The organism is Methylobacterium jeotgali (genome assembly GCF_022179345.1).
Taxonomy (GTDB): Bacteria; Pseudomonadota; Alphaproteobacteria; order Rhizobiales; family Beijerinckiaceae; genus Methylobacterium; species Methylobacterium jeotgali.
This window is the reverse complement of sequence record NZ_BPQR01000001.1, coordinates 55,406-110,976: the sequence shown is the minus strand read 5'-3', so window position 1 is coordinate 110,976 and position 55,571 is coordinate 55,406. Positions and strand designations below refer to the sequence as shown.

At 71.7% G+C, this 55,571-nt stretch carries 52 protein-coding genes (2 of these 52 running past the window's edge); 29 read left to right on the top strand and 23 right to left on the bottom strand.

Annotated elements, in window-relative coordinates; translation table 11 throughout:
• The 6 genes from MFF04_RS00530 to MFF04_RS00505 form a co-directional block, all read left to right on the top strand.
• On the top strand, positions 1–39 hold the end of the coding sequence (locus MFF04_RS00530; protein ID WP_238273533.1) for a PaaI family thioesterase. It extends 429 nt beyond the left edge of the window; 39 of the gene's 468 nt are visible here — the last part of the coding sequence; its start codon lies off the left edge, out of view; the stop codon is at positions 37–39.
• Positions 40–45: 6 nt separating this feature from the next.
• Positions 46–639: a DUF1285 domain-containing protein gene (locus MFF04_RS00525; protein ID WP_238273532.1), complete on the top strand. Its 594-nt coding sequence runs from the start codon at positions 46–48 to the stop codon at positions 637–639.
• A complete protein-coding gene (locus tag MFF04_RS00520) occupies positions 636–1,328 on the top strand; it encodes a CoA pyrophosphatase (protein WP_238273531.1) in 693 nt (230 codons plus the stop codon). The genes MFF04_RS00525 and MFF04_RS00520 overlap by 4 nt, the downstream gene beginning before the upstream one ends.
• 130 nt (positions 1,329–1,458) lie before the next feature.
• A complete protein-coding gene (locus MFF04_RS00515) occupies positions 1,459–2,598 on the top strand; it encodes a GGDEF domain-containing protein (RefSeq protein ID WP_238273530.1) in 1,140 nt (379 codons plus the stop codon).
• Between the two features lie 161 nt (positions 2,599–2,759).
• A complete protein-coding gene (locus MFF04_RS00510) occupies positions 2,760–3,017 on the top strand; it encodes a DUF6111 family protein (RefSeq protein WP_238273529.1) in 258 nt (85 codons plus the stop codon).
• Positions 3,014–4,249 carry a CCA tRNA nucleotidyltransferase gene (locus tag MFF04_RS00505; RefSeq protein ID WP_238273528.1) on the top strand — a complete coding sequence of 412 codons (1,236 nt, stop codon included), beginning with the start codon at positions 3,014–3,016 and terminating at the stop codon, positions 4,247–4,249. Before MFF04_RS00510 ends, MFF04_RS00505 begins: the two co-directional genes overlap by 4 nt.
• Positions 4,250–4,354: 105 nt before the next feature.
• Here the strand turns inward: MFF04_RS00505 and MFF04_RS00500 are convergent, their stop codons facing one another.
• From MFF04_RS00500 to MFF04_RS00465, 8 genes are all read right to left on the bottom strand, one after another.
• Positions 4,355–4,756, bottom strand: coding sequence for a F0F1 ATP synthase subunit epsilon (locus MFF04_RS00500; protein ID WP_238273527.1), 402 nt, complete (start codon positions 4,754–4,756; stop codon positions 4,355–4,357).
• Positions 4,757–4,826: 70 nt separating this feature from the next.
• Positions 4,827–5,075 (bottom strand): hypothetical protein, encoded by a 249-nt coding sequence (locus tag MFF04_RS00495; RefSeq protein WP_238273526.1) that lies wholly within the window; start codon positions 5,073–5,075, stop codon positions 4,827–4,829.
• 10 nt (positions 5,076–5,085) lie between these two features.
• Positions 5,086–6,540, bottom strand: a complete 1,455-nt coding sequence (atpD, locus tag MFF04_RS00490) for a F0F1 ATP synthase subunit beta (protein ID WP_238273525.1) — start codon at positions 6,538–6,540, stop codon at positions 5,086–5,088.
• A gap of 44 nt (positions 6,541–6,584) precedes the next feature.
• Positions 6,585–7,469 (bottom strand): F0F1 ATP synthase subunit gamma, encoded by an 885-nt coding sequence (locus tag MFF04_RS00485; protein ID WP_238273524.1) that lies wholly within the window; start codon positions 7,467–7,469, stop codon positions 6,585–6,587.
• Between the two features lie 80 nt (positions 7,470–7,549).
• Entirely contained in the window at positions 7,550–9,079 is a 1,530-nt protein-coding gene (atpA, locus tag MFF04_RS00480) for a F0F1 ATP synthase subunit alpha (protein ID WP_238273523.1), read from the bottom strand.
• 60 nt (positions 9,080–9,139) lie between these two features.
• Positions 9,140–9,712 (bottom strand): F0F1 ATP synthase subunit delta, encoded by a 573-nt coding sequence (locus tag MFF04_RS00475; RefSeq protein ID WP_238273522.1) that lies wholly within the window; start codon positions 9,710–9,712, stop codon positions 9,140–9,142.
• 222 nt (positions 9,713–9,934) lie between these two features.
• A complete protein-coding gene (locus tag MFF04_RS00470; RefSeq protein ID WP_238273521.1) occupies positions 9,935–10,624 on the bottom strand; it encodes a DsbA family protein in 690 nt (229 codons plus the stop codon).
• An 83-nt stretch (positions 10,625–10,707) separates the two neighbouring features.
• Entirely contained in the window at positions 10,708–11,331 is a 624-nt protein-coding gene (locus MFF04_RS00465) for a 2-hydroxychromene-2-carboxylate isomerase (RefSeq protein ID WP_238273520.1), read from the bottom strand.
• A 174-nt stretch (positions 11,332–11,505) separates the two neighbouring features.
• Between MFF04_RS00465 and MFF04_RS00460 the strand changes: the two genes are divergently transcribed.
• Complete coding sequence (locus tag MFF04_RS00460) at positions 11,506–12,738, top strand: argininosuccinate synthase (RefSeq protein WP_238273519.1); 1,233 nt, start codon at positions 11,506–11,508, stop codon at positions 12,736–12,738.
• Between the two features lie 46 nt (positions 12,739–12,784).
• On the opposite strand, the gene MFF04_RS00455 is transcribed toward MFF04_RS00460, so the two are convergent.
• From MFF04_RS00455 to mtgA, 3 genes are all read right to left on the bottom strand, one after another.
• Positions 12,785–14,437: an ankyrin repeat domain-containing protein gene (locus MFF04_RS00455; protein WP_238273518.1), complete on the bottom strand. Its 1,653-nt coding sequence runs from the start codon at positions 14,435–14,437 to the stop codon at positions 12,785–12,787.
• Positions 14,438–14,608: 171 nt separating this feature from the next.
• Positions 14,609–15,274: a hypothetical protein gene (locus MFF04_RS00450; protein WP_238273517.1), complete on the bottom strand. Its 666-nt coding sequence runs from the start codon at positions 15,272–15,274 to the stop codon at positions 14,609–14,611.
• Between the two features lie 63 nt (positions 15,275–15,337).
• The gene (gene mtgA, locus MFF04_RS00445) at positions 15,338–16,090 is read right to left on the bottom strand and encodes a monofunctional biosynthetic peptidoglycan transglycosylase (RefSeq protein ID WP_373319917.1); all 753 of its coding nucleotides are present in this window, start codon (positions 16,088–16,090) and stop codon (positions 15,338–15,340) included.
• A 61-nt stretch (positions 16,091–16,151) separates the two neighbouring features.
• Here mtgA and MFF04_RS00440 point away from each other — a divergent pair, with 61 nt between their 5' ends.
• From MFF04_RS00440 to leuB, 4 genes are all read left to right on the top strand, one after another.
• Positions 16,152–17,114: a polyprenyl synthetase family protein gene (locus MFF04_RS00440; RefSeq protein WP_238273516.1), complete on the top strand. Its 963-nt coding sequence runs from the start codon at positions 16,152–16,154 to the stop codon at positions 17,112–17,114.
• Between the two features lie 449 nt (positions 17,115–17,563).
• Positions 17,564–17,749 (top strand): hypothetical protein, encoded by a 186-nt coding sequence (locus tag MFF04_RS00435; RefSeq protein ID WP_238273515.1) that lies wholly within the window; start codon positions 17,564–17,566, stop codon positions 17,747–17,749.
• Positions 17,750–17,896, top strand: coding sequence for a hypothetical protein (locus MFF04_RS00430; RefSeq protein ID WP_238273514.1), 147 nt, complete (start codon positions 17,750–17,752; stop codon positions 17,894–17,896).
• A gap of 95 nt (positions 17,897–17,991) precedes the next feature.
• A complete protein-coding gene (gene leuB / locus MFF04_RS00425) occupies positions 17,992–19,101 on the top strand; it encodes a 3-isopropylmalate dehydrogenase (RefSeq protein ID WP_238273583.1) in 1,110 nt (369 codons plus the stop codon).
• Positions 19,102–19,176: 75 nt separating this feature from the next.
• Here the strand turns inward: leuB and MFF04_RS00420 are convergent, their stop codons facing one another.
• Complete coding sequence (locus MFF04_RS00420; RefSeq protein ID WP_238273513.1) at positions 19,177–19,587, bottom strand: hypothetical protein; 411 nt, start codon at positions 19,585–19,587, stop codon at positions 19,177–19,179.
• A 140-nt stretch (positions 19,588–19,727) separates the two neighbouring features.
• On the bottom strand, positions 19,728–20,519 hold the full coding sequence (locus tag MFF04_RS00415; RefSeq protein WP_238273512.1) for a hypothetical protein: 792 nt from the start codon (positions 20,517–20,519) through the stop codon (positions 19,728–19,730).
• Positions 20,520–20,784: 265 nt separating this feature from the next.
• Between MFF04_RS00415 and MFF04_RS00410 the strand changes: the two genes are divergently transcribed.
• Together MFF04_RS00410 and MFF04_RS00405 are read left to right on the top strand one after the other, a co-directional pair.
• Positions 20,785–21,819 carry an aspartate-semialdehyde dehydrogenase gene (locus tag MFF04_RS00410; protein WP_238273511.1) on the top strand — a complete coding sequence of 345 codons (1,035 nt, stop codon included), beginning with the start codon at positions 20,785–20,787 and terminating at the stop codon, positions 21,817–21,819.
• Between the two features lie 154 nt (positions 21,820–21,973).
• Positions 21,974–22,129 carry a hypothetical protein gene (locus MFF04_RS00405; RefSeq protein ID WP_238273510.1) on the top strand — a complete coding sequence of 52 codons (156 nt, stop codon included), beginning with the start codon at positions 21,974–21,976 and terminating at the stop codon, positions 22,127–22,129.
• Here MFF04_RS00405 and MFF04_RS00400 read toward each other — a convergent pair.
• The gene (locus MFF04_RS00400) at positions 22,121–22,774 is read right to left on the bottom strand and encodes a CatB-related O-acetyltransferase (protein ID WP_238273509.1); all 654 of its coding nucleotides are present in this window, start codon (positions 22,772–22,774) and stop codon (positions 22,121–22,123) included. The two genes, MFF04_RS00405 and MFF04_RS00400, sit on opposite strands and share 9 nt — an antisense overlap.
• A 243-nt stretch (positions 22,775–23,017) precedes the next feature.
• Between MFF04_RS00400 and rimP the strand changes: the two genes are divergently transcribed.
• The 6 genes from rimP (at position 23,018) to truB (ending at position 30,886) form a co-directional block, all read left to right on the top strand.
• Entirely contained in the window at positions 23,018–23,773 is a 756-nt protein-coding gene (gene rimP, locus MFF04_RS00395; protein WP_238273508.1) for a ribosome maturation factor RimP, read from the top strand.
• A gap of 64 nt (positions 23,774–23,837) precedes the next feature.
• On the top strand, positions 23,838–25,454 hold the full coding sequence (gene nusA, locus MFF04_RS00390) for a transcription termination factor NusA (RefSeq protein WP_238273507.1): 1,617 nt from the start codon (positions 23,838–23,840) through the stop codon (positions 25,452–25,454).
• A gap of 16 nt (positions 25,455–25,470) precedes the next feature.
• Positions 25,471–26,259: an RNA-binding protein gene (locus MFF04_RS00385; protein ID WP_238273506.1), complete on the top strand. Its 789-nt coding sequence runs from the start codon at positions 25,471–25,473 to the stop codon at positions 26,257–26,259.
• Positions 26,260–29,208 carry a translation initiation factor IF-2 gene (infB, locus tag MFF04_RS00380; protein WP_238273505.1) on the top strand — a complete coding sequence of 983 codons (2,949 nt, stop codon included), beginning with the start codon at positions 26,260–26,262 and terminating at the stop codon, positions 29,206–29,208.
• 114 nt (positions 29,209–29,322) lie between these two features.
• Positions 29,323–29,760, top strand: coding sequence for a 30S ribosome-binding factor RbfA (gene rbfA / locus MFF04_RS00375; RefSeq protein WP_238273504.1), 438 nt, complete (start codon positions 29,323–29,325; stop codon positions 29,758–29,760).
• 136 nt (positions 29,761–29,896) lie between these two features.
• A complete protein-coding gene (gene truB / locus MFF04_RS00370; RefSeq protein ID WP_238273503.1) occupies positions 29,897–30,886 on the top strand; it encodes a tRNA pseudouridine(55) synthase TruB in 990 nt (329 codons plus the stop codon).
• A 9-nt stretch (positions 30,887–30,895) separates the two neighbouring features.
• Here the strand turns inward: truB and MFF04_RS00365 are convergent, their stop codons facing one another.
• From MFF04_RS00365 to MFF04_RS00355, 3 genes are all read right to left on the bottom strand, one after another.
• Positions 30,896–31,414 (bottom strand): SixA phosphatase family protein, encoded by a 519-nt coding sequence (locus MFF04_RS00365; protein WP_238273502.1) that lies wholly within the window; start codon positions 31,412–31,414, stop codon positions 30,896–30,898.
• Position 31,415: 1 nt separating this feature from the next.
• Positions 31,416–32,396: an aldo/keto reductase gene (locus MFF04_RS00360; protein WP_238273501.1), complete on the bottom strand. Its 981-nt coding sequence runs from the start codon at positions 32,394–32,396 to the stop codon at positions 31,416–31,418.
• A gap of 69 nt (positions 32,397–32,465) precedes the next feature.
• Positions 32,466–33,314: an AAA family ATPase gene (locus MFF04_RS00355; RefSeq protein WP_238273500.1), complete on the bottom strand. Its 849-nt coding sequence runs from the start codon at positions 33,312–33,314 to the stop codon at positions 32,466–32,468.
• Between the two features lie 215 nt (positions 33,315–33,529).
• On the opposite strand from MFF04_RS00355, the gene MFF04_RS00350 reads away from it, so the two are divergent.
• From MFF04_RS00350 to MFF04_RS00340, 3 genes are read left to right on the top strand one after another with little or no spacing between them, the layout of a single operon-like run.
• A complete protein-coding gene (locus tag MFF04_RS00350; RefSeq protein WP_238273499.1) occupies positions 33,530–34,108 on the top strand; it encodes a TadE/TadG family type IV pilus assembly protein in 579 nt (192 codons plus the stop codon).
• 2 nt (positions 34,109–34,110) lie between these two features.
• Positions 34,111–34,797: a TadE/TadG family type IV pilus assembly protein gene (locus MFF04_RS00345; RefSeq protein WP_238273498.1), complete on the top strand. Its 687-nt coding sequence runs from the start codon at positions 34,111–34,113 to the stop codon at positions 34,795–34,797.
• The gene (locus MFF04_RS00340) at positions 34,782–36,479 is read left to right on the top strand and encodes a TadE/TadG family type IV pilus assembly protein (RefSeq protein ID WP_238273497.1); all 1,698 of its coding nucleotides are present in this window, start codon (positions 34,782–34,784) and stop codon (positions 36,477–36,479) included. The genes MFF04_RS00345 and MFF04_RS00340 overlap by 16 nt, the downstream gene beginning before the upstream one ends.
• Positions 36,480–36,494: 15 nt before the next feature.
• Here the strand turns inward: MFF04_RS00340 and MFF04_RS00335 are convergent, their stop codons facing one another.
• Together MFF04_RS00335 and MFF04_RS00330 are read right to left on the bottom strand one after the other, a co-directional pair.
• A complete protein-coding gene (locus tag MFF04_RS00335) occupies positions 36,495–37,142 on the bottom strand; it encodes a hypothetical protein (RefSeq protein WP_238273496.1) in 648 nt (215 codons plus the stop codon).
• Positions 37,139–38,341, bottom strand: a complete 1,203-nt coding sequence (locus MFF04_RS00330; protein ID WP_238273495.1) for an ATPase — start codon at positions 38,339–38,341, stop codon at positions 37,139–37,141. The genes MFF04_RS00335 and MFF04_RS00330 overlap by 4 nt, the downstream gene beginning before the upstream one ends.
• Positions 38,342–38,520: 179 nt before the next feature.
• Here MFF04_RS00330 and MFF04_RS00325 point away from each other — a divergent pair, with 179 nt between their 5' ends.
• From MFF04_RS00325 to MFF04_RS00305, 5 genes are all read left to right on the top strand, one after another.
• Complete coding sequence (locus tag MFF04_RS00325) at positions 38,521–40,494, top strand: glycosyltransferase (RefSeq protein ID WP_238273494.1); 1,974 nt, start codon at positions 38,521–38,523, stop codon at positions 40,492–40,494.
• On the top strand, positions 40,491–41,552 hold the full coding sequence (locus MFF04_RS00320; protein ID WP_238273493.1) for a glycosyltransferase: 1,062 nt from the start codon (positions 40,491–40,493) through the stop codon (positions 41,550–41,552). Before MFF04_RS00325 ends, MFF04_RS00320 begins: the two co-directional genes overlap by 4 nt.
• A gap of 252 nt (positions 41,553–41,804) precedes the next feature.
• On the top strand, positions 41,805–43,289 hold the full coding sequence (locus MFF04_RS00315) for a GumC family protein (protein ID WP_238273492.1): 1,485 nt from the start codon (positions 41,805–41,807) through the stop codon (positions 43,287–43,289).
• On the top strand, positions 43,282–44,202 hold the full coding sequence (locus MFF04_RS00310; protein WP_238273491.1) for a WecB/TagA/CpsF family glycosyltransferase: 921 nt from the start codon (positions 43,282–43,284) through the stop codon (positions 44,200–44,202). Before MFF04_RS00315 ends, MFF04_RS00310 begins: the two co-directional genes overlap by 8 nt.
• Positions 44,203–44,424: 222 nt before the next feature.
• Positions 44,425–46,263 carry a cation:proton antiporter domain-containing protein gene (locus tag MFF04_RS00305; protein ID WP_238273490.1) on the top strand — a complete coding sequence of 613 codons (1,839 nt, stop codon included), beginning with the start codon at positions 44,425–44,427 and terminating at the stop codon, positions 46,261–46,263.
• Between the two features lie 25 nt (positions 46,264–46,288).
• Here MFF04_RS00305 and MFF04_RS00300 read toward each other — a convergent pair whose 3' ends face one another.
• Complete coding sequence (locus tag MFF04_RS00300) at positions 46,289–46,708, bottom strand: hypothetical protein (RefSeq protein ID WP_238273489.1); 420 nt, start codon at positions 46,706–46,708, stop codon at positions 46,289–46,291.
• Positions 46,709–46,975: 267 nt separating this feature from the next.
• Here MFF04_RS00300 and MFF04_RS00295 point away from each other — a divergent pair, with 267 nt between their 5' ends.
• Positions 46,976–48,157: a vWA domain-containing protein gene (locus tag MFF04_RS00295; protein ID WP_238273488.1), complete on the top strand. Its 1,182-nt coding sequence runs from the start codon at positions 46,976–46,978 to the stop codon at positions 48,155–48,157.
• Positions 48,158–48,166: 9 nt separating this feature from the next.
• On the opposite strand, the gene MFF04_RS00290 is transcribed toward MFF04_RS00295, so the two are convergent.
• Entirely contained in the window at positions 48,167–48,487 is a 321-nt protein-coding gene (locus MFF04_RS00290; protein WP_238273487.1) for a 2Fe-2S iron-sulfur cluster-binding protein, read from the bottom strand.
• A gap of 197 nt (positions 48,488–48,684) precedes the next feature.
• Positions 48,685–49,011, bottom strand: a complete 327-nt coding sequence (locus tag MFF04_RS00285; RefSeq protein ID WP_306308066.1) for an Hpt domain-containing protein — start codon at positions 49,009–49,011, stop codon at positions 48,685–48,687.
• Between the two features lie 288 nt (positions 49,012–49,299).
• Here MFF04_RS00285 and MFF04_RS00280 point away from each other — a divergent pair, with 288 nt between their 5' ends.
• The gene (locus MFF04_RS00280) at positions 49,300–55,326 is read left to right on the top strand and encodes an apolipoprotein A-IV repeat region-like domain-containing protein (RefSeq protein WP_238273485.1); all 6,027 of its coding nucleotides are present in this window, start codon (positions 49,300–49,302) and stop codon (positions 55,324–55,326) included.
• Between the two features lie 66 nt (positions 55,327–55,392).
• Here MFF04_RS00280 and MFF04_RS00275 read toward each other — a convergent pair whose 3' ends face one another.
• Positions 55,393–55,571: the 3' end of a DUF1489 family protein gene (locus MFF04_RS00275; protein WP_238273582.1), read on the bottom strand. It continues 259 nt past the right edge of the window; 179 of the gene's 438 nt are visible here — the last part of the coding sequence; its start codon lies off the right edge, out of view; its stop codon occupies positions 55,393–55,395.

The following is a 55,571-nucleotide window of genomic DNA, read 5'->3' as shown; positions in this document are numbered from 1 at the left end:
AGCGAGCCGGTTCCCGGCGCCGCGGCCGACCCTAGCTGAGACCGCATGGCCGACGAATCCGACCGACCGCCGACCGACGATCCCGCCCTGAGCCGGCTGAGCGCGGCCCTCGCCGGGCTGCCGAAGAACCGCCTGCCGCCGGTCGAGCGCTGGAACCCGGACTCCTGCGGCAGCATCGACATCCGTATCGGGGCGGACGGCACCTGGCATCACAACGGCACCCCGATCCGCCGGGAGAAGCTCGTCAGGCTGTTCTCGACCATTCTGCGGCGGGAGCCCGATGGCAGCACCGTCCTCGTCACGCCTGCGGAGAAGCTGACGATCGCCGTCGACGACGCGGCCTTCGCCGCCGTCGAGATGGCGGTGGAGGGCGAGGCCGAGGCCCGAAGCATCGCCTTCCGCACCAACGTGGACGACCTCGTCCGCGTCGACTCCGAGCATCCGCTGCGCTTCGAGGATGGCGACGACGGGTTCCGCCCCTACGTCCATGTCCGCCGGGATCTCTGGGCGCGGCTGACGCGACCTCTGGCCTACGCTCTGGCCGAGCTGGCCGAGGAGCGCGCCGTCGAGGACGGCACCGTCCTCGGGATCGCGGCCGGCGGCGATTTCCACGTCATCGGTCCCGCGCCCCACGAATGACCGCCGCCGAGGAGATCCTTGAAGAGTCTGCCGGCGACCTCGCCGAGGCGCTCGATCCGCTTGGCGTCTTCCTGGCGCGGGCAGGACGCTGCCTATCGGCGCTCGCCCCCGCGCCCGGCGCTCCGCTGGCCAATCCGCAGGGCGACCACAGCCTCGACCCGAACCCCGACGCGGTGAGGCCCGCCCTGCCCTACCGGAGCGCCGCTGTGCTGGTGCCGGTGATCGCCCGCGAGCGCGGTCTGCACATCGTCCTGACTCAGCGCGCGGCGCATTTGCGCGACCATTCCGGGCAGGTCGCGTTCCCCGGCGGCAAGATCGAGCCCGGCGATCCCGACCCCGCCGCGGCCGCGCTCCGGGAGGCGGGGGAGGAGATCGGCCTGAGCCCTGATGCGGTGCGGGTGCTCGGCTATCTCGACCCCTATCTCTCGGCCACCGGCTTCCTCGTCGTGCCCGTCGTCGCCCTCGTCGCCGAAGGCACGCGCTTCGTGCCCGACCCAGCCGAGGTCGCCGAGGTGTTCGAGGTGCCGCTGGATTTCCTCCTCGACGCCTCCCGCTACGGACTGAACAGCAGGCTCTGGCAGGGACGGACGCGCTACTACTATGCCCTGCCCTTCGAGGGCCGGGTGATCTGGGGCGTCACGGCCGGCATCCTCAACAACCTCCGGGAGCGCCTCGCCGCCGCGCGCTGACGCTCGATCGGACGCCGACCCCGCTCGTTTAAGTCGAGAATCCGACAATTGGACGGGTCTCGCAGGCCGCTTGTTAAGGCACTCTCGGCAAGCTGGGGGCACGCCGGCCGCCGGCCGAGGTCTCGACCGAATGTTCGCTCTCCACGAGTCTGAGGATGTCTACAAGGCGCTGGTCGCAGACCTCGCCTACGCCGCCGTTCCGACTGCCGTCATGGGCGCGACGATCGTCGTCGTCGGGTCCTTCGCCTGGAGCGAGACACGCGATCCGGCCGTCTTCGCGGCGACCCTCCTGGGATGCTTCGCCTCCCTCGCCAAGCTGGTGCTGACCATCCTCCAGGGACGTCGCAACCAGGCCGGCGTGCTCGGTCTCGCGGAAACCCGCTGGATCGAGCTGGCACATGCGGTCATCACGGCGTTCGTCGCGCTCTCGGTCGGGAGCCTCGGATCGCTGCTGTTCCAGCAGAGCAACCTGCCGCTTCAGATGCTGGGGACGGGACTGATCTTCGGCTACTGCGCCGGCGTCGTCGCCCGCGTCTCGATCCGTCCGCGCATCGCCGCCATGGCGATCCTGATCGCGGTGCTGCCGGGGATCGTCTCCGCGGCACTGTTCGGCGACCCCGCGCACGGGATCGTCGCGGGCGTCTTCCTCACCTTCCTCCTCGGCGGCATGGAGAGCGTCGCCCACATCTACCGGAACGCCAGCCGGCGGATCACCATGCAGCTTCAGATGGCGGCGCTTGCCCGACGCGACCCCCTGACGGATCTCGCCAACCGGCTCGGGCTTCGCGAGCGCTTCGACGCCCTGGCCCGTCCCGCCGGCCGGCTCGTCGCGATCCACGCTTTCGATCTCGACGGCTTCAAGGGGGTGAACGACCGGCACGGCCACGCGGCCGGCGACGCGCTGCTGCGCGCCATCGCGGTCCGGGCCCGGTCGCTGAGCCGCGGCGACGACATCGTGGCCCGGATCGGCGGGGACGAGTTCGTGTTCGTCCAGACCGGCCTCACTCATGCCCGGGAGGCAGGCGGACTGGCCCGCCGGCTTCACGCCGTGCTGACCGAGCCGTGCCGGATCGGCGGCACCGAGCATCGGATCGGGGTCAGCCTCGGCTACGAGGTCGCCCCGGCGGAAGCCGCGGATCTCGACACGCTGTCGGGGCTGGCCGATCACGCCTCCTACGTGGCGAAGCGCCGGGGCGGCGGCATCGTCGAGGCCGGTGCCGACCGGGGCGGACACGAGAAGCTCGCCGGACTGCGCCTCCTGGCCTCCTGATCCGCCGCCGGTCCGGGCCGGCGCGAAGCCCGGCCGATGCGACACCCCGCCTGGCCGAAGGCGCCCCGCGCCGCTTCGGTGATGGGGCGGGGTGCCCTATCATACCGCGCGAGGATGCGAGCACGGCGCCGCCGCGCCGTCATCCCGGAGCCGGTCCCTTCATGTTGCGCCGCGTGTTCGAGGAAGTCGGTCTCTTCCTCATCCCGTTCGTCCTGTTCTTCCTCTATCTCCTCCTCGTCGGCCGGAACCCCCTGCACCGCACCCACTGGGACGCGCAGATTTTCCGGCTGGTGATGGCCGGGCTCGGCATCGTCATCGCGTCCCTGGTGCTCAGCGGCCTGCTCGGCGAGCGGCACGGCGAGGGTTACGTGCCCGCGCATATGGAGAACGGTCGCCTGGTGCCGGGCCGGTTCCAATGAGCGGGGCGATCCTCGATCGGGACGGCCCTGCCCGGCTGCTCCGGCGGCCGGGACTGGCGCGCATCCTCGACGCCCTGCGCGAGCCCGGCGAGGAGACGCGGATCGTCGGCGGCGCCGTGCGCGACGCGCTCCTCGGCCGCGCCGTCGCCGACATGGACCTCGCCACGACGCTGACGCCCGACCGGGTTGTGCGGGCGGCAGAGGCCGCCGGCCTGCGGGCCGTGCCGACCGGCATCGCCCACGGCACCGTGACCCTGCTGGCCGGGGACGAGACCGCCGAGGTGACGACGCTGCGCGAGGATATCGAGACCGACGGGCGGCACGCGATCGTCCGCTTCGGGCGCGATTTCAAGCTCGACGCCGAGCGCCGCGACTTTACCATCAACGCCCTTTCGCTCGGGCTCGACGGCACCCTGCACGACCCGGCCGGCGGCCGTGCCGATCTCGCCGCGGCGCGGGTGCGATTCATCGGCGATCCCGACACGCGCATCCGCGAGGATGCCCTGCGGGTGCTGCGCTTCTTTCGTTTCCATGCCCGCTTCGGCGGCGAGGCACCCGATCCCGAAGGGCTCGCGGCCTGTATCCGCGCGCGGGACGGCCTCGCCCGCCTGTCGCGGGAGCGGATCAGGGCCGAGCTTCTGAAGCTCCTCGCGGCGCCGGGGGCGCTCGCGGCGGTCCGCGTGATGAGCGAGGCAGGCCTTCTGCAACGCCTCGTCGGCGGCATCGGCGATCAGGGCCGCCTCGGCCGGGCCATCGCCGCCGGCCTGCCCGAGGTGTCGCGTCTCGCCGCCCTCTGCGTCTGGAACGGCGACGACGCGGAGCGGCTCGGCGAGTCCCTGCGGCTGTCCCGCGCCGAGCAGCGCGTCCTTCTGAGTTATGCAGACGCCCTTGCTTCCCTGCACGGGCGTGACCGCATCGACGGACCGGATGTCCGGGCGCTCCTCGCCATGCATGGCGAGGCCGCCGTGGCGACCCTGGCGGTGCTCGAAGGCGAGCCGCGCCCGCGCGTGAGCGACGGGGCGCGCGGGATGTTGGCGCAGGCGAGTGCGGCCGACAGCCCGCGCTTTCCCCTCGCCGGGGCGGATCTCGTGGCCGGCGGCGTGCCGCCGGGCCCGGCCGTGGGGCGGGGGCTCGCCGCCGCCAGGGCGCTGTGGCTCGACCTCGGATGTCCAGAGGACCTGTCGGCGCGGCAAACGCTCCTGAGCAAGGCCTTCGAGGCGGCCAAGGCTTGAGCTCGGGATCGCGTCCCGCCGCACCCGGCGCCGCAGAAAAAAGAGAAAGCCGCGCGCCCCTCGCGAGGGGCCGCGGCTTCGATGCCGTGCGGAATGCCCGGCCGGTCAGAGACCCAGCGCGATCTTCGATTCCTGAAGCTGCACGATCTGCCCGTTGAGGGCCTCGCGGACCTTCGGATCCTCGCTGGCGTCGCGCTGAAGCTCGACCGCCTCAATGTCGCGGTTGATCGTCTCGGGCGTGACTTCCTCGACCGGGGCGGCCCGCTCGGCGATGACGGTGACGCCGGTCGGGCCGATATCGGCGAAGCCGCCCTGCACGAAGATGCGCTTGCCGGCGTTCTGGCGCTCGGTGACGACGATGACGCCGACCTTCAGGGAGGTCAGCACCGGGGCGTGGCCCGGCAGCACCGTCATCTCGCCCTCGGTGCCGGGGATCTGCACGGCCTCGACCTGGCCGGAATAGAGCACCCGCTCGGGGCCGACGAAATCGAACTGGAAGGTGGCCATCGGATCGGGGTCCCGGTGTCTCGTCGTTCGCGTGGGGTCGCGCGCCTTGTGGGGCGCGCGGGTCCGTCTGTCAGGACCGGCGGCGGTCGGCGAGGAAGCCGAGCCCGAAGCCGATCAGCGCGCCGACCGCCGCGAAGGCGCCGACATGCTGCCACTGGCCCTGGGTCATCTCGCCGCCGCGGGCTCCGGCCGGCCGGTCCCCCTGCACCTCGATGCTGAGGGGACCGAGCTTGATCTCGGCCGCCTCAGGCCGGGTCAGGTAGCCGACGAGGCCGCCGGCCAGGAGGCCGACGACCAGCAGGATGACCTTGCCGTTCATGCTCGAAGGCTCAGGCCGCCTTCAGCTTCTTGGCCTTCTCCTGGGCCTCCTCGATGGAGCCGACCATGTAGAAGGCGGCCTCCGGGAGATCGTCGTACTTGCCCTCGACGAGACCCTTGAAGCCCTTGATGGTGTCCTCGAGCGCCACGAGCTTGCCCGGCGAGCCGGTGAAGACCTCGGCCACGTGGAAGGGCTGCGAGAGGAAGCGCTCGACCTTGCGGGCGCGGGCCACCGTCAGCTTGTCCTCCTCGGAGAGCTCGTCCATGCCCAGGATCGCGATGATGTCCTGAAGCGCCTTGTAGCGCTGCAGGGTCTGCTGGACGCGGCGGGCGACGTCGTAGTGCTCCTCGCCGAGGATGGCCGGCGACAGCATGCGCGAGGTGGAGTCGAGCGGGTCCACCGCCGGGTAGATGCCCTTCTCGGCGATCGAGCGCGAGAGCACGGTCGTGGCGTCGAGGTGGGCGAAGGAGGTGGCGGGCGCCGGGTCGGTCAGATCGTCGGCCGGCACGTAGATGGCCTGCACCGAGGTGATCGAGCCCTTGTTGGTGGTGGTGATGCGCTCCTGGAGGGCGCCCATGTCGGTGGCGAGCGTCGGCTGGTAGCCCACCGCCGAGGGGATGCGGCCGAGAAGCGCCGACACCTCGGAGCCCGCCTGCGTGAAGCGGAAGATGTTGTCGACGAAGAAGAGCACGTCCTGGCCCTCGTCGCGGAACTGCTCGGCGATGGTGAGGCCGGTGAGCGCCACGCGGGAGCGGGCGCCGGGGGACTCGTTCATCTGGCCGTAGACCAGCGCGCACTTGGAGCCCTCGGCCGAGCCGCCGTTCTCCTTGGGGTTCTTGTTGACGTTGGACTCGATCATCTCGTGGTAGAGATCGTTGCCCTCGCGGGTGCGCTCGCCGACGCCGGCGAACACCGAGTAGCCCGAGTGGGCCTTCGCGATGTTGTTGATCAGCTCCATGATGAGCACGGTCTTGCCGACGCCCGCGCCGCCGAACAGGCCGATCTTGCCGCCCTTGGCGTAGGGGGCGAGCAGGTCGACGACCTTAATGCCGGTGACGAGGATCTGCGCCTCGGTGGACTGCTCGTCGTAGCTCGGCGCCGGCTGGTGGATGGCGCGGAAGGTGGTGGTCTCGATCGGGCCGGCCTCGTCGATCGGCTCGCCGATGACGTTCATGATGCGGCCCAGCGTGTTGTGGCCGACCGGAACCTTGATCGGCTCGCCGGTGTCGTGGACCTCCTGGCCGCGCACGAGACCCTCGGAGGTGTCCATGGCGACGCAGCGCACGGTGTTCTCGCCGAGCTGCTGGGCGACCTCGAGGACGAGGCGGTTGCCCTGGTTCTTGGTCTCCAGCGCGTTGAGGATCTCCGGCAGGTGGCCGTCGAACTGCACGTCGACCACGGGGCCGATGACCTGGGTGATGCGGCCGACGAGGTTGGTGCCGGCGGGGGCAGCGGTGTTCGCCATGATGTGCGTTTCCTTCGCGATGCGGTCGGTGTCGCCAGAGAGCCTCAGAGGGCCTCGGCGCCGGAGATGATCTCGATGAGTTCCTTGGTGATCATGGCCTGACGCGTGCGGTTGTAGATCAGCGTCTGCTTCTTGATCATCTCGCCCGCGTTGCGCGTGGCGGAATCCATGGCGCTCATGCGGGCGCCCTGCTCGGAGGCGGCGTTCTCGAGGAGCGCCTTGTAGACCTGCACCGTGAGGTTCTTCGGCAGCAGCGTCTCGAGGATGACCTCCTCGCTCGGCTCGAACTCCAGGGCGGCGTTGCCCGCGGCGGCGGGCGCCTCGCCAGCCTCGGGAAGCTCGGCCGGGATCAGGCGCTGGGCGGTCGGGATCTGCGAGATCACTGACTTGAACTGCGCGTAGAACAGCGTCGCCACGTCGAACTCGCCGTCCTGGAAGCGGGCGAGGATCTTGTTGGCGATCTCGGCGGCGAACTCGTAGTCGACCGGCTTGTTGCCGCGGATGTCCATCGTCTCGACGATCTGCTCGCGGAACTGGCGACGCAGCACGTCCTGACCCTTCTTGCCCACGGTGAAGATCTTCACCGTCTTGCCCTCGGCCATCAGCCGCTGGGCGTGGTCGCGGGCGAGGCGCGCGATCGAGGAGTTGAAGGCCCCGGCGAGGCCGCGGTCGCCAGTGCAGACGACGAGCAGGTGCACCTTGTCCGATCCGGTACCCGAGAGCAGCCTCGGGGTGCCTGCGCCGCCGACGAGGTTGCCGGCGAGGTTGGCGAGCACGCTCGCCATCTTCTCGGCGTAGGGACGGCCGCTCTCCGCGGCGATCTGCGCGCGCCGGAGCTTGGCGGCGGCGACCATCTGCATGGCCTTGGTGATCTTCTGCGTCGCCTTCACCGAGGTGATGCGGTTGCGCAGATCCTTCAAACTCGGCATCGGCCGTCTTCCACCTGTCTCGCCGCGTCGCGTCCGTCGCCGCCCGCTCGGATGCGGGCGGCGTGCTCGTCAGGCCGGGTTCAGTTGACCGACCGGGCGGTCTCCTCGACCGCGGCCTTCAGCTTGCCGGCGTTCTCGTCGGAGAGGTCCTTCGAGTCGCGGATCGCGGCGAGCAGGTCGGCGTGCTTGGTGCGCAGGAGCGAGAGCAGCGAGTCCTCGAAGGCGCGCACCTTGTTGAGGGGCAGCTTGTCGAGGTAGCCGTTCACGCCCGCGTAGATCACCGCGACTTGCTCTTCCATCTTCAGCGGCGAGAACTGAGGCTGCTTGAGGAGCTCCGTGAGGCGCGAGCCGCGGTTCAGGAGCTGCTGCGTCGAGGCGTCGAGATCCGAGCCGAACTGCGCGAAGGCGGCCATCTCGCGGTACTGCGCGAGCTCGCCCTTGATCTTGCCAGCGACCTTCTTCATCGCCTTGGTCTGGGCGGCCGAGCCCACCCGCGACACCGAGAGGCCGACGTTCACCGCCGGGCGGATGCCCTGGTAGAACAGGTCGGTCTCGAGGAAGATCTGGCCGTCGGTGATCGAGATCACGTTGGTCGGGATGTAGGCCGAGACGTCGTTGGCCTGGGTCTCGATGACCGGCAGCGCGGTCAGCGAGCCGGCGCCGGCGGCGTCGCCCATCTTGGCGGCGCGCTCGAGCAGGCGGCTGTGGAGGTAGAACACGTCGCCGGGATACGCCTCGCGGCCCGGCGGGCGGCGCAGCAGCAGCGACATCTGGCGGTAGGCGACGGCCTGCTTGGAGAGGTCGTCATAGACGATCACGGCGTGCATGCCGTTGTCGCGGAAGTACTCGCCCATGGCGCAGCCGGCGAAGGGGGCGATGAACTGCATCGGCGCCGCGTCGGAGGCGGTGGCGGCGATGACGATCGAGTACTCGAGCGCGCCCTGGTCCTCCAGGACCTTCACGAACTGCGCGACGGTGGAGCGCTTCTGGCCGATGGCGACGTAGACGCAGTAGAGCTTCGTCTTCTCGTCGGTGCCCTCGTGGCCGGGCTTCTGGTTGAGGATGGTGTCGAGCGCGATGGCGGTCTTGCCGGTCTGGCGGTCGCCGATGATCAGCTCGCGCTGGCCGCGGCCGACGGGGATCAGCGCGTCGATCGCCTTGAGACCGGTGGCCATCGGCTCGTGCACGGACTTCCTCGGGATGATGCCCGGTGCCTTCACGTCGACGCGGCGGCGCTCGGTCGACTGGATCGGGCCCTTGCCGTCGATCGGGTTGCCGAGGCCGTCGACCACGCGGCCGAGCAGGCCCTTGCCGACCGGCACGTCCACGATGGCGCCGGTGCGCTTGACGGTCTGGCCTTCCTTGATCTCGCGGTCGGAGCCGAAGATCACGATGCCGACGTTGTCCTGCTCGAGGTTGAGGGCCATGCCGCGCACGCCCGACTCGAACTCGACCATCTCGCCGGCCTGGACGTTGTCGAGGCCGTAGGCGCGGGCGATGCCGTCGCCGACGGAGAGGACCTGTCCGACCTCGGTGACCTCGGCCTCCTCGCCGAAGTTCTTGATCTGCTCCTTCAGGATCGCGGAGATCTCGGCGGCGCGGATGTCCATCGTCGTGCCTCTGTCCTTAAACGTGTGCGATGTGCGTGCGAATGCGGCGTGCGGAGGGCGCTAGCGGGCCTCGCGCATCGCCAGGCGGATGCCGTTGAGCTTGGTGCGGAGCGAGGCGTCGACCATGCGCGAGCCCATGCGCACGACGAGGCCGCCGATGAGGCTCGGGTCCACGTGCAGGTCGATGGCAACGTCCGCCTTGGCCACGTCCTGGAGCGACGCCTTGATCTCTTCGAGCACCGCGTCCGAGGGCTTCTCGGCGACGCGGACCTCGGCGCGCACGATGCCCTTCGAGGCCTCGACGCGGCTGCGGAAGGCGCGGATCATGTCGGGAAGGGCGAAGAGGCGCCGGTTGGCGGCGACCAGCCGGATGAAGTTCGCGGCCAGGCCCTGGATGCCGGCCTTGTCGAGCACGGCGCCGACGGCGGCGGCCTGCTGCTCGCCGGTGAAGACGGGGCTGCGCACGAGGCGGCCGAGATCGGCGCTCTCCTTGAGGAGCGCGTCGAAGCGCTCCAGATTGTCCGAGACGGCGTCGAGCTGGCGCTCGTCGCGGGCCAACTCGAAGAGGGCGGATGCGTAGCGGCCGGCGACGCCTGACACCAGGGAGCCCGACTCGGAACCGTTCTGCGCCACCCGCCGCTCTCTCTTGTCCTTGCCTTCGGGCTGCGCCGTTTCGCATCCATACGATGCCAGGCGTCGGCGCCCTCGGGAATTGGAATGGTGCCGGCGCGCATGAGCGGGTCGTGGAGCCCCCTCCGCCGGCGCGGCGACCGCCTAGCATGGCCGCTGGGGGACCGCAAGGACGGGCTCTCGCTCGCGTGATCCTTAGTCCCGTCCCCGCTGCGCCGGCTGGTCTCAGCAGGCGAGCCGGTCGCAGCGGCGGGTCGCGGCGATCATGCCGGCGAGCGCCTTGACGCCGGGATGCCCGAGGATGCCGCCGTTGCCGAGCACGTAGGAGGGCGTTGCGTAGAGGCCGAGATCGGCCGCCATGCGCATGTGGCTCTTGAGGGCCTCGCGGACCTCGTCGCTATCGGCGATCGTCTCGATCTCTGAGGCGGAAGCGCCGAGCCGCCCGGCCGCGGCGAGCGCCGCCGGTCCGTCGATCCGCCCGGGGCGCCCGAGCAGGTCGCCGTAGAGGCTCCAGGCCGCCGCCGAGCCGAGCTTGCGCTGCACGGCGAGCGCCACCTTCGCGGCCTGGGCGGACTGGGCCGAGAGGATCGGGTTCTGCACGAGGCCGATGCGCAGGCTCGGGTCGGCGCCCGCCAGCGCGATCACGTCGGCCGCCGCCTTGCGGCAGTAGGGGCAGTTGAAGTCGAAGAACTCGTAGAGCGTCGCCGTCGAATCGCGGGGGCCGACATAGGTGACGCCGCGCAGGCCCGCAATCTCGCCGGTGATCTCGCCGGGCAGCGTGGTGTTGGCGACGGCGTGGCCGTCGTCGCCGGTGACGGCGAAGCGCTGGCCGTAGCTCTGCGCCGCCGCCCGGCCGCTGCCGAGGGCGGCCATGCCGAGAGCGGCGGCGAGAAGGGTCCGGCGGTCGGGGTTCATGATGCTTCCGGGCTTGCGAGCGGGTGGCGCTCCTTAGCGCCTTTCGCCCCTGCGCGCAGTCCGGTTATGCGGGTCGCGCGCCGCTAGCGGAGCGATCCGGGCCGGTCGCCGGCGGCCCAGCTCAGGGCCTGCTCCAGCCGGTCGTTGCCCCAGAACAGCTCGCCGTCGTCGGTGAGGAAGCTCGGCGCGCCGTAGAGGCCGCGGGAGCGGGCCTCCTCACCGGCGACCCGCAGGCGGGTCTTGTTGGCCTCCGCCGAGGCGGCCTTGAGAAGCTGGGGACCGTCCAGATCGAGGCCGTCGAGGATCGCGGCGACCGCGGAGGGCTCGGCGATGGAGCGCCCCTGCGCGAAGGAGGCCGAGAACACCGCCTTGGTGAAGGGCACGAGCCAGGGCTCGTCCGCCCCGAGAATCGCCACGCGGGTGGCGCTGAGGCTGTTCTGCGGGAACGGGTCCGGTTGCGTCAGGGGCGGCAGGCCGTAGGCGGCCGCCTGGCGCTCCACATCCCGCCACATGTTGCGGCCCTTGGCCGGGAACAGGTTGAAGGGCGAGGAGGTCCAGCCCTGCGCGGCGAAGACCGGGCCGATCAGGAAGGGCCGCCAGCGCACCGCGACGCCTGCCGCCTCCGCCAGCGCCTCGATGCGCATCGCGCTCAGATAGGAATAGGTGGATGCGAACTCGTACCAGAACTCCAGCCTCGGCCGCGGCATGTCGCTCGTCTCTTCGCTAGGGGCTGGATGTTCGGACCGGCGAGGGCGGCGCAATCTCCGCGCCACATAAGCCTCGCTGCGTGGCGAACGCGCGACCCCGCCGGCCGGTTGCAGGCGCACCGCCCGCGCGATAAGCCGCGCCCCATCCGGCCCTACCCGAGGCGTCACAGGCTCATGTCCGAACCGAAATCCGTGAAGAAGGTCGTGCTCGCCTATTCCGGCGGCCTCGACACCTCGATCATCCTCAAGTGGCTCCAGACGACCTACGGCTGCGAGGTCGTCACCTTCACCGCCGATCTCGGCCAGGGCGAGGAGCTGGAGCCGGCCCGGAAGAAGGCCGAGCTTCTCGGCATCAAGCCCGAGAACATCTTCATCGAGGACCTGCGCGAGGAATTCGTGCGCGACTACGTGTTCCCGATGTTCCGGGCGAACGCGGTCTACGAGGGCGTCTACCTGCTCGGCACCTCCATCGCTCGGCCGCTCATCGCCAAGAAGCAGATCGAGATCGCCGAGCAGGTCGGAGCGGACGCGGTCTGCCACGGCGCCACCGGCAAGGGCAACGACCAGGTCCGGTTCGAGCTCGGCTACTACGCGCTCAAGCCCGACGTGACCGTCATCGCCCCCTGGCGGGAATGGGACATGCGCTCCCGCGAGGCGCTGATCGCCTTCGCCGAGCAGCATCAGATCCCGATCGCCAAGGACAAGCGCGGCGAGAGCCCGTTCTCCGTCGACGCCAACCTCCTGCACGCCTCCTCCGAGGGCAAGGTGCTGGAGGATCCGGCGGTCGAGGTGCCGGACTACGTCTACTCTCGGACGCTCTCCCCCGAGGAGGCGCCGGACACGCCCACCGTCATCACCATCGGCTTCGAGCGGGGCGACGCGGTCTCGATCGACGGACAGGCGCTCTCGCCTGCGAGCCTGCTCGCCAAGCTCAACGAGCTCGGCCGCGCCAACGGCATCGGCCGCCTCGACCTCGTCGAGAACCGCTTCGTCGGCATGAAGAGCCGCGGCATGTACGAGACCCCCGGCGGCACCATCCTGCTGCCGGCGCACCGCGCCATCGAGTCGATCACCCTCGACCGTGGGGCTGCGCACCTCAAGGATCAGATCATGCCGCAATACGCGGAGCTGATCTACAACGGCTTCTGGTTCTCGCCGGAGCGGGAGATGCTCCAGGCCCTCATCGACAAGAGCCAGGAGAAGGTCACCGGCGAGGTGACCCTCAAGCTCTACAAGGGCGGCGTCCACGTCGTCGGCCGCAGCAGCCCGAACTCCCTCTACGACCAGGACCTCGTGACCTTCGAGGAGGGCGCCGTCGCCTACGACCACCGCGACGCGGCGGGCTTCATCAAGCTCAACGCGCTGCGCCTGCGCACGCTCGCGCAGCGCAAGAAGCGCGAGGGCTGAGGCTTAGGCGGGATCGGGAAGCCCGGTCCCGCCGCCATTGCCTCCGCTACCGGTCTGGGTGAGCGAGCAGGATGTCGCTCACCTCGTCCGAGAAGCGCCGCGGCGTCCCGTCGAGGATCACCGCGTCCGAGCCCGCCGGGTCGCGCCGGCCCCCCGGCATGCCGTAGTCGAGGAGCGCCTCGGCGCAGCCGACCCAGTCCCCGAACTGGTTTCCGGCCCCCTGGGACTCGTTGGTCGAGGCCCAGGACAGGGTCCCGGCGACGTGGTCGCCGAAGCCGTGCCGCTCCCGCCAGCTCGCGCCCTGCTCGAGAAGAAACCGCGCGAGTCCGGCATCGCCCCGGAATACGGCGTGGTTGAGCGCGGAGGCGTCCCAGTCGCCGCCGCGCGTCGCCAAGGGCCAGCCGAGCCGCACCATGAGCCGCACGGCCTCCCCGCAGCCGAGCGCCGCCATCTCGGGGAGCTGACGCAGCTGCGCCTCCGGCAGGCTCTCCGGCAGGTCCGGATGGCGGGCGCGGAGGGCCGAGGCGGTCGCCGCGTCGCCCGCCGCGCAGGCCGCAACGAACCGGTCCGCCTCGCCGATGGCCTCAGTGGCGCCGGCCTTCGCCAGCAGCTCCGCGACCTCCGGGAGCCCGAAGCGCAGCGCCAGCGCGAAGGCGCCGGTTCCGTCGCGCGTCCGGGCGCCGGGGTCGGCGCCCGCTTCCAGCAGCGCTGCGACATGGGCGCGGGAGCGGCGTCGCCTGATCGCCCAGAGAAGCGGCGTGCCGTAGGCGTCCGTAGGTTCGCCGCCCGGCGGCTCGTCCGGATCGGCGCCGTACGCGAGCAGCAACCGCAGCGCCTCGACATCGTCGAGGTCGAGCACCCGGTAGAGCGCGTTCGTGCCGGCGATCCGCGCGCCGGCCTCGAGGAGGAGCCGCGTGCAGCGAATGTCTTCCAGGGCGTGATAGAGGGACTCGCCGTCGTTCGGGTCGGCTCCGGCCGCCAGGAGCATCCGGGTCAGCTCGGGATCGCGGTTCTGGCCGGCCGCGCCGTAGAGCGCCGAGAGAGGCGAGGGAACCGCCGGCTCGCCGGCAGCAGCCCGCCAGCGGCTCCGGATCTTCTGGTCGGGATCGGCGCCGCGATCGAGGAGCAGGCGGGTGCAGCCGATCAGGCGCTCGCGATAGACCGGCTGCGTCAGGAGGCTCGAATGCGCCACCGCGACGAGCGGCGGAAGGCCGAGCGGCCCATCGGCTCGGCCGATCCATCCGGGGTCCGCTTCGATGGCGCGGCGCAGGGCCGCCTCGTCACCGACGGCGCAGGCGAGACTCGGATCGCCCTCCGCCAAGCCGGGCTCGCTCTCCAGCAGACGCGCGGCCGCCGCCGGACTTGCCCTTCCCGTGCCGCCGGTGATGTCGCCGGCATAGACGAGTCGCAGCCACTCGTAAGTGGCCGCGGCGCGGTCCGAGGTGCGCGAGCGGCGCACCAGCACGAAGCTCCGAAGCTCGTGCCAGGACGGGAACCCGTACTCCCGCGCGAGGCAGGATTGGGCGTCGTGGAGGCGCAGGCCGAGAGCGGCGATGGCTCCGTCGGGACGTCCGGCGGTAGCCGGCAGCCGGTCGCGGAACCGGGCCAGCGCCTGCGGGTCACCCCGCCGCGCGCTCGCGTGCAGGTCCTTCGCCTGTCGTTTCAGATGGTCGAGATCGGGTCGGTCGGGGAGCCGCATCAGGGAGCCTCCGTGCAGAGACGCCGAAGGCCCGCAGTCCGGCTGCACGAAAGGGTCCGGTCGATCGGATCACGAAGGCAAGTGGGCTCAACCCTTCCCGCGGGCCCGGGCGCGGCTTGCTCCGCGTCCCTCCTGCTAGCGCGACGCCGGCCGGAGCGTCAACGCCGAGCCTCAGGCCGGCTCCCAGCCGATCGTGCCCTCCGGCTGGCGGTAGAGGCCCGGCCCGAGATCGGCGTAGCGCAGGAAGATCTGCATCGCCGGCTGCATCTCCCGGTGGAGGCGCTCCAGGCGCGCCTCCTCGGCGTCGCTCATGATGGCGCGGCCGGTCTCGTCCTTGGGCGGGGCCTCGCCGAGCCGGACGGCCATCTCGACCGTGTACCAGGTCATGGCGCCGTAGGGCCGCTTCGGGTCGACGCCGGGCACGTCGTACTCGTCGTCCCAGCGCAGGCTCAGCGCCGGCAGCAGCCTCAGGTGCTCCTCCGTCACGTCGAAGGTGATGTGGGCGGGCGTCTCGCCGGTGGCACCGTCCCGGAAGACGTCGCCCACGTCCGACGGCTCGAGCTTCGCCAGGGGGTTGTGGTACTGGTAGCGGCCCGGCTTCAGCCTGGCATGCTCGAGGAAGACGGCGAGCGCGTCGCCCAGCGCCCTGTGCTCCTCGTCGGCGCCGTCGTCGTCCCCAGTGACGTTGGAGATGTCGCCGTCCCGGTCGGTGCTGCCGTAGGGCGCGTCCGGATGGACGATCGGCGCGCCGGATTCGGTGCCGTCCCAGGCGACGACCATGCGCCGGATCAGCGCGATCCGCTCCAGGGTCAGCTCGAAGGTCCGCTCGTCGCTCATGCCGTCCCCCGCCGGCATCCCTTCGGCCGGCGCGGCGGTTCTACGCGAGGCGTCCGCGCTTCGCTACCGCGCCTGGACGCAGCCGAGCAGGCCCCCGAGGCCGCCCATCATCGACTGGATGCGCGCCGCCCGCGTCCTCACTCCCCGCGACGGCCGGCCGGCGCTGCGCTCGATCGGGTTCGGCAGGATGGCGGCGAGCAGCGCCGCCTCGCCGCGGGTCAGGGAACGGGCGTCCTTTCCAAACCAGTGGCGGGCGGCGGCCTCGGCCCCGAACACCCCCTCCCCCCACTCGGCGACGTTGAGATAGATCTCGATGCCCCGGCGCTTGCCCCAGACCGCGTCGGTGAGCAGCGCCAGCGGGATCTCCAGCGCCTTGCGCAGGTAGGACCGGCCCGGCCACAGGAAGACGTTCTTCACCGTCTGCATCGGCAGGGTCGAGGCGCCGCGCGACGGGCCGTCCTCGTCGTCGACCACGTCCCGCAGCGCGCTCCAGTCGACGCCGCCGTGCAGGCAGTAGCGCTGGTCCTCGGAGGCGATCACCGCCTGGACGAGGTTCGGCGAGATCTCGGAGAGCGGCACCGGCCGGTAGTCCACACCCTTCAGCGTCAGCCAGCGCCCGAGCATCAGGGTTGAGGGCGGGCTCACTGCGCTATAGACGAGCGCGAGCGCCAGCGTGAGGACGATCAGGCCGATGGGAAGCACGAGCATCAGGGCGGCGAGCCGCCGCGCGAGGCTCTTCCGCGGCCGCGCGTCCCTCGGCGTCCCGACCCGCCGGAGCGCCTGACCGGCGTCGTCCTCCCTCAACGGCGCTCCCATCCTCACCCGACGGCGTCTCCCCCAGAGCCTTCTGCAGGCTTCCGCGACCAGGGCCTCCCCCATGACCTCAACGCAAGCTTCCCCCGCTCCGGTCAAGGCGGATGCGGCCGGCGACGCCTTTTCCCACAAGCTTGCAGCGGTGGCCGACACCGTCGAGCGCTTCCTGGTCGAGCGGCTGGGGCCGAAGGTCGGGCCCGGCGAGATCGCCCGGCCCGAGCGGCTGATGGAGGCCATGCGCCACGCGGTGCTCGGCGGCGGCAAGCGCCTGCGGCCGTTCCTCGCCGTGGAGACCGCCCGGATGCTCGGCGGCCCCGAGGCCGGGGCGCTCGCGGCGGGCGCGGCCATCGAGCTCGTCCACTGCTACTCCCTCGTCCACGACGACATGCCGGCGATGGACAACGACGACATGCGCCGCGGCAAGCCCACCGTCCACAAGGCCTATGACGAGGCGACCGCCATCCTCGTCGGGGACGCGCTCCAGACGCTCGCCTTCGAGATCGCCGCCGACCCGCAGTGGCAGACGGACGCGGAGGTGCGCGCCGCGGTCGTGCTCGGCCTCGCCCGCTCCTCCGGGCTCGGCGGCATGGTCGGCGGCCAGCTCCTCGACCTCGCCGCGGAGGGCCGCTTCGGGGCGGTCTCCCTCGACGTCGAGGATACCCTGCGCATGCAGGCGATGAAGACCGGCGCCATCCTCGCCTTCTCCGTGGAGGCCGGCGCCATCGTCGGCCGCGCCACCCCAGACGAGCGGGCCGCGCTGCTGCGCTACGGCCTTGCGCTGGGTCAGGCCTTCCAGATCGCCGACGATATCCTCGACCGCGAGGCCTCGCCCGAGGCGATGGGCAAGGCAACCGGCAAGGACAAGGACGCCGGCAAGGCGACCCTCGTCGACAGGCTCGGCCTCGAAGGCGCCCGCGCCGAGTGCGACCGCCTCGTCGGCGTCTGCGAGGAGGCGGTCTCCCGCTGGAGCGAGCGCGCCGAGACCCTGCGTCAGGCCGCCCGCTTCACCGTGGCCCGCAAGACCTGAGAGCCGCGGGCCGATCCGACGGCTCGATCGAGCTCGGAACGGCCGTCACCGGCAGGCGGCGCGCCGTGCCTCTCCATGCGGCATCGCGTGCGGGGATGATGAGCAATCTGAGATTGCATTGTCCGGGCAAGGACGTAAGGTATTCGGCGTCACTGGGTCCAGGTAAACCCCCTGCGCCAGGTGTGACACCTCAACTTGGCGCGTCGTTCTGCGGCGCGCCTTTTTCATTTCCGAGTCGTCTCTGGATCGAAAAGGATCGTCTTTGCCGTAGTTTGTTTGAGTGATAGGATTGTAGACTTTTCAATGAACTCAAGAAAGCTTGTTTATATATCGTATTTACTCATACAGAGTGCACGAGCAGGAGGGAGTAACGATCGTAATATATGCCTCCGATAAGCGGTTTGAGGCGCTCCGTCGCCGGCCATTACTGTGCATTCTGCGCGCACCGGTTGTCTCTCGCGCGGACGATCGATGACGGCTCCGACAAGGCCATCGGAAAGGCGAACACCGAGACCGTGCTGGAACTCGTCAGGCAGCATCTCGCCCGTCCGGACGCCAAGATCACCGAGCTGCGCCGGAGCGAGGGCTCGGCCATCTGCGGCTCGGTCGGCTTCAAGAACCGGGACGGACTCTAAATGGGCGAGCGCGGCTTCGTCGCCGATCTCGCGGCGCGCAGCTTCGGCCGCGTCCCGGAAGGACCCGAGCTTATGAACCCCCGCACGCCGGGCTTCGAGGAGAAGAAGCGGATCCGGCAGGCCTATTTCCGCCTATGCCTGGACTGAGGCCGGGACCATGGTGCGCCGCGCCTTGCCAAGGCCGGTCCCCCGCCGATAGAGCCCTGCCGCGATAGGATCGCGACAAGACCATGAGTGACGCCATGACCACCTACAAGCTCCTGCTCCTGCCCGGCGACGGCATCGGCCCCGAGGTCATGGCCGAGGTCGAGCGCGTGGTCGCCGTGCTCGGCGAGGCGGGACTCGCCTCCTTCGAGACCGAGACGGACCTCGTCGGCGGCGCCGCGGTGGACGCGCACGGCGTGCCGCTCGCCGACGCGACGCTGGCTCGGGCGCGCGCCGCCGACGCCATCCTGCTTGGCGCGGTCGGCGGCCCGAAATGGACCGGCGTCGCCTACGAGAACCGCCCGGAGGCCGGCCTGCTGCGCTTGCGCAAGGATCTGTTGCTCTTCGCCAATCTCCGCCCGGCCCTGTGCTACCCGGCGCTCGCCGATGCCTCCGCCCTCAAGCGCGAGCTGGTCGAGGGCCTCGACATCATGATCGTGCGCGAGCTCACCGGCGGCGTCTACTTCGGCGAGCCGAAGGAGATCACCACCCTGCCCGACGGCTCGAAGCGGGCCGTGGACACGCAGGTCTACACCACGGGCGAGATCGACCGGATCGCCCGCGTCGCCTTCGACCTGGCGCGGAAGCGCGGCAACCGCGTCGCCTCGGTCGAGAAGAACAACGTCATGAAGTCGGGCGTCCTCTGGAAGGAGGTCGTCACGCAGCTCCACGCCGCCGAGTACGCCGACGTGGAGCTGGAGCACGTGCTCGCCGACAACTGCGCCATGCAGCTCGTGCGGCGCCCCAAGCAGTACGACGTGCTGGTGACCGACAACCTTTTCGGCGACATCCTGTCGGACGCCGCCTCCATGCTCACCGGCTCGCTCGGGATGCTGCCCTCGGCCTCGCTCGGCGAGGTCGGCGCCGACGGCACCCGCGCCGCCCTCTACGAGCCGGTGCACGGTTCGGCCCCCGACATCGCCGGCAAGGATGCGGCGAACCCGCTCGCCATGATCGGCTCGCTCGCCATGTGCCTGCGCTACTCGTTCGGCCTCGGCGAGGCGGCGGACCTCGTCGACGGCGCCATCACCGACGCGCTGGCCGGCGGCGCCCGCACCCGCGACATCGCCTCGGAGGATTCGAAGGTGCTCGGCACCAAGGGCATGGGCGAGGCGGTGGTCGCCGCGCTCAAGTCCCGCATCGGCTGAGGGGCGGCGGCGCTCAAAGAGAAAGGGCGCCGGCTGCGAGGCCGGCGCCCTTCTTCGTTCGAGGTTCGGGCGAACCTAGTACGGCGCGCCGTAGCGGGCGCGGTACGAAGTCGGGTCGATCACGTCCACCGCCGAGAAGTCGACGTTGCGGATCGCGCTGGAGCGGGCGCCGATGAACGGGCCGTTGGTGATCGGATCGGGCAGGCTGCCGGCACCGAACAGGTCGTTGCGGCCGTAGGGCGGCGAGTTGAGGTTCGCGGCGGCGATGAAGCGCGGGTTCGTCGCCGGGTTGCCGACGGCGCCGCTATTCGGCTCCACGACGTTGCCGGCGTCGAGCCAGCTGCGCGGGCGGATGCGGATGGGGAGCGGCTGGCTCACCCGGTAGTAGCCGCCGGGAACGTAGCGGGTCTGCGCCTCGGCCGCGGTGCCGAGACCGATGCCGATGACGGCGAGGGCGCCCATGAGGGCGATCGAACGAGAGCGCATGGATGCACCTGGAGTTTGAAGCCGAAACGAACCTGGCACGGACCGCTTAACGATCTGCCGTGTCTTGCGGAGATGACGTTCCAGCGCGGCCGTAGTTCCCTGTCATACGGCCCTGCTTGGCGCAGAGCCATAAAGAAGCCTCAATTCTTCGTGCGCGTCCGCACATCGCTCGTCACCGCACGGCAGCGCGGGTCGCGCCGACTCTCTGCCACGCGGAACAGGGCCGCCGTGTCGGCGGAGGCCGGACCGGCCAGCGTGAGGCGGTCGAGCAGGCAGGCGAGCGCCTGCGGCTCCGGCGGCCGGCCGAGCGGCGCGCAGAGCCAGCCCTCGATCCGTACCGGCCGGGGATCGGCCGCGGCGAAGCCCGTGCAGACGCGGCCGATGCCGCCGACGAGCGTGGCTTCCAACGTCTCGACGGCGCCGAACTTCGTCTGGACGAGGCCGCGCTCGCCGGTTCGCGTGACCGCGAGTCCCGGCCCGTCCGCGGCCCGGCGGGCCAGGGTCACGAACAGGCTGCGGCTCCCCTCCTCTTGCGACTCGCTCAACGCGACCAGCGCGTGCGCGCTCTCCACGGTCTCGAAGGCGCCCTCCGAAAGTCTCGTCTCGCCGGAGACCGGCAGCGCGGTGCGGGGTAGCGCCCCCGTCGAGTCGGGCTCTTCGAGCTTGAGCCGCAGGCCGGTCGGAGCTTCGGCGGGGCCGGGTGCGTCAGGAGCGCCCGGCGCCAGGGCGACGGACAGGGAGCCCCCGCCGGCCACGGGCGGATGCGCGCGCAGCGTCTCCCGGGCGAGCAGGCTGAGGCCGAGGACGAGCGCGGCGGCGAGGATGCGCAGGCTGGCGCGAAGACCGGAGTTCGTTGCCGCCGGAGGCGTGCGGCCGTCCTCGCCGCCGCAAGAGGCGCCGTCTTCGCGTTCCTGCTCTGTCCATCGCGCCATGAAGCCGATGTCCGCTCTTCGGCGAGCCTCGGGCTCGCGCAGGCGGATAGTCTCGCACGGCGTTCCCTTCCGAGCGGTTACCGATGCGTTGCCGCCGATCGGCCCCGCGTCCCGCGCCCTTGACAGCGGCCTCCCGCGGCGCTCTTGCTCCGCGCCCCGGCGCCCGCGCCCGCGATGGCCGCCGTCCGGGACCTGCGCGAGCGGCGAGAGGGCCGCGCGCGCCGGAGACGGCGCCGCTTCGGCGCCGAGGAAGCGGAGTTTCGAGATGGGTTACAAGGTCGCCGTCGTCGGCGCCACGGGCAACGTGGGCCGCGAGATGCTCGACATTCTGGCCGAGCGCGCCTTCCCGGCCGACGAGGTCGTGGCGCTGGCCTCGCGCCGCAGCCAGGGCCAGGAGGTCTCGTTCGGCGACAAGATCCTCAAGGTCAAAGCCCTCGACACGTACGACTTCTCGGACACGGACATCTGCCTGATGTCGGCGGGCGGCGAGACCTCGAAGGAGTGGTCGCCGCGGATCGGCCAGCAGGGCTGCGTCGTCATCGATAACTCGTCGGCCTTCCGCTACGATTCCGACGTGCCGCTGATCGTGCCCGAGGTGAACGCCGACGCCATCGCCGGCTTCTCGAAGAAGAACATCATCGCCAACCCGAACTGCTCGACGGCGCAGCTCGTGGTCGCCCTGAAGCCACTGCACGAGGCCGCGACCATTAAGCGCGTGGTCGTCGCGACCTACCAGTCGGTCTCCGGCGCCGGCAAGGACGCCATGGACGAGCTCTTCAACCAGACCCGCTCGGTGTTCACCGCCGGCGACGTCAAGGTCGAGAAGTTCACCAAGCGCATCGCCTTCAACGTCATCCCCCACATCGACGTGTTCATGGAGGATGGCTACACGAAGGAAGAGTGGAAGATGGTCGCCGAGACCAAGAAGATGCTCGACCCGAAGATCAAGCTCACGGCCACCGCCGTGCGCGTGCCGGTCTTCATCGGGCACGCCGAGGCGGTCAACGTCGAGTTCGAGCGGCCGATCACCCCCGAGGAGGCGACCGCGATCCTGCGCGCGGCACCGGGCATCCTGGTGGTCGATAAGCGCGAGAATGGCGGCTACGTCACCCCCCACGAGGCGGCGGGCGAGGATGCCACCTACATCTCGCGCATCCGCGAGGACGCGACCGTCGAGAACGGCCTCAACTTCTGGTGCGTCTCGGACAACCTGCGCAAGGGCGCCGCCCTCAACACGGTCCAGATCGCCGAGGTGCTCGTGAACCGCGGCCTTCTCAAGAAGCGCAGCGCGGCGGCCTGAATCTGGGCCGCATCGCCGACCATCGATCGGGCGCCGTTTCCGCAGAGACGGCGCCCGTTTTTTATGGCCTGAATGAAGTGGGTATTTTTCCCACATAATCGGGAAACAGTCGCGCTGCAGAAGGAGGGGAGCTTCACTCAACGGCAGCGCACCCGTGTCCCCACTCAAGGCCCCCCGTCCCCGGCTCACGATCCGCGAGGTCTTGTTCGTCGCCTTCGTCGCCGCCTGGGTGCTGGCTGTGGTCATGACGGACCGGGCCGTGCCGCTGACGCCGCCGGTCGTCTCCTATGCCTCGGCCGTCTCACGCTGAGGCGGCGGCCTCCAGGGCGTCGACGTCCCCGTCGCCGATCGCCCGGAGATGCCGGGTGATGCGCTCCGCGTCCCAGTTCCACCAGGCGATCCGCCGGAGGCGTGCGACGTCGGGCTCCGGGAAGCGCAGGCGCACCACGCGGGCCGGGTTTCCGGCGACGATCGCGTAGGGCGGCACGTCACGGGTGACGACCGACATCGCGGCGACCACCGCACCGTCGCCGACCGTCACGCCCGGCATGATCGTGCTGCCATAGCCGAGCCAGACATCGTTGCCGATCACCGTGTCGCCCCGGTTTGGGAACTTGCCCTCGATCTCGTAGGCTTGCGCCCAGGCGCCGCCGAAGATCGGGAACGGGTAGGTCGAGGGCGCGTCGAGCCGGTGGTTGCCGCCGTTCATCAGGAATCGCGTGCCGGCCGCGATGGCGCAGAAGCGGCCGATGCGCAGGCGGTCGCCGAGGAAGGCGAAGTGATAGAGGATGCTGTCGAGGAAGGCCTGCGGCCCGGCCGGGTCGTCGTAGTAGCTGTACGCGCCGACCTCGACGTTCTCCGGCAGGTCGAGATTGCGGATGAACACCGTCCGCGGATGGCCGGCGAGGGGATGGAGCCCGGCCGGATCGGGGCCGAATCGCAGGTCGTGCGGCATGGAGGGACCTTCGGTTCGCATCGTGCCGGGGCAGCTATGGCGTGCGGCCGCGCCGGGAAGGGCGCTGCCTGTGCGGGTACCGCTTGAAACGGGGGCGATACGGCGTTACATCTGCTTCATCAGTTCTGGTTGCAGTCGAAAGGCTGCGGTTCGGGAGTGGGCCCCACCGGGTCCGCTCTTTTTTATTGCCGCCGCCCAGCGCCAGCCAGCCTCGACCCCGAACGGAGACGAAGGCCCGAGCCCATGGCGGAGCCGAGCGAGAAGCGCATCCTCAGCGAGAGCGGCGTCGCCGCGCGCGTGGCGCAGGTGGTGGAGGCCCCGATCGAGGGCCTCGGCTTCCGCCTCGTGCGTATCCGCGTGCTGACCACGCAGGGCTGCACCGTGCAGATTATGGCCGAGCGGCCGGACGGCACCATGACGGTCGAGGATTGCGAGACGGTGAGCCGGGCGATCTCGCCGATCCTCGACCTCGACGACCCGATCGGCGGCGCCTACTACCTCGAGATCTCCTCGCCCGGCATCGACCGTCCGCTGGTGCGCGCCTCGGATTTCGAGCGCTGGGCCGGCCACGAGGCGAAGCTCGAGCTCGCCCGGCCGATGGACGGGCGCAAGCGCTTCCGGGGCATCATCGGCGCCCCGAGCGCCGACAGGCGCACCGTGCCGGTCGAGCTGGCCGACGTGAAGGAGGGTTTGCCCTCCCGCTACGACCTGACGCTCGCCGACCTCGCCGACGCGCATCTCGTGCTCACCGACGAGCTGGTCCGCGAATCCCTGCGCCGGGGCTCGGCCCCGCCGCAGGACGACGCGGAAGACGGCGAGGAGGAGGCGGCCGAGCCGCTCCGCCCCACCCGCGAGATCCCGGCACCGCAGCGGCCCCAGCGCAAGCCGGGCAAGCCCCTCAAGGCCAAGACCAAACTGCCGAAATCCGACGCCGACAAGGCCAAGCCCGCCGGCGTCACCAAGGCCGTCCGCGTGAAGGATAGCGGCCGCCTCCACTAGCTGCGCCGCGGCGCGCCCCGCGCGCCCGGACGAACCGTCGAGACGAACAGAAGGAACGCCACAGATGGCCGTCGTCAGCGCCAACCGGCTCGAGCTTCTCCAGATCGCCGATGCGGTCGCCCGCGAGAAGGTGATCGACCGCCAGATCGTCATTGAGGCGATGGAGGAGGCGATCGCCAAGGCCGCCCGCTCCCGCTACGGCGCCGAGACGGACGTGCACGCCGAGATCGACCCCAAGACCGGCGCGCTGCGCCTCTCCCGTCACCTCTACGTGGTCGATCAGGTCGAGAACGACGCCCGCGAGATCACCGTCGACCAGGCCTCCTTCTACAATCCGGCCGCCAAGGTCGGCGACGTCATCTCCGACACCCTGCCGCCCTTCGACTTCGGCCGCGTCGCGGCGCAGTCGGCCAAGCAGGTCATCGTCCAGAAGGTCCGCGACGCCGAGCGCGACCGTCAGTTCGACGAGTACAAGGATCGCATCGGCGAGATCGTGAACGGCCTCGTCAAGCGCGTCGAGTACGGCAACGTCATCGTCGACCTCGGCCGCGGCGAGGGCATCGTGCGCCGGGACGAGATGATCCCCCGTGAGACCTTCCGCCCCGGCGATCGCATCCGCTCCTACCTGTTCGACGTGCGCCGCGAGGTGCGGGGCCCGCAGATCTTCCTGTCGCGCTCGCATCCGCAGTTCATGGCCAAGCTCTTCGGGCAGGAGGTGCCGGAGATCTACGACGGCATCGTCGAGGTGAAGGCGGTCGCCCGCGATCCGGGCTCGCGCGCCAAGATCGCCGTGATCTCGCGGGACGGCTCCATCGACCCGGTCGGCGCCTGCGTCGGCATGCGCGGCTCGCGCGTCCAGGCGGTGGTCGGCGAGCTTCAGGGCGAGAAGATCGACATCATCCCCTGGTCCGAGGATCAGGCCACCTTCATCGTCAACGCCCTCCAGCCGGCCGAGGTCGTGAAGGTGGTGCTCGACGAGGAGGCCGACCGCATCGAGGTGGTCGTGCCCGACGACCAGCTCTCGCTGGCCATCGGCCGCCGCGGCCAGAACGTACGCCTCGCCTCGCAGCTCACCGGCTGGGACATCGACATCCTCACCGAGGCCGAGGAGAGCGAGCGCCGGCAGAAGGAGTTCGCCGAGCGCACCCAGATCTTCATGGAGGCGCTCGACGTCGACGAGACGGTCGGCCAGCTGCTCGCGGCGGAAGGCTTCCGCTCGGTCGAGGAGATCGCCTACGTCGAGACGCAGGAGCTCTCCGGCATCCAGGGCCTCGACGAGGAGACTGGCGCCGAGATCCAGGCCCGCGCCCAGGACCACCTCGCCCGCATCGAGCAGGAGCACGACGACCGTCGCCGGGAGCTCGGCGTCGCCGACGAGCTGCGCGAGATCGAGGGCGTGACGACGCCGATGCTCGTCGCCTTCGGCGAGAACGACGTGAAGACCATCGAGGACCTTGCCGGCTGCGCCACCGACGACCTCGTCGGCTACACCGAAGGCCGCGGCCCCGAGGCCGTGCGCCACGCGGGCTTCCTCGACGGGTTCGAGCTGTCCCGCGCCGAGGCCGAGGCCCTGATCATGGCCGCCCGCCTCCATGCCGGCTGGATCGAGGCGCTGCCGGAGCCCGAGGCCGAGACCGAGGAGACGGACGCCGAGGACGCGCCCGCCGAGGCCCAGGCCTGAGCGGAGCCGGATCGGGATGTCGGGCGCGGCGGAGACGGTGGAGGCGGACGGGCTCGATTCCGGGCCCGCGCGCGGCCGCCACACGCCCGCGCGGACCTGCATCGTCACCCGCGCGGTGCGCCCGCCCGAGGAGATGATCCGCTTCGTCCTCTCGCCCTCCGGCGAGGTGGTCGCGGATCTCAAGGGCCGGCTCCCCGGCCGCGGGGCCTGGGTGAGCGCCCGCCGCACCGCCGTGGCGGAGGCGGTGCGCCGCCGTCAGTTCCAGAGGGCGTTCAGGACCGCCGAGGCCCGCGCTCCGGCGGAGCTGCCCGACGGCATCGCGGCGGCGCTCAGAGCGGATCTGCGCCAGTCGCTGGCGCTCGCCAACAAGGCGGGCTGCGTGGTGGCGGGCTTCGCCAAGGTCGAGGCGGCCATCGGCGAGCCGGCGGGAATCTCCGGCCTGATCCATGCCCGCGACGGCAGCCAGGACGGTCTGCGCAAGCTGCGCGCGGCATTGTATCGCCGCCTCGGGGACGCCATATCACGCGTTCCGGTTCTGGATGACCTGTCCAATGAGGAATTGGACATGGCCTTGGGCCGGGATCATGTGATACACGCGGCGCTCGTCGCTGGAGTCGGCTCGGCCGGCTGCCTGGCGCGTTGGCGTCGGCTTCGTCTCTTCGAGGATGCGGTCGACACGACCGAGGCCGGTTCCGCCGATCACGGCGAGGCCGGCTCCGCTCCGCACGACGAGACGGGATTCTCCACCGGCGCCCCGCAGGTCGCCGGTTCACGGGACGATGGAACCCCCCAGGGGTCAGGCTGAATGAGCGATACGAACAACCCGGGCGACAAGACTCTGAACAAGGCACCCTCGAAGCCGCTCTCGCTGAAGCGTCCGATCGAGTCGGGAACCGTGCGTCAGAGCTTCTCCCACGGCCGCTCCAAGCAGGTCGTGGTCGAGACGGTGAAGCGCCGCGTCATCGGCGCAACGCCCGGCACGCCCGCCCCCCGCGAGGCGGCGCCCGCGCCCCGTCCGGCTCCCGCCGCACCGGCTGCTGCGCCCGCCCGCCCCGCGGCTCCGGCTCAGCGTACCGGCACCGTCCTGCGCACGCTCAGTGAGTCCGAGCGCGACGCCCGCGCCGCGGCCCTGGCCGACGCGCAGCGCCGCGAGCAGGAGAACCGCCGCTCCGCCGAGACCGAGGCCGCCGAGCAGCGCGCCCGTCAGGACGCCGAGCGCCGCGAGCGGGAGGCCGCCGAGCAGCGTGCCCGCGAGCAGGCCGCTGCTGCTGCGGCGCCCGTCGAGAAGCCCGAGCCGGCCGCTGCGCCCGCTGCCAAGGCGGAGCCCGAGAAGGCCCCTGCCCCGGCGGCTGCGCCCGCCCTCGTTGCCGAGCCCGCTCCGGCTGCCGCGGCGCCTGTCCCGGCTGCGCCTCCGCCGCCCGCCGCTGCCACCGCGCCCGCTCCGGCTGCGACGTCGGCTCCCGCGCCCGCCCCGCGCGCTCCGGCCCCGGCCGCTTCCCGTCCGGCCGCCCCCGCAGCGGCGCGTCCTGCGGTCCCGCGCCCGGCCGCGCCTGCGGCGCGGCCGCCGCTGACGGCCCGCCCCGCGTCGGCCGAGCCCCGCAAGGTGCTCACGGCCGACGTGCGCAAGCCGCGCGACCTCAATTTCATGGCCCGTCCCGCTCCGGCGCCCGAGCCCGAGAAGGCGCCGAGCGCCACGACCGCCGCCCGCCCCGCCGGCGCCACGGCCGGCCGTCCGGCCGGTCGCGCCACCCCGGCGATGGAGGACGAGAGCGATCAGAAGCGCGTGATCCGGCGGCCCGGCATGCCGCTCAAGATCATCACGCCGCCCAAGACCCCCCGCTCCCCGGGCGGCGACCGCAACCGCGGCCGCCTCACCATCGCCAACGCCACCTCGGGCGAGGACGAGCGGACCCGCTCCGTCGCCTCCTTCCGCCGGCGCCAGCAGCGCATGAGCGGCCACCGTCAGGCGGAGCAGAAAGAGAAGTTGTCCCGCGAGGTCACGATCCCCGAGACGATCACCATCGCCGAGCTCGCCAACCGCATGTCGGAGCGGGCGGTGGACGTGATCCGCATGCTCATGAAGCAGGGGCAGATCCACAAGATCACCGACGTGATCGACGCGGACACCGCGCAGATCATTGCCGAGGAGCTCGGCCACACGGTCAAGCGCGTCGCCGAGTCCGACGTCGAGGAGGGCCTCCACGACGAGGAGCCGGACACCGAGGACGACCTCGATCCGCGCCCGCCGGTCGTGACCATCATGGGCCACGTCGACCACGGCAAGACCTCCCTCCTCGACGCCATCCGCAAGGCGAACGTGGTCGAGGGCGAGGCCGGCGGCATCACCCAGCACATCGGTGCCTATCAGGTGGCCTCGCCCTCGGGCGATCTCATCACCTTCATCGACACCCCCGGCCACGCGGCCTTCACCTCCATGCGCGCCCGCGGCGCCAAGGTGACGGACATCGTGGTGATCGTGGTGGCGGCCGACGACGGCGTGATGCCCCAGACCATCGAGGCCATCCAGCACGCCAAGGCGGCCGGGGTCCCGATGATCATCGCGGTCAACAAGATCGACAAGCCCGACGCCAAGCCGGAGCGGGTCCGCACCGAGCTGCTCCAGCACGACATCCAGGTCGAGTCGATGGGTGGCGAGACGCTGGAGTTCGAGGTCTCGGCCAAGACCGGCGCCGGCCTGCCGGAGCTGCTCGAGGGCATCCAGATCCAGGCCGAGATCATGAACCTTCGCGCCAACGAGAAGCGCGACGGCGAGGGCACGGTCATCGAGGCCCAGCTCGACCGCGGCCGCGGCCCGGTGGCGACGGTGCTCGTCCAGCGCGGCACCCTGTTCACCGGCGACATCGTCGTGGCCGGCGCCGAGTGGGGCCGCGTGCGCGCCCTCATCGACGACAAGGGCGAGACCATCCAGTACGCCGGCCCCTCGGTGCCGGTCGAGGTGCTCGGCTTCAACGGCACGCCGGAGGCGGGCGACCGCGTGGCGGTGGTCGTCAACGAGTCCCGCGCCCGCGAGGTCACCGAGTACCGCGCCCGCCTGAAGCGCGAGCGCCTCGCTGCCCGCACCGGCGGCGCCAACCGCTCGCTCGTCGACATGATGCGCGAGATGAAGGAAGGTGCCGGCCGCAAGGAGCTGCCCGTCGTCATCAAGGGAGACGTTCAGGGCTCGGTCGAGGCGATCTCCGGCGCGCTGGAGAAGCTCGGCAACGACGAGGTCGGCGCGCGCATCCTGCTCGCCGGCGTCGGCGGCATCACCGAGTCGGACATCACCCTGGCGCAGGCCTCGAAGGCGTTCGTCATCGGCTTCAACGTGCGCGCCCACAAGGAGGCGCGGGAGTCGGCCGAGCGCAACGGCGTCGACATTCGCTACTACAACATCATCTACGACCTCGTGGACGACATCAAAGCCACGCTCTCGGGGATGCTGCCGCCGACGCTCCGTGAGGAGCGCCTGGGCGAGGCGGTCATCCAGGAGGTGTTCGAGGTCTCGAAGGTGGGCAAGGTCGCGGGTTGCCGCGTCACCGACGGCATCGTGGAGCGCGGCGCGCATGTGCGCCTCATCCGCGACAGCGTCGTCATCCACGAGGGCAAGCTCAAGACGCTCAAGCGCTTCAAGGACGACGCGAAGGAGGTCACGAGCGGCCAGGAGTGCGGCATGGCCTTCGAGAACTTCGAGAACATGCGCGCGGGCGACACCATCGAGTGCTACCGGGTCGAAGAGATCCGCCGCACCCTCTGAGGCGAAGCCTCACTGCCTGATCGGGCGGTCGCGGCCTCGAGGCTCGCGACCGCCTTTTTCGTTTGGCCCTGCGCGGATGCCGACACGCCGCGCCGACGTACCACGGGCTTCGTCATGACCCAGAAATCCGCCAAGACCGGCCCCTCCCAGCGCCAGCAGCGCGTCGCCGAGCTCGTGCGTCACGCGCTCGCCGAGGTGCTTCAGCGCGGCGACGTGCAGGACCCGGTGCTGTCCTCCCACGCCGTCACGGTGCCGGAGGTGCGCATGTCGCCGGACCTCAAGCTCGCCACCGCCTACGTGATGCCGCTCGGCGGCCAGGACGAGCGGCCGGTGATCGAGGCCCTGGAGCGCCACCGGAAGGTGCTCCGCCAGGAGGTCGCCCGGCGGGTCAGCCTGAAATACGCTCCCGAGCTGCGCTTCCGCCGGGACGAGACCTTCGACGAGGCCGCCCGCATCGACGCGCTCCTTCGCAGCGAGCGGGTGCAGCGGGACCTCGAGGCGCCCGACGACGCGGTGGAGACCGACGAACCCTCCGCCTCCCGCGGGAATTGACCCGGCGCCACGCCCGTTTCCGTCGAGAGGGCGTGGTCCGCGACCCCGATCTTCCCGCGCTCCCCGTGCCGGCCCTGAATCCGCCGCGGCAGGGAGCGCTCCAGACCGCCGGACAGCTTCGTCCGCCGAGGCAGCGATGAACGACGATACCGCGCAGAACGCCCCCTCCCCGGCCGGCCGGCCTCCCTTCGCCCGCGGCCCGCGCTCCGGCCCCCGGCCGGATCGGCCGAAGAAGCGCGACGTCAACGGCTGGGTCATCCTCGACAAGGGCGTCGGCATGACCTCGACCCACGCGGTCGCCTTGGTGAAGCGCGCCTTCAACGCCAAGAAGGCCGGCCACGCCGGCACCCTCGACCCGCTGGCCTCGGGGCTTCTGCCCATCGCGCTCGGCGAGGCGACGAAGACGGTCCCCTTCGTCATGGACGGCCGCAAGGCCTACCGCTTCACCGTGACCTGGGGCGTCGAGACCGACACCGACGACACCGAGGGCCGCCCCGTCGCCACGAGCGAGGCGCGGCCGGCCCGCGAGGCCGTGGAGGCCGTGCTGCCGCGCTTCGTCGGCACCATCGAGCAGGTGCCGCCGCGCTACTCGGCCATCAAGATCCAGGGCGAGCGTGCCTACGATCTCGCCCGCGACGGCGAGACCGTGGAGCTGGCGGCCCGGCCCGTCGAGATCGACCACCTCGCCGTGGTCGAGCACGACGGCGAGCGCACGGTGATCGAGGCCCAGTGCGGCAAGGGCACCTACGTGCGGGCGCTCGCCCGCGACCTCGGGCGCCTGCTCGGCTGCTACGGGCACGTCTCGTCGCTCCGCCGCACCCGCGTCGGCCCGTTCACGGAAGCCGATGCCTGCGCCGTGACGGCGCTGGAGGGCGATGACGGCCTCGCGCATCTGCGTCCCGTCGAGACGGCGCTGGCCGAGCTCGAGTCGGTCACGATCTCCCGCGACATGGCCATGCGGCTGATGCGCGGCCAGCCGGTGATCCTGCGCGGGCGCGATGCGCCGGCCGAGGGCCGCATCTTCGCCACCTGCAACGGCGTGCTGGTGGCGGTGGGCGACGTGGAGCGGGGCGAGCTTGTGCCGCACCGCGTCTTCCATCTCGGCGGAGCGCAGGGCCGCAACTGAGGCCGATGCCTACGCGTCCTCGCCGAGGTCGCGCGGGCAGACGAAGCGTTCCAGCCGGCCCTCCTCCTCGGCGATCGCCGCCCAGGACGGCGCCTCGAAGTCGATGACGGCGAGCGCCGCGGTCGGGAACTGCGTGGCGATCCGCCGCCGCGCCTCGCGGTTCCCCGAGCCGATCAGGGTCTCGGCGAGGTCTTCGAGGCCGGGATTGTGGCCGACGACGAGGAGGCCGGCCGCCTCGTCCGGCGCTGCCCGCACGATCGCCAGGAGCGCCGCTGCCGGCGCCTCGTAGATGCCGCGCTCCCACTGGACGGGCAGCCCCTCGAACACGTCCTGCACGGCGGCGAAGGTCTCGCGCGTGCGGGCCGAGGGCGAGACGATCGCGAGGTCCGGCCGCAGCTCCTCCGCGTCGAGATAGCCGGCGATGGCCGGTGCGGCGCGGCGGCCGCGCGGGTTGAGGGGCCGGTCGATGTCGGCGACGCCGGGCGGCCGGTCGGACTTGGCGTGGCGAAGGAGCAGAAGGCGCCGCATCTCAGGAGAACCCGACCGGGGCGTGCGGCACGTAGAGCTCTTCCAACGCTTCGGTCTCCTGCTCGTTGAGGCGTAGCCTGAGTGCGGCGACGGCGTCGTCGAGATGCTGCGGCTTCGAGGCGCCGATGATCGGCGCGGTCACGCTCTGCCGGCTCGCCACCCAGGACAGCGCCACCTGCGCCCGGCTGACGCCGCGCATCGCGGCGATCTCGGCGACCTTCTCGACCACCTGCCGGTCGGCCTCCTCGGTCTTCCGGTAGAGGGTCTTGCCAACCTCGTCGCTCTGCTGGCGGGCGCTGCTTTCGTCCCAGTCGCGGGTCAGGCGGCCGCGGGCGAGCGGGCTCCAGGGGATGATCGCGACGCCCTGGTCGGCGCAGAGCGGGTGCATCTCCCGCTCCTCCTCCCTGTGGAGGAGGTTGTAGTGGTCCTGCATCGTCGCGAAGCGCGTCCACCCATGGCGATCGGCGGTGAAAAGCGCCTTGGCGAACTGCCAGGCGAACATGGACGAGGCGCCGAGGTAGCGGGCCTTGCCGGCCTTCACCACGTCGTGGAGCGCCTCCAGCGTCACCTCGATCGGCGTGGCGTAGTCCCAGCGGTGGATCTGGAAGAGGTCGACGTAGTCCGTGCCGAGGCGCTTCAGCGAGGCGTCGATAGACTGGAAGATCGCCTTGCGGGAGAGGCCACCCGCGTTCGGCGCCTGCGACAACGGGAAGTAGCACTTCGTGGCGATGACGAGGGAATCGCGGTTCCCGTAGTCCCGCAGCGCCCGCCCGACGATCTCCTCGCTGGTGCCGTCCGAGTAGAAGTTCGCCGTGTCGAAGAAGTTGATCCCGAGATCGAGCGCCTTCTTGATCAGCGGCCGGCTCTCCTCCTCCGGCAGCGTCCAGGGATGCGGGCCGCGCTCCGGCACGCCGTAGGTCATGCAGCCGAGGCAGAGCGCCGACACATCCATGCCGGTGCGGCCGAGCTTCTTCATTTTCATGGGACGGGTCCCTTCGTAGCCCCTCGGCCTATGTGGTCGTATCGGCGTGATTGACGAGAGGCCGAAGCCTCAGCCCCGGCCGTCCCGGCGCATCATGAAGGCGAGCTTCTCGAAGAGGCTCACGTCCTGCTCGTTCTTGAGCAGCGCGCCGTGCAGCGGCGGGATCAGCTTGCGCGGGTCGCGCTCGCGCAGCTCCTCCGGGCCGATGTCCTCGGAGACGAGGAGCTTCAGCCAGTCGAGAAGCTCGGAGGTCGAGGGCTTCTTGCGCAGGCCCGGCGCCTCGCGGATCTCCAGGAAGATCCGCAGCGCCTCCTCGACCAGCCGGTGCTTGATGCCCGGATAGTGCACCTCGACGATGGCCCTGAGCGTCTCGGCGTCGGGGAAGCGGATGTAGTGGAAGAAGCAGCGGCGCAGGAAGGCGTCCGGCAGCTCCTTCTCGTTGTTCGACGTGATGATCACCACCGGCCGCCGCTCGGCCCGGACCGTCTCGCCGGTCTCGTAGACGTGGAACTCCATCCGGTCGAGCTCGGTGAGGAGATCGTTCGGGAATTCGATGTCGGCCTTGTCGATCTCGTCGATGAGGAGCACCGGCCGCACGGGATGCGTGAACGCCTCCCAGAGCTTGCCGCGCCGGATGTAGTGGCCGATCTCCGAGACGCGCGGGTCCCCGAGCTGCGAGTCCCGCAGGCGCGAGACTGCGTCGTATTCGTAGAGTCCCTGCTGCGCCTTAGTGGTCGACTTGACGTTCCAGGTCAGCAGCGGCGCGCCGAGGCCTCGGGCCACCTCCTCCGCCAGGACCGTCTTGCCGGTGCCGGGCTCGCCCTTGACGAGGAGCGGACGCTCCAGGGTCACGGCGGCGTTGACGGCGACGGTGAGATCGGGCGTCGCGATGTAGGAGTCGGTGCCGGTGAAGCGCATGGACGTCCCGTGAGTGGCCGGAGGTGCCGCCGGCCTACGCGGTCGGGGCGGGAGCGGCAAGCGTCGTCAGGGATTCGTTCGGTATCGTCGGCGTTTACGATATTCGCCGCGTGGTGTCGCGATCTGTGTGACTCTTTCGAAAGGGCTTGCGCGTAAATCTCGGGCCGGAACCGCTGAACCCCCGGGCAATGTCGCTCCTCTCGCCAAAACTGTGCTTGCCGGATTGGGCCGGACGCTTCGCCAGGGCCCGCGACGGCGCCGTGGCGCTGGAATTCGGCCTCATCGCGCTCCCGTTCCTGGCGATCCTCGGCGCGATCATTCAGACCGCCTTCACCATGTGGGCGAGCCAGAGCCTCGACCGCACCCTCCAGAACACGGTGCGCCAGCTCTTCACGGGCCAGTTCCAGACCGACAACTCCGATACCAAGGACCCGGCGATCCTCCTCGCCCGCCTCAAGGCGAACATGTGCGGCTCCGGCGCCACCAAGGTCACCACGACCTTCAACTGCGCCGATGTCCGCCTCGACGTGTCCCAGGGGGCGTCCTTCTCGTCGAGCGCCCCGCCCGGAGCGATCAACAACGCGACGGGCGACTGGAATTCCGGCTTCGGCAAGAACTACGTCTGCGCGGCGCCCGGCAGCATCGTCGTCGTCACTGCCGCCGTGAAGTTCCCCGTCTTCTTCAAGCTCCTGAACCTCGGCGTGGTCAGCTTCGCGGACGGATCGCATCTGCTCCAGTCGACGGCCGTGTTCCGGACCGAGCCCTACCAGGCGCCCGCCGGGAAGGGATGCTGACGATGGCGGCCTCTCCCGCCGCCGGGCGGCCGCCGCGGCGGTCCCTGAGCGATCTGGCCCTCCGCTTCCGACGGGAGCGGGAGGGCGTCTCGGCCGTCGAGTTCGCCCTCGTGCTGCCGATCATGCTGACGATCTGGGCCGGCGTGTCCGAGTTCGCCCATGCGGCCGATTACTGGCGCAAGCTGACGCTGCTCTCTCGGACGGTCTCCGACCTCACCGCCCAGGGCGACGTCGTGACGGTGAGCGCGGGCAAGTCGAACCCCGAGATCAGCGCCAACCTGATGAAGGACATCCTCGGGGCGGCGACCTCCCAGGTGCGGCCCTTCGATGCCTCCACCGTCAAGATCGTCGTCAGCGCCATGATGGTGCCGGCGCCCGGTGCCGGGGTGAAGCCGCAGGTCTGCTCGAGCACAGCCAACGCCAACGCGGTCGGCCGCTCCGTCGGCGTGGCGAGCGACCTGACCGTACCCGCGGGCTTCCAGACTCAGGGGATGCGCTACGTGCTCGCCGAGGTGAGCATGACCTACAGCCCGATGCTGGGCTCGAGCTTCGCCAAGCTGTTCTCGTCCGCGGGCACGATCGTGCTGCGCTCGTCGATGCCGTGGCCCACCCGTGGTGGCGCCACCGTGAACAGCCCGCTCTTCAAGGAAGTGATCCTGCCCGGAGGCAAGGCATGTCCCATCATCTGAAGGGGCCCGATCCGCGCCGGAACCTGCGGAGGCGGATCGCCGCGTTCGCATCGGCCCGCGATGGAAACATCGCGATGATCTTCGGCCTGACGAGCATCCCGCTGCTGTTCTTCGCCGGCGCCGCCGTCGATTACGGCCTCGCGACGCGCCTAGAGACGCGCCTCCAGGCCGCCACCGACGCGACGGCGCTGACGCTCTGCCAGACCGCCAACACCACGACCCTGGCGCAGATGCAGATTCAGGCGCAGTCGATGATGGAAGGCTACATGGGCTCGAGCGGCCTGACCGTCGACCCGCTGGCCATGTCGCTCAACCCGCGCCAGATCACGCTGACGACGCACGCGGTCGCCACGACCTACTTCAACAAGATCACGCGCGTGAACAGCACCGTCGTCGGTGCGGCGGCGCGCTGCGCGACGCCCGTGCCGAAGACCTTCGAGATCGCGCTGGTCCTCGACAACACCGGCTCGATGGCGATCTCGAGCGGCGGGCAGAGCAAGCTCCAGGCGGCTCAGACAGCCGCCAAGCAGTTCATCGACTACGTGAAGGGCAACGCCGCCTTCGCCGCCGATACCCGCATCTCGATCGTGCCCTTCGCCTCTGCGGTCGCCGTGAACCCGACGACCTACCGCTACGCGAGCTGGATCGACCAGCAGGGCAAGTCGTCCCTGCACTGGACCAACGTGACGGACCCCGACGGCTCGAACTTCAAGAGCCGCTTCGACATCTTCGCCAAGCTGCAGAACGTCTATTCCGGCTGGGGCTGGGGTGGCTGCTTCGAGACGCTGCCCTACCCGCGGAACGTCTCGGACGTGGCGCCGACCGGAGACAACGACTCGCTCTACGTGCCGATGTTCGCACCCGACGAGCCCGGCGACGGCACCACCGGATCTCAGAAGTACAAGAGCAGCGGTACGAACTACTATTCGCTCAACAGCTACATCGACGACGGCGACAGCAGCGGATCGTGCAAATCATCGTCCAGCATGAATTGGGACGACGCGCAGTCCCGCGCCTGCAAGTACGTCTCCCCGAAGGATGCCTCGCCGACGAACAGCGGTGCCTCGGGCGTCCCGAACGGCCCGAACTACGGCTGCACGACGAAGCCGCTCCAGCGGCTCACCACCGACGCGACCGTCCTGAAGTCCCTCGTGGACAGCATGGCGCCTCTCGGATCGACCAACATCCACGAAGGCTTCATGTGGGGCTGGCGCACGCTCTCCCCGAACAGCGTCTTCGCCGACGGCGCATCCTACAGCTCCAGCACCGTCAACAAGATCATCATCCTGATGACCGATGGCGAGAACAGCTGGCCGACCTATTCGAGCAGCTGGAACCAGTCGCAGTACTTCGCGGCCGGATACCTGCGCAACGCGAACGGCAGCACGCCGAACCCGCGTCTCCCACCGGGCAACCAGAACGTCTCCAACGCGACGAACGCCCGCGCCGCCCTCGACGCCCTGACCGCCACCGCCTGCACCAACGCCAAGACGGCGGGCATCTCGGTCTACACGATCGGCTTCAGCGTGCCGAACGACCCGATCGATGCGCAGGGCCTGAGCGTGCTCTCGAAATGCGCGAGCTCGGCGAGCCAGTACTTCGTCGCCAACGACTCGAGTAGCCTGATCGCGGCCTTCGACCAGATCGCCAAGAGCATCGGCACGCTCCGCCTCACGCAGTAGGGCGGGGCGTGAGGCTCAAAGCGACTTGCCGTCGTGCCAGACGCAGTTCTGGGCGAGGATCGAGAGGTTGACGTCGGACTTCTGCGGCTGCGGCAGCACCCGGCCGTCCATGGCGAGGTCGATCTTGATCTCGACCTGGCCCTTGGCCTCGTTCGAGCGCCGGGAGAAGTAGCAGTACTGCTGGAAGGGCTTGTCCTCCGCGGCGCGGAAGTTCCAGCCCGAGACGATCTGCCCGTCGAGATAGGGCACCTGCTTGAACACCGTGAAGGTGGTGTTCACCGGGGCTTTCGAGGCGGGCACGGCGTCGTCGCCGAGCTGCGCCTTGGTCGGCACCGGCGCGGCGCTCTGCTTGGGCAGGCCCTCGAGCTTGAGGGTGTTGTCGGTGAGCGTGACCTCGCCCTTGGTCTTCAGCGTCACGTCGGCGAGCGCCGTCTGGAGCGCGGTGGCGATGCGCTCGGCGGCAGAGGAGTACTGCGTGACGTAGGAGTAGCCGTAGGCCGCGGCCCCGATGCCGATGCCCGCGAGCGCCGCGAAGGCGCCCGCGCCCAGCGCCCGGAACAGGAAGGCGCGGGCCGCGATGATCCGCGACTCCGCCCGCAGCCGTCCGTTGACGTGCTGGGCGAGCGCGATGTTCTCCGGCGAGCCGTCGGCGAGGTAGCTCATGCCCCGGCTCCCGCGGTCGCGGCGTTGGGAAGCGACGGCCCGGCGGGCCGGCGCTGCTCCAGCGGGATCGCCGCGCCGGAGGCGACCGCCTCGCGCACGGACTTCTGGAGCGAGGTGTTGACCTCCCGCACGATCCCTTCCGCGAAGGGCGCGAGCATGTAGGTCGCGGCTTCCGGGTTGACCGCCGCGCCGAGATCGTCCTCGTCCATGAAGGTCTTGCGCACCGACACGGCGCAGAGCGCCAGGATCGTCGAGGCGAAGGCCGCGCAGAGCGCCGGGATGAACACGAAGATGCGCAGGAAGGCGTGGACCTGCGCATCGGTCACGTCGATCGGGTCGACGCCGTAGACCATGGCCGTGAAGGAATGGAGCTGCGAGCGGTTGACGGCGTTCCGGTAGGCCTGCTCGGCGTCCGCCACGCGGCGGTCGGCGTTGCCGCGGTCGAGCCCGCCGCGGGCCTTGCGGGCCTCCTCCAGCTCCTTGGTGACGGCGGCGCGGTCGGCGCCGGCCTTGGTCACGCTCGCCGAGAGCGTCGCCACCCGCGGGTCGGCGATGCACTTGAGGTTCGAGTACCTCACCCCGCGGCTGTTGGTGCCCTGGATGCGCTCGCAGCGCTGCGCCGGCAGGCCGGCGAGCTGCGAGGCGTTCTCGGCGGAGCGCTTCTCGATCTGGTCGAGCTCGGCGGTGTACTGCCCGACGCGGGCGTCGGCGGCCGCGATGCGGGTGTCGAGGCTGGCGCGGTCGGCCTGCGCGTCCTTGAGGGCGGTCTTGGTCTTGGCCGCGTCCATCAGGCGGGGGTGGAACATCATCTCGCCGAGCTGCGAGACGGACTTCGTGGTCACGCCCGCCGCGAAGATGATGCCGAGGATGGCGAGCCCGCGCACGAAGTAGGAGCGCTGGGTGCGCGCCAGGATCGCCAGAGGCACCCGGCAGAGCTCCACGGCCGCGTAGACCAAGGGCGCCAGCAGCATGAAGTAGAAGCTGCGCGAGTCTCCGTCGCTGTAGACCCCCGCGAACAGCCAGGCGCCGCCGAGCGAGGCGCCGATGACCATGAACTCCACGAGATACGCGATCGCGACGTAGCCCCACTTGATCCGGAAGCCCTTGCGGACGGCCCGGTCGAGCCTCCAATCGTCGGACTCGACCGCCCAGGCGCGTCGCTCGCGCTGGACCTCCCGGCTCGGGGGTGTCTTAGGCATGGGGGCCTCACGCTCGCCCGCGCGAACGCTGCGGGGTTTCACACTTCCTTAAGGCCTGCGGCTAAGGCCGCATGGTGGCGAATTTGCGCCGCAACGCGTCGTCCACGGCAAAGCGTTGCCGGAACGCGTTCTTCACCTGTCTCGCCGATGCTGCCGGGGCACGGCAGAAGGCATCCTTCGTGACCCCCGAGACCGATCCCGCAGCCCCCGAGAGTGCCGGCGCCGCGCCCGCGCACGGGGTTGCGGGCTGGCCCTTCGGCACGCCGGAGCCCACGCCGGCCCTCCCCGACAGGTTGCCGGACGGGCGCCCTTGGGGCCCCGTCGAGGTGCTGATCGTCGCAGGCGATGATCGCGCAGCGACGCTGGCCTCTGTCGAGCGGCAGGATCACCCGAACGTCCGCGCCCGCTGCCTCCACGACGCATCGGAGATCCCGGAAGCGGTCTCGGCGAGCGCGGCCGATCACCTGTTGGTCCTCTCGGGCGGGGACATGCTCGCGCCGGGCGCCCTCGCCGCCCTCGCCCTCGAGGCCGCCCTCACCGGCGCCGCCGCCGTGGCGGGGTTGCGCATCCTCTACGGATCGGAGGTCCTCGCCTTGGACGCCCCGTCCCTCGCCGCCCCTTTCCCAGGCGACGGCATCCTCTTCACACGCATCGCCCTCGCGCCCCATGCGCATCGGCCACCAGCGGAATGGTGGAGCGCGCTTGGCACCCCCGGCGCGGCGCGGATGCGGATCGGGCGGCCGGTCCTGCTGCACGGGATGCGCGAGGCTCCAGCGCCGCTGGCCTCCATCCGCGTCGCCTCGCTGACCGGCACCGGCTATCGCGGCGGCGCCGGCATCGCCCATCGCCGCCTGACGGAGGCGCTGACCCTCTCCGGCCACCGGGTCACGCATCTGCGGCTCGCCGACGAGTCCCCGCCTGCCGCCGCGGAGTGGACCGAACGTTTCCCGAAGGCGGAGGCGACCCTCCGTCAGGGCCCGTTCGACTGGGTGCTCTCGGGCAACCTCCACGAGACGACCCGCAGCCTCGGCGTCCTCGGCCGGATCGGCCGCCATACCCGCACGGCGGCCGTGCTCCACGACCTCTTCCCGCTGACGGGGCGTTGCGCCCATCCGAAGGGATGCGAGCGCGTCCTCGCCGGCTGCGACGCGGCCTGCCCGACGCCGGACGAGTTTCCGCAGCTCGCGCCCTCGCGCATCGCCGCCGCCCATGCCGAGAAGCGTGCCGTGCTCGCCGACCCGCGCGGGCCGCTGCTGCTGGCCAACTCCGCCTGGACCGAGCGGACGGCCCGGCGCCTCGCCCCGCCGGCGGCACGCATCGCACCCGTGACGCTGACCGCGCCCGCTCACGTGTTCCGCCCGATGGATCGGATGGCGCTCCGGGCTCGGCTCGGACTGCCGGCCTCCGACGTGCTGGTGATGTTCTCCGCCGTCATCGCCGACGCGCCGGACAAGGGCTTTTCGGACCTTGCCGCGGCCCTGCGCGCCGTCGCCCGGCCGGGCGTCGGCTTCGTCGCCATCGGTCGCCTCGACGATCCGGGCCGGCTCGGCCTGCCGAACCTGCACGCGCCCGGCCTCATCAGCGACGAGGCGACGCTCGCCGCCTGGTACGGCGCCTGCGACCTCCACGTCACCGCGAGCCGCCACGAGACCCTCGGCCAGACCCCGATCGAAGCCGGGCTCTGCGGCACCCCGACGCTCGCCTACCGCCTCACAGGTCTCACCACCTCGGTGATCGACGGCGTCAGCGGCATCCTCGTCGAGCCGGAGCCCGGCCGGCTCGCCTCGGCCCTGGCCGATCTGGTGCGCGACCACGGCAGGCGCGAGCGCCTCGGCGCCCTCGCCCGGATCGCCCTGGAGAACCGCTTCAGCCACGGCGCCGCGGCGCTCTCGCTCCACGACGTCCTCGTCGCGCAGGGCCTTCTGAACGACGCGCCGCCGCGCTTCCTGCCCGGCCTTCTCGCCCGCTACCCCATGGCCGCCGCCCCGGCGGCGCCCCGGCGCGGGCTCGTCGCGGCGCCGAGCCGTCCGCTGGTGGCGCGGCTGAGGCGGGCGAAGCAGGCGGTCTTCGGGCGGCGGATGCCGCTCTGGGCACGCCGCGCCCTGTTTCTGACCGCACGGTTGCGCGCGGCCTTGCGGAGCCGTCCCTCGTGAGACGGCGCCTCTACGTCGACCAGACCCATGTGCGCGGCCACGTCACCGGCATCGAGCGGGTCTCGCTCGGGCTGTTCTCGCCGGAGCGGCTGGCGCCCCACGAGGTCGTGCCGGTACGAAGCCGCGGCCTGCCCGGCATGATCCTGACGCAGCAGCTCGGCCTGCCCCTGCGCGGCCTCCTCGACCGCGACGCGCTGTTCCTCTTCGCCGGGTTTCCGCCGGGACCGGCCTGCGCGCTGATGGGCGACCGGCTGCTCCTCTACGTCCACGACCTGTTCCTGCTGACCCGCCGCGACGAGCTGAACGCCCGGGCGCGGGCCTACATGGCGCCGAGCTTCGCCCTGGCGATGCGCACCGTCCGCCGCTTCTTCACGAACTCGCTGACCACCGCCGCCGAGCTGCGCCGCCACTGCCGGCCCGAGGCGCTGGTCGCACCGTTGCGCCCTTCCGTCCCCGACGTGTTCGGGCTCGGCGGCATCGCCGGGGCGGCTCCGTTCCGGCCGGGCGAGCCCCTGCGGATGCTCGCCATCGGCACCATCGAGCCGCGCAAGGACTACCCGGCGGCGATCGCGCTGACCGAGGCGTTGAACCGCGCCGGGTTCCCGGCCGAGCTCCACGTCGTCGGCCGGGTCGGCTGGGGCGAGCATCCCTATCTCGCCGCGCCGCCGCCCTTCCTGACGCTACACGGCTACCTCGGCGACGAGGCTCTGAGGGCGCTGGCCGAGACGTCCCATCTTCTCCTCTCGACCTCCAAGGCGGAGGGACTCGGCCTGCCGCTTCTCGAGATCCAGCACGGCGGCCTGCCCGTGGTGGCGCCCGAGGCCGAGGTCTTCACGGAGGTGCTCGGCCCCTCGGGCCTGTTCGTCCGCCCCGGCGATCCCGCGGGCGCGGCGCGTCTCGTCGCCGAGGCCGCCGTCTCGGGCCGGCTCGGACGGGCGGCGGCCCTGTCCCGCCCGAACGTCGCGCGCTGGAACGGTCTCGCCGAGGCCGACACGGCCCTGTTCCTCGCGTTCCTCGATCGCGGGCCGGCGGTCTACGGCGACCGGGACGCGCGCTGATGCCCCTTCCGGAGTGGCGTTAACACTACCCGCTAAGTTCGTTCGGCGCAGGCACAAATCCCTCCTATCTCAACCGCTGCCTGAGCGCTCGTCGGCCTTCGGGCGGCACGGCAGCTGCGTAGATTGCCCCGTCGGTCTCCGTACCGCCCGAGCCCTGTGCCGATCCGGCACGGAGCGGCGCGAAACGGATCAGACCGGCGACAGGCATCCGTCCGGCGCGGGACGCGACGGGCAGATCAGGGAATGGTGTCCATGTTCGATTTCGCGACGCCCCTTCGCAACGATCCGCCGCCGGCGCCCCGCCCGTCGGAGCCCGGCCGGCCCGACCTGCGCACGGTGCTGCGCCGCCTTCGGCAGGGCACCAGCACGATCCTTCTCGGCGGCGCGGTCAGCGTCGTCGCGGCGGTGGCGCTGCTCGGCCTGGCGACGCCGAGCTACACCTCGAACGTCCAGATCCTCATCGACCCGTCCGACCTTCGGGTCGTCGAGAACGAGGTCAGCGCCCGCACCCCGCAGGCCGACAGCGGGGTCTCCCTCGCCGAGAGCCAGGCGCGGGTGATCCAGTCGGACAGCGTGCTGCGCCGGGCCGTCGTCGCCCTGCGCCTCGACCAGGACGACGAGTTCGTGCGTCCCGAATGGGACAGCCCGGTCGTCAACGGCCTGAAGTCGATGCTCGGGATGCTGCCGCCCCCTGGCGGCCGCGACCCGGTCAACCTCGCCCTCGACGCGCTCCGCCTGAAGCTCGCGGTGCGGCGGCCGGAGCGGACCTTCGTGATCGACGTCTACGTGCAGTCCCGCGAGGCGGAGAAGGCCGCGCGCATCGCCAACGCCATCGCCGACGCCTACTTCCGCGAGGAGGCCGCCGCCCGCACCGAGGCGGCGCGCCGCGCCTCCGACGCCCTCGTCGGCCGGCTCAACGCCCTGCGCGGCGACGTCGAGGAAGCCGAGCGGCGGGTCATCGCCTACCGACAGGACCACCGGCTCGTGGCGTCCAGCGGCAGGCTCCTCACCGACCAGCAGCTCGGCGACCTGAACCAGCAGCTCGTCACGGCCTCGATCCGCACGGCGGAGGCCAAGTCGCGCCTCGATCAGGCCCGGAGCATGAAGGCCGGCGACGCGAGCACGGCGCTGCCCGAGATGCTCCAGTCTTTGGAGATGCAAGCCCTGCGGCAGCAGTTCGCGACGCTCTCGCGCAACACCGCCGAGCTCGCCACGCGCCTCGGCACGCGCCATCCGGCGATGGCCGAGCAGTACGCCCAGCAGAAGGACCTGCAGCGCCTGATCCAGCGGGAGAAGGAGCGGATCATCGAGACGACGCAGAAGGACTACGACCGCGCCGCCGCGAGCGAGGCGGCCATCCGCACCAACCTCGACCGGGTGAAGACCGAGACCGCGACGAGCGACCGCGCCAATGTCGGCCTGCGCGAGCTGGAGCGGACCCTGGAATCGCGCCGGGGCGTCTACGAGGCGTTCCTGAAGCGCTCCCGCGAGGCCAGCGAGCAGGAGCGGCTCAACAGCACCAACGTGCGCGTCATCTCCCAGGCGACTCCGGCGCGCCTGCGCAGCTGGCCGCCCTCGCCCAAGGTCGTGCTGCCCGTCGCCCTCGTGCTCGGCCTGATGGCCGGCGCCGCGCTCGCCTATCGGCGCGTCAGACGGCGCGAGGGCTTGCCCGCCGCCGCACGAACCGGCGCGCTCATCCCGGTGCCCGCCCGCGCCTTCCGGGCCGCCGATGCGTGACGTTCCCGATACCTCCATCCTGCCCGAGACGCTGATGGCCCGCCGTCTGTACCGACTGGACGCTCTCTCGGACCCGTTCCTGCGGGACGACCGGTCCCGCCCGGAGGCCGTCGCGTCGCGGGCCGCGACACCGGTCGAGCCGGCCGCGGCGACGGTGCCCGCGACCGCCACGCTGTTCGGCATGGCGTTCCGGGTCGACTCGGCCGAGGCCATCCTGCGCTCCGTCGCGGCGGCACCCGCGACCGCGCCGCGCCTGATCACCACCGCCAATGTCGACCACACGGTGGTGCTCTCGCAGGATCCGGCCTTCCGGGCAGCCTATGCCGGAGCCGCCGTGCGCACCCTCGACGGGACGCCCCTCGTCTGGCTCGCCCGGCTCCTCGGGGCGCGGGCGGCGCAGCGCATCACCGGGCACGATCTCCTCGCGGCGGCGCTCTCCGCTGCGCCCGCGCCGAACGACCGCATCTTCCTGATCGTCGCCGAGGAGGAGGTCGGCACGCGGATGCGGGCGCTGCTCGCGCGGATCGGCCATCCCGCCTCCGCCGTCGCCGTCGCGGTGCCGCCCTTCGGCTTCGAACACGACGCCGCCTTCGGCCGGACGCTGGCGCAGCGGATCCGCGAGCATGGCACGACGCTGCTCGTCATGGGCGTCGGGGCGCCGAAATCCGAGGTCTGGGTGTCGCGCCAGGGCGCCGCCCTCGGAGGCCCGGTGGTGCTGTCCGTCGGCGAGGCGCTCAACGTGGCGGCGGGCCTCGTGCCACGGGCGCCCGTCCTGATGCAGCGGATCGGCCTCGAGTGGCTCTTCCGCTTCCTGCTGGCGCCGCGCCGCCTGTTCCGGCGCTACTTCCTGCGCTCCTGGCGCTTCCTCGCCATCGCCGGCCGGGAGATCGCCGGCGCGGTGCGGCGCCGCTGAGGCCGTCTCCGGCCGTGTCGGAGGCGTGAGGGAGCCGAAATCCTCCCCGCGGCGCAACCGGCGCGCTATGATAGGGTCGAATCCCGGCCCGGCCGGCCGGGAGCACGGGCCGCCGCCCCATCCGCATCGTCGAACATCGCCCCGCGCTTTCGCGCGAGCGGCGGCATTCATCCTGCACACGGCGTCCCGGACCCGTCGACGAGAGGTTCGAGCGCGACCGCGATGCCCGAGGTTCATGCCGCCTCCTACAAGGAGGCGATCCTCTTCCTGGTGACGGCCGGCATCGTGGTGCCGCTGTTCCATCGGCTGCGGATCAGCCCGGTGCTCGGCTTCATCGGCGCGGGCGCGTTGCTCGGGCCCTTCGGCCTCGGGCGGCTGGCGGACGGCCATCCCTGGCTCGCGCCTGTCACCATCGGCAACCGCACGGAGATCGCCCATCTCGCCGAGTTCGGCGTGATCTTCCTGATGTTCATGATCGGCATCGAGCTCTCCTGGGAGCGCCTGCGGACCCTGCGGCGCCTCGTCTTCGGGCTCGGCTCGATCCAGGTGCTGTCCTCGGCGCTAGTGATCGGCGCGATCCTCTACGGGCTGAAGGTGCCGGTCGCCGCCGCCGCGATCGTCGGGCTGGCGCTCGCTCTCTCCTCCACCGCCGTGGTGCTGCCGGTGCTCGCCGAGCAGAAGCGGCTCAACACCCCCGCTGGCCGGGCGAGCTTCGCGGTGCTCCTGTTCCAGGACCTCGCCGTGGCGCCGGTGCTGTTCGCCATCGCCGTGCTCGGCCGCAACGACGGCGCCCATATGGGGGCCTCGCTGGTGCTGGCTCTGGGCCAAGCGGCGATCGCCATCGGCGCCATCGTCGTCGCCGGTCGCCTCGCCCTGCGGCCGCTGTTCCATCTCGTCGCGCGTACCCGCTCGCCCGAGCTGTTCATGGCGGCCTGCCTGCTCACCATCGTGGCCACGGCGCTGACGGCCGCCGCCAGCGGCCTCTCCATGACGCTCGGCGCCTTCGTCGCCGGGCTGCTGCTGGCCGAGACCGAGTATCGCCGGGCCATCGAGGCGACGATCGACCCGTTCAAGGGCCTGCTGCTCGGCGTGTTCTTCCTGTCGGTCGGCATGAATCTCGACCCGGCCCAGCTCGTCGCGGCGCCGGCCACGATCCTCGGCCTGTCGCTCGCCCTGCTCGCCATCAAGGGCGCGATCGTGATCCTCGCCGCGCCCGTCCTGCGCATCCCGAGGCCCGTGGCGACGGAGGCGGCGCTGCTCCTGGGCCCCGGCGGCGAGTTCGCCTTCGTGCTGATCGGCGGCGCCGTCGCCGTGGGGCTCGTGCCGGAGCCCGTGGGGGCCGCGGCGCTCATCGTCACCACCGTCACCATGGTGGCGATCCCGCCGCTCGCGGCCCTCGGCCGCCGGATGGGGCGGCGCGTCACCGCCGCGCAGCTCGGGCGGGCGCGGGCCGAGCCGCCGCCGGACAAGCAGCAGAACCGGGTGATCGTCGCGGGCTACGGGCGCGTCGGCCGTCTCGTCGGCGACATGCTCTCGCGCCACAAGATCCCCTACATCGCCCTCGATTCAGACCCGGCGCGGGTGACGGAGCTGCGCCGCCTCGGCAACCCGGTCTATTTCGGCGACAGCGCCAACCCGGAGATGCTGCGCCGCTGCGACATCGCCTCGGCCCGCGCCCTCGTCGTCACCCTCGACAACCCGGCCGCCGTCGAGGCGGTGGTGCAGGCGGCCCGCGCCGAGCGGCCCGACCTCACCATCGTCGCCCGCGCCCGCGACGCCCGGCACGCCACGCAGCTCTACGAGATGGGCGTGGACGACGCCGTGCCGGAGACCATCGAGGCCTCGCTGCAACTGTCGGAGGCGGTGCTCGTGGATGTCGGCGTGCCGATGGGCCTCGTCATCGCCTCGATCCACGAGCGGCGGGACGAGTACCGTGTCATGCTCAAGCGCAAGGAGAGCGATCAGCGGCCGGTCTTCCGGGCCCGCCGCACGGTCGGCAAGGGCGTGGAGCCGCCGGGCCGCGATGCCGCCAGGGACGAGGCCGCCGCGAAACGCGCCTGAGAGGAAGCAACCCGCGCGGCAGCCTTCAGGCCGGGTGCCGCGCCTCGCCCTGGGCGTCCGCCTGGGCCCGGCGACGGGGTGCGCGCACCGGGCGCTCCGCCGGCTCGAATCCGGGCGCGAAGGTGCAGCGGTAGACGATCTCGTCCGGCGGCCCGAGAGAGGTCGCGAGCGGGATGCGCACGGTGTCGCCCGAGTAGTGCCAGTTCCGTGTGCCCTTGTCCCAGTAGAGCCACACCGTGTCGGGCCGGCCCCGCAGCGAGAAGATCGCGGCCTTCTTCGAGAGCGCGTGCACCGTGCGCGGCTCCATCATGCCCTTCTCGCGATAGGCGACCTGGGCGGCCTCCGGCTGACGCTCGATGAACGTGTTCCGGACGATTTGAATCGTCGCGCCCGGCTGAGCGAGAAATCGCTTGAAGTCGCTCAAGGAGCGCAAGACAATAGCCATGACGCGTATCCCTCGACTCGGGAAACACTTACCCCCGAGACGCATGTGACAAGCTGCGCACGCTGTTCTTGATTCCGATGACAGTGCATGTCGCTCGAACAAGGCGAGTGCCCTGCCTATCAACAGGAATCGGGACTTATACCCAGCTTCGGCCGGCTTATCCCGAGGGGCCCTTCCGACCCCCTCCCCGCCGCTCCGTGGGAACTGCGCAGGCGCCTACCACCCCCGCGCCTTGACCGTCGGGGTCCCCTGCGGCCATCTCCGCCGATGCTGCTCCAGTTCTTCGCCGCCCTGCGCGAGGCCCGCGTCCCGGTCACGCCGCGGGAGTACCTGACGCTGCTCGGCGCCCTCGACCGCGATCTCGCGGGCAAGCGCGTCGAGGATTTCTATCACCTCGCCCGCGTGGCGCTGGTGAAGAACGAGCGCCATCTCGACCGCTTCGACCGGGTGTTCGGCACCGTCTTCAAGGGGCTCGAGACGCTCGGCGACGGTGAGGGTCAAGGCCCGACGCCGATCCCCGAGGAGTGGCTGCGCAAGCTCGTTGAGAAGCACCTCTCCGAGGAGGAGAAGGCGGAACTGAAGGCGCTCGGCTGGGACCGGCTGTTCGAGACCCTGAAGCAGCGCCTCGCCGAGCAGAAGGGACGCCACCAGGGCGGCTCGAAATGGATCGGCACCGGCGGCACCTCGCCCTTCGGCGCCTACGGCTACAACCCCGAGGGCATCCGCATCGGTCAGGAGGGCAACCGGAACTTCCGCGCCGTGAAGGTCTGGGACAGGCGCGACTTCCGCGACCTCGACGACGGCCGCGAGCTCGACACCCGCAGCCTGCGCATCGCGCTCCGGCGCCTGCGCCGCTTCGCGAGAGCCGGCGCGGCCGAGGAGCTCGATCTCGACGGCACGATCCGCTCAAGCGCCGCGCGGGGCTATCTCGACCTGCGCCTGCGGCCGGAGCGGCGCAACGCCGTGAAGGTGCTGCTCCTCCTCGACGTCGGCGGCTCGATGGACGGCCACGTGATGCTCGCCGAGCAGCTATTCTCGGCGGCGCGGGGCGAGTTCAAGAACCTCGCCCACTACTACTTCCACAACTGCCCCTACGAGACGCTCTGGCAGGAGAACGCCCGGCGCCACGAGGCGCGCATCCCGCTCCTCGACGTGATCCGCACCTACCCGCCGGACTACAGCGTCGTCTTCGTCGGCGACGCCTCCATGAGCCCCTACGAGATCGCCATGGCCGGCGGCTCCGTCGAGCACTGGAACGCGGAGTCGGGCTCGGCCTGGCTCCAGCGCATCCTCGACCACTTCCCGAAGGCGGTCTGGCTGAACCCGGTGCCGGCCCAGCACTGGGCCTACACCCAGTCGATCGGCATGGTGCGCGGCCTCATGGGCGGCCGCATGTTCCCGCTGACGCTCGAAGGGCTCGACGGTGCGATGCGCGCCTTGATGCGGTAGGCGCCGCGCTCAGCCCTGGCGGGCGGGCGTCGTGACGGTCAGCCCGTCATACTCGGGCTCGATGCGGATCTGGCAGGAGAGGCGCGAGGTGTCGCGCACGTCGGTGGCGAAGTCGAGCATGTCCTGCTCCATGTCCTGCGCCTTGCCGACCCGGTCGATCCACGCCGCGTCGACGTAGACGTGGCAGGTGGCGCAGGCGCAGGCGCCGCCGCACTCGGCGTCGATGCCGGGCACGTTGTTGCGCAGCGCCGCTTCCATGACGGTCGCGCCGACCACGCCCTCGACCGTTCGGGCTGTCCCGGCATGGTCGATGAAGGTGATCTTCGGCATCGATGACTCCCGCCCCGCCCGGCGATTGAATGGTGAATGCCGCGCGGCGCCGCCTGCTTGGAGGGGGCCGCCACGGATTGCAAGGGCCGCGCCCGCCGTTCTCGCGTCCCCGCGCGCAGCAAGTGGGCTCCCTGTGGCGCGGCGGCGAGGGCCGGCAGCGCCGCTGCGTCAAAGAAATGCAGCCGCTGCCGGACCGCTCAGCCGCGCCGCCCGATCTCGGCGACGGCGGCCTCGGCCGCGGCCGTCAGCACGGCGAGCGCGTCCGGTGCTGCGCTTCCCGTCACGCGAAGGCCGGCCTCGAGGGTCTCGCAGGCGGCCGCGACCCGCGGCGCGCCGATGCCGGCGGCCGAGCCGCGCAGGGTATGGGCCGCGTCCGCCCGGTCGGCCGCCGGCAGCGCCGGATCGAGGATCTTCGGGACGAGGCTTCCGCACTGGCCGGCGAACAGGTCCAGCAGCTCGCGGGCGAGGCTGGTGTCGCCGCCGGTCTGCGCGGCGAGATGGGCGTGGTCGATCTCAGTGCTCACCGCTCGTCCTGCCGCCATGCCCGGGCGCGTTCCGGCGGTCCCCGGCTGTCCACAATGCGGGTGCCCGTCGGGCCGACCCTTAAGCCTTGTCCGGCCATGGAGATAGCTGCGCTCCGGCCCGGCGCGGCCGGCGTGGTAACCATTCCGTTAAGGTTTTTTCGAGCCGTCCCCGCCTTCGGGTATTCCGGGAGGGCGGCGGCGTCTAAGCTTCCTTGGTAAACGGGTAGTTGTGTCTCCGCTGCCGGGCGCGGCCGGCAGCGTTCAAGACCACGCGTACAGAGGCGTTGCATGGCCACCGAGAAGAAGCTCAAGGATCCGGCCGAGGCGGCGCTCTCGGCCATCGAGCAGGCGCTCAGCCTCGACGTCCTGACCCGCGACGGCGAGACGCGGCCCGAGCCGCGCCTGCCCGATGTCGGGGACGGCGACCCCCTCGTGGAGGCGGCCGGCCGCACGCAGCCCCCCCGCCTCGATCTCGATCCGCCGCTGTCCTCCGAGGTGCCCGCGCCCGATCAGCCGCGCCCGGCTCGCGAGGGCGGCCTGCTGCCGCCCGACCGCTCGCTCGTGGCCAACGACGACCGCCGCAACATCGGCGTGCTCCAGCAGACCCTGCGGGTGCGCACCTCGAAGCGCCCCTACCTGTTCGCGGCGCTCGCCGCCCTCCTCTGGATCGGAGGCCTGACCGCGCTCGCCTCAGGCCAGGCCGGCGGCGACCTCTCCGGCGTGCTTGCCGGCCTCACGCCCGTCCAGGGCGTGATCGCCGCCGCCGCGCTGGCCCTGCCGCCGCTGCTCTTCGCCGTGGCGGCGATGCTCGCCGTGCGCGCCCAGGAGATGCGCCTCGTCGCCCGCGCCGTGGGCGAGGTCGCCGTGCGGCTCGCCGAACCCGACACCTTCTCGACCGACGCCGTGCTGACCATGTCGCAGACCGTGCGCCGCGAGGTGGCGGCCGTGGGCGACGGCGTCGAGCGGGCGCTCGCCCGCGCCGGCGAGCTGGAGACCCTGGTGCGCGGCGAGATCGCCACCCTGGAGCGGGCCTATTCCGACAACGAGATCCGCATCCGCTCCCTCGTCGACGAACTGGTGGCCCAGCGGGAGTCCATCGTCGCCAACGCCGAGCGCGTGCGCGGCGCCATCTCCGGCACCCATCACAGCCTGAGCCAGGAGCTGGAGGGGGCGGCCGAGAAGATCGTCTCGGCGATGACCGGCGCGGGCGAGCGCGTCACCGGCGCCATCGACGCCCGGGGTGCGGCCGTCTCCCAGGCGCTCGGCGAGCGCGGCGACACCATCACCGCGGCGCTCGGCCATGCCGGCGACCGGGTGGTCGAGGCGATGGCGGGCCGCGCCGCGGAGGTGACGAAGGCGCTGGAGACCACCGGCGGCCACATCACCGGCACGCTCGCCGACAACGCCGCGCATGTCGCCCGCAACCTCGCCGAGACCGGCGCCGGAGTGATGGAGGCGATCACCCGCCAGGGCACCGAGGTCCGCGAGACCTTCGAGCGCTCCGCCCAGACGCTGGAAGGCACCTTCCTGACGCGCGGCAACGACCTCGCCGAGCGCTTCTCCGCAACCGGGGGCGATATCACCGCGCGCTTCGCCGAGACCGGGGAGTCCCTGCGCGCCCAGGTGTCCGCCGTCGGCGCCGCGCTGTCCGAGGACATCGCCAGCCGCGGCGCGGCGCTGCGCACCGACATCGAGACCGCCGGCGCCAGCGTCTCCGACCTCATCGAGAACCGGGGGCGCGAGACCCAGGCCGGCCTTGCCCTCGCCGCGAGCGGCGTGGTCGAGACCTTCTCGTCCCTGGGCCGCAGCTTCGAGACCAGCGCCGAGGGCGCCGTCGCGAGCCTGCGCGCCGCCGCCGGCACCCTCGGCACCGAGGTGTCGGACCGCGCCGCCGAGGCCGCCGACCTCCTGCGCCGCACCGCCGAGGAGGCGAGCGTCACCCTCGGCGCCAGCGCCAGCGAGGCCACGCAGTCCATGCGCCGCTCGGCCGCGGGCGCCACGGGCGAGCTGGAGGCCCGCACCGTCGAGGCCGTGCAGATCTTCGAGCGACGCCTGGCCGCTACTGTGGAGGAGCTGTCCCGCCGCACCGCCGAGGCCGCGGCCCGGCTCGCCGACGCCACCGAGGGCGCGGCCGGCGCCGTCACCGAGCGCACGGGCGAGGCGGTCGCGCGCTTCGAGGCGTCGCGGGACGACCTGCGCCAGTCCGCCGACGCGGTGCTGCTCGCCGTCGAGACCGGCACGGCCGGCATCCTGTCCCGCTTCCGCGGCTCGGCCGACGAGCTGCACGGGGAGCTCGGCCGCCGCGTCGAGGCGGCCACCGCCAGCCTGCGCGAGACGATCGAGGCCCTCGACCGCGATCTTGGCGCCCGCGCGGCGACCGCCGCCTCCGTCGTCACCCGCGCGGCGGACGGCGTCGGCGGCACGCTGAACGCCAAGCTCGCCGAGATCGAGACCGCCTTCGAGAACCACGGCCGCGGCATGAGCGAACTGATCGCCGGCCAGGTCGACGACGCCCATACCCGCCTCGCCGGCACCGGCCGCGACATCGTGCTCGCCGTCGCGGCCCAGGGCGCCCGCGTCACCGACGCCCTCAACCAGACCGGCGCCGCCTTCACCGAGGCCGCCGATACCCGGACCCGCGCCATCGAGCAGGTCCTCGGCGACCGCCTCGCCGCCCTCCACGAGACCATCGCGCGGGGCGATATCCTCGCCGACCGCATCTCCCGCGACACCACCTCCCTCGGCGCCTTCGTGGTCGATCAGCTGGAGAGCATGGACCGCATCGTCACGGTGCAGGGCAAGGCGGTCGCCGACGGCATCGCCGAGCGCGCCCGCGAGGCCGGCAAGGCGGTCGAGACCCATCTCGGCGCCCTTGAGGAGCGCTCCGCCCGGCGGACCGCCGAGATCGAGGAGACCTTCGGCAACCTCGTCGGCCGCGTCGACGCCCATCTCGGGGCGCGGGCGACCGCCCTCAACGAGGCGCTGGTCACGCGCACCGGCGAGATGGCCCGCATCATGACCGAGGGCGGCCGCGACCTCGTGCAGGCCCTCGACGGCCGCACCGAGAGCCTCGCCCAGGACATCGCCGGCCGCATGGCGAGCCTCGGCGATGCCCTCGGCGCCCGCTCGGCCGAGATCGGCAACGGTTTCGAGCGCCGGGGCGCCGCCCTCATCCAGGGGCTGGAGGAGGTCGCCAAGCGCCTCGATGGAGTCGCCTTCGCGCGGCTGGAAGCCGTCGGGACGAGCTTCGACGCCCGCAGCCGGGCCGTCGAGGAGGCGCTCGCCGCACGCACCGAGGACATGGCCGGCCGCGTGCTCGCCCTTTCCGAGGCCCTCGCGCAGACGCTGCAGGTGCGCTCGGCCGAGATCGGCGAGGCCTTCGACGAGCGGGCCCGCGGCCTGGCGTTGCGCCTCGACGACACCGCCGCCCGCTTCGACAACGGCATCGTCGCCCGGCTCGAGGCCATCGGCGAGGCCCTTCACGAGAACGGCCGGCGCATCGAGGGCACCCTCGGCACGCAGGCCGACACCATCCGCGCCGCCTTCGACGCCGGCGCCGGGGAGATCGATCGCCTCGTCGCCGAGCGCACCGCTGCCATGGGCGAGGAGATCGAGACGCGCGGCAAGGCCGTGTTCGGGGCGCTCGGCGCCCGCATGGCCGAGCTCGGCCGGCTGTTCGACCGCGGCGGGGCGGGTCTCGGCGAGGTCCTCGACCGGCGCGGCGAGACCGTCGTGGCGCGCCTCAACGAGGCGGCGACCGAGATCGAGCGCCTGCTCGGCGAGGGCGAGGGCCGCATCACCGCCGCCCTGCGCAGCCGCGCGGAAGATCTCGCGCATCTGCTCGACGAGAGCATCCAGGCGGTGCACGGCCTGCTCGATGCCCGCTCCACGGAGCTTCGCGGTGTCATGGACGGCCGCGTGGACGAGATGCGCGCCCTCCTCGACGGCCGGGCCGGCGAGATCGCCGGGCTCCTCGAGGCGCAGGCCGCGACCTTCGAGGATCGGGCCCGCGCCATCGGCACCGGCCTGGAGGATCGGGTCCGCGATCTCGATACCGTCGTCGCCAACCGCAGCGAGGCCTTCACCCAGCGTCTCGACAACCGCATGAAGGTCTTCGCGAGCCTCGTCGCCGCCCGTGGCGATGCCCTCGCCACCGCCTTCGACGACCGCCACGACGCCTTCGCCGCCATGGCCGAGGAGCGGATCGCGGCGCTCGCCGCTGCCTTCGACGAGCGCGCCAAGGTGCACGCCGCGGCGGCCGAGGCCCATGTCGCGGCGCTCACCGCCGCGCTGGACGAGCGCAACGCCACCATCGCCGCCCTCCTCGACGAGCGCACCGCCCGCATGGGCGACGGCTTCGAGCGCCGCGCCACGGCGCTCGGCGCCCTCGTGGACGAGCGCGGCGAGGCTCTGTCGCGGCGCCTCGCTCAAGGCGCCGAGCGGATCGTCCGGGCCATCGAGGAGCGGGGCGGCAACCTCGTGCAGACCCTCGACGCGACCGGTGGCGAGACCGCCCGGAGCCTGGAGGACGGCGTGACCCGCCTGCGCGACCTCCTCGACGGTCCCGCCCGGCAGCTCGCCGAGGATCTCGGCCAGCGGGGCGAGGCGATCGAGCGGGCGCTCACCGTCACCGGAGCGCCGCTGGTCGAGGCCCTGGAGAAGCGCACCCAGGAGCTCGCCGCCCGCTCCGCGGAGGCGGCGCGCCTGCTGCGCGCCTCCGTCGAGGAAGGCGCCGCGCGGGCCCTCGCCGGCCTCGCCGAGACCGGCGACCGGCTCCACGGGGATCTCGGCGGCCTCCTGGCCCGCATCGAGACCGCCAACGCCGCCCTCTCCGAGCTGGTCTCCGGCGCCGGCGAGAATCTCGGCGCCATCGAGGCGGGGCTCGCCGGCCGCGTCGAGCAGATCCAGACCGCCCTCGGGCGGATCGCCGCCGAGACGGTCCGGGCGAGCGACGGCGTCGGCGCGCAGATCGGCCTGCTGCAGGAGGTCTCGCAGGGGGCCCTCAAGGAGGCGAGCGCGCTGGCCGGCGCCCTCGATACCCATGGCCGCAGCCTCGCCGAGCGCAGCCGCGGCCACGTCGTGGCCCTGACCGACGCGGCGGGCACGCTCGCGGGCGTCGAGGAGCGCCTCGGCGCCAGCATCGCCGGCCGCGAGGAGGCGCTGAGCGCCGCGCTCGCCGGCATCGAGGAGCGCTCCACCGCCCTGGAGGCGCAGACGCAGCGGTTCGGGCAGTCCGTGGAGACCGCCCTGCGCGCCGCCGAGGAGCGCGCCCGCAGCGTCGGCGCCGAGCTGTCGAAGCAGGCCCGCGAGGCCGGCGCAGCGGTGACCGGCGAGTTCGAGCGGCTCCAGGCCGGAGCCGGCTCGGAGAGCGAACGCGCGACCAAGGCCGTCCGGGAGGCCGTCGAGGCGGCGACCCGCGAGGTGCGCAGCGTGTTCGAGCGCGCGCAGGGCCGCCTCGGCGAGTCCGTCGCCGGCCTGCGCGAGATGGCCTCGTCCATCCGCGGCGACCTCGAGGCGACCCGGGCCGAGCTCGGCCGCGGCGTCCTCGAGATCCCCCGTGAGACGCAGGACGCCACGGCGGAGATGCGCCGGGTGATCTCCGAGCAGATCGAGGCGCTCAACGAGCTCTCGGCCCTCGTCGCCCGCTCGAACCGCTCCGTCGACGTCGTGCAGCCCGTCGCCGCCAAGGCCGTGGCCGTCGCCCAGACTCCCCGGGCGGCAGCGCCCCAGCCGGCCGCGTCCCAGCCCGCTCCGGCGAAGCCCGCCCAGGTGCAGCGGCCGGCCGCCGGCAACGGTGCGGAGGCGGCCGCCCGGCAGAAGGCCGCCCCGCGGCCGAGCGTCCCGGCGGCGGCCCCCGCCCCCGGCGACAAGCGCGGCTGGCTCTCCGACCTGCTGACCCGCGCCTCGCTCGACGAGGACGAGGACCAGGCGCCCGCCGCTCAGCCGAAGGCGGAGACGGGTGCTCAGGGGCGCAGCCCGCTCGACACCATCGCCGCCGACATCGCCCGGATGATCGACCACGCCACCGCGGTCGACCTCTGGCAGCGCTATCGGCAGGGCGAGGCCGACCTGTTCACGCCGAAGCTCTACACGGCGCAGGGCCGCCAGACCTTCGGCGAGATCCAGCGCCGCTACCGGGCCGATGCGGAGTTCCGCAAGACCGTCGACCGCTACGTGAACGAGTTCGAGCGGCTGCTCGGCGAGGTCTCGCGCAACGACCGCGACTCGCGCCGGGCCGACGCCTACCTCACCTCGGAGACGGGCAAGGTCTATACCATGCTCGCCCATGCCAGCGGACGGTTCGAGGGCATCTGACCCTCGAGCCATCCATCCCGAAAGGAGCGCCCTGGCAGCGACATCCCCGCTGCCGGGGCGTCGTCGCTACAGGAGGCCGAGGCTGGCGAGCTCCCGGCGCAGCGCTTCCGGCAGCTCGGTGAGGCCGCTGCCTCCGCCGGCGTCGAGGTCGGGGGGCGCGTCGGCGGGTTCCAGGTAGCGCCAGCCCTGGAAGGGCCGGCAGGGCCTCGGCGTCACGGGCACGATGCTCGGATCGAGGACGATGC

Excerpts from the sequence above, each read along its gene's own strand:
- MFF04_RS00525 (WP_238273532.1), top strand. The coding sequence starts at position 46 with ATGGCCGACGAATCCGACCGACCGCCGACCGACGATCCCGCCCTGAGC.
- MFF04_RS00520 (WP_238273531.1), top strand. The coding sequence starts at position 636 with ATGACCGCCGCCGAGGAGATCCTTGAAGAGTCTGCCGGCGACCTCGCC.
- MFF04_RS00515 (WP_238273530.1), top strand. The coding sequence starts at position 1,459 with ATGTTCGCTCTCCACGAGTCTGAGGATGTCTACAAGGCGCTGGTCGCA.
- MFF04_RS00510 (WP_238273529.1), top strand. The coding sequence starts at position 2,760 with ATGTTGCGCCGCGTGTTCGAGGAAGTCGGTCTCTTCCTCATCCCGTTC.
- MFF04_RS00505 (WP_238273528.1), top strand. The coding sequence starts at position 3,014 with ATGAGCGGGGCGATCCTCGATCGGGACGGCCCTGCCCGGCTGCTCCGG.
- MFF04_RS00500 (WP_238273527.1), bottom strand. The coding sequence starts at position 4,756 with ATGGCCACCTTCCAGTTCGATTTCGTCGGCCCCGAGCGGGTGCTCTAT.
- MFF04_RS00495 (WP_238273526.1), bottom strand. The coding sequence starts at position 5,075 with ATGAACGGCAAGGTCATCCTGCTGGTCGTCGGCCTCCTGGCCGGCGGC.
- atpD (WP_238273525.1), bottom strand. The coding sequence starts at position 6,540 with ATGGCGAACACCGCTGCCCCCGCCGGCACCAACCTCGTCGGCCGCATC.
- MFF04_RS00485 (WP_238273524.1), bottom strand. The coding sequence starts at position 7,469 with ATGCCGAGTTTGAAGGATCTGCGCAACCGCATCACCTCGGTGAAGGCG.
- atpA (WP_238273523.1), bottom strand. The coding sequence starts at position 9,079 with ATGGACATCCGCGCCGCCGAGATCTCCGCGATCCTGAAGGAGCAGATC.
- MFF04_RS00470 (WP_238273521.1), bottom strand. The coding sequence starts at position 10,624 with ATGAACCCCGACCGCCGGACCCTTCTCGCCGCCGCTCTCGGCATGGCC.
- MFF04_RS00465 (WP_238273520.1), bottom strand. The coding sequence starts at position 11,331 with ATGCCGCGGCCGAGGCTGGAGTTCTGGTACGAGTTCGCATCCACCTAT.
- MFF04_RS00460 (WP_238273519.1), top strand. The coding sequence starts at position 11,506 with ATGTCCGAACCGAAATCCGTGAAGAAGGTCGTGCTCGCCTATTCCGGC.
- MFF04_RS00455 (WP_238273518.1), bottom strand. The coding sequence starts at position 14,437 with ATGCGGCTCCCCGACCGACCCGATCTCGACCATCTGAAACGACAGGCG.
- MFF04_RS00450 (WP_238273517.1), bottom strand. The coding sequence starts at position 15,274 with ATGAGCGACGAGCGGACCTTCGAGCTGACCCTGGAGCGGATCGCGCTG.
- mtgA (WP_373319917.1), bottom strand. The coding sequence starts at position 16,090 with ATGGGAGCGCCGTTGAGGGAGGACGACGCCGGTCAGGCGCTCCGGCGG.
- MFF04_RS00440 (WP_238273516.1), top strand. The coding sequence starts at position 16,152 with ATGACCTCAACGCAAGCTTCCCCCGCTCCGGTCAAGGCGGATGCGGCC.
- MFF04_RS00430 (WP_238273514.1), top strand. The coding sequence starts at position 17,750 with ATGGGCGAGCGCGGCTTCGTCGCCGATCTCGCGGCGCGCAGCTTCGGC.
- leuB (WP_238273583.1), top strand. The coding sequence starts at position 17,992 with ATGACCACCTACAAGCTCCTGCTCCTGCCCGGCGACGGCATCGGCCCC.
- MFF04_RS00420 (WP_238273513.1), bottom strand. The coding sequence starts at position 19,587 with ATGCGCTCTCGTTCGATCGCCCTCATGGGCGCCCTCGCCGTCATCGGC.
- MFF04_RS00415 (WP_238273512.1), bottom strand. The coding sequence starts at position 20,519 with ATGGCGCGATGGACAGAGCAGGAACGCGAAGACGGCGCCTCTTGCGGC.
- MFF04_RS00410 (WP_238273511.1), top strand. The coding sequence starts at position 20,785 with ATGGGTTACAAGGTCGCCGTCGTCGGCGCCACGGGCAACGTGGGCCGC.
- MFF04_RS00400 (WP_238273509.1), bottom strand. The coding sequence starts at position 22,774 with ATGCCGCACGACCTGCGATTCGGCCCCGATCCGGCCGGGCTCCATCCC.
- rimP (WP_238273508.1), top strand. The coding sequence starts at position 23,018 with ATGGCGGAGCCGAGCGAGAAGCGCATCCTCAGCGAGAGCGGCGTCGCC.
- nusA (WP_238273507.1), top strand. The coding sequence starts at position 23,838 with ATGGCCGTCGTCAGCGCCAACCGGCTCGAGCTTCTCCAGATCGCCGAT.
- MFF04_RS00385 (WP_238273506.1), top strand. The coding sequence starts at position 25,471 with ATGTCGGGCGCGGCGGAGACGGTGGAGGCGGACGGGCTCGATTCCGGG.
- infB (WP_238273505.1), top strand. The coding sequence starts at position 26,260 with ATGAGCGATACGAACAACCCGGGCGACAAGACTCTGAACAAGGCACCC.
- rbfA (WP_238273504.1), top strand. The coding sequence starts at position 29,323 with ATGACCCAGAAATCCGCCAAGACCGGCCCCTCCCAGCGCCAGCAGCGC.
- truB (WP_238273503.1), top strand. The coding sequence starts at position 29,897 with ATGAACGACGATACCGCGCAGAACGCCCCCTCCCCGGCCGGCCGGCCT.
- MFF04_RS00365 (WP_238273502.1), bottom strand. The coding sequence starts at position 31,414 with ATGCGGCGCCTTCTGCTCCTTCGCCACGCCAAGTCCGACCGGCCGCCC.
- MFF04_RS00360 (WP_238273501.1), bottom strand. The coding sequence starts at position 32,396 with ATGAAAATGAAGAAGCTCGGCCGCACCGGCATGGATGTGTCGGCGCTC.
- MFF04_RS00355 (WP_238273500.1), bottom strand. The coding sequence starts at position 33,314 with ATGCGCTTCACCGGCACCGACTCCTACATCGCGACGCCCGATCTCACC.
- MFF04_RS00345 (WP_238273498.1), top strand. The coding sequence starts at position 34,111 with ATGGCGGCCTCTCCCGCCGCCGGGCGGCCGCCGCGGCGGTCCCTGAGC.
- MFF04_RS00340 (WP_238273497.1), top strand. The coding sequence starts at position 34,782 with ATGTCCCATCATCTGAAGGGGCCCGATCCGCGCCGGAACCTGCGGAGG.
- MFF04_RS00335 (WP_238273496.1), bottom strand. The coding sequence starts at position 37,142 with ATGAGCTACCTCGCCGACGGCTCGCCGGAGAACATCGCGCTCGCCCAG.
- MFF04_RS00330 (WP_238273495.1), bottom strand. The coding sequence starts at position 38,341 with ATGCCTAAGACACCCCCGAGCCGGGAGGTCCAGCGCGAGCGACGCGCC.
- MFF04_RS00315 (WP_238273492.1), top strand. The coding sequence starts at position 41,805 with ATGTTCGATTTCGCGACGCCCCTTCGCAACGATCCGCCGCCGGCGCCC.
- MFF04_RS00310 (WP_238273491.1), top strand. The coding sequence starts at position 43,282 with ATGCGTGACGTTCCCGATACCTCCATCCTGCCCGAGACGCTGATGGCC.
- MFF04_RS00305 (WP_238273490.1), top strand. The coding sequence starts at position 44,425 with ATGCCCGAGGTTCATGCCGCCTCCTACAAGGAGGCGATCCTCTTCCTG.
- MFF04_RS00300 (WP_238273489.1), bottom strand. The coding sequence starts at position 46,708 with ATGGCTATTGTCTTGCGCTCCTTGAGCGACTTCAAGCGATTTCTCGCT.
- MFF04_RS00295 (WP_238273488.1), top strand. The coding sequence starts at position 46,976 with ATGCTGCTCCAGTTCTTCGCCGCCCTGCGCGAGGCCCGCGTCCCGGTC.
- MFF04_RS00290 (WP_238273487.1), bottom strand. The coding sequence starts at position 48,487 with ATGCCGAAGATCACCTTCATCGACCATGCCGGGACAGCCCGAACGGTC.
- MFF04_RS00280 (WP_238273485.1), top strand. The coding sequence starts at position 49,300 with ATGGCCACCGAGAAGAAGCTCAAGGATCCGGCCGAGGCGGCGCTCTCG.